The following is a 57671-nucleotide window of genomic DNA, read 5'->3' as shown; positions in this document are numbered from 1 at the left end:
AGATCGAGAACATGCGCAACTGGGTGTACAAGACGGCGTGGAAGATCGACAACGGCGAGTCGGTGCAGATCGACTCTGCCGTGGCGAAGCTGTACTGCGGCCGCGCCGCGTTCGAGGTGTGCGACACCGCGCTGCAGGTGATGGGCGGCATCGGCTACACGAAGGACTGCCGCATCTCGCGCCTGTGGCGCGACCAGCGCGTCTACCGCATCGGCGCCGGCACCGACGAGATCATGATCCACATCGCCGGACGAGCCATCCAGAAGCAATTTGTTCCGTCGGCCTGACGGCCGCCGGAACCGCTCGATGCTGCGACGCGAAGCTAGTCCCCGTAGGGGGCGGCCTTTCGTGGCACCCCGCCTTGGCGCTCCAAGGTTTCGTCGCGTACCGAAGTGCGCTTCCCCAACCTTTCACGCCAATTCGGGCCACCACGAAAGCCCTCGCTGACTTTGCTGGACCTGTATGTTGAGAAAGGACCCCCATCATGCCCCAAATCTTCAATCCCGTCGACGACCTCGTGGCGGAGCAATCCCTGGTCGATTCGCTCGTTGCCGACTTCACCGAGGACGACTGGAACCGCATGGCCGCCTACTGCACCACCTGGACGTTCAAGGACGTCATCTGCCACATCGCGTTCTTCGACTACTGCGCGGTCGAGCTTTTGGCCGGGCGTGGCGAGAGCGTGAACGCCGTGGCCGACGCCGCGTCCGAGCAGGACGAGAACTACCACGTGATGGCGTTCCGCGACCAGAGCGGCGCCGATATCCTGAACTGGTGGCGCGAGCAGCGCACCCTTATGACGGCCGCCTTCATGGAGCTGGGCCCGAAGGGCCGCGTGCCGTGGGCCGCCGGCATTCCGCCCATGTCCGTGCGCTCGCTCGCGTCGGCGCGCCTCATGGAGCTGTGGGCGCACAGCGTGGACCTGTACGACGCGATGGGCATCGACCCTGTGGTGAAGGAGCGCATCGCCTCCACGCTGTTCCTTTCATGGCAGGGCCGTCCGAACATGTACAACGTGAACGGCCTCGCGTTCGACCCTGCGATCCCGATGCATCTCGAGCTGACGCTGCCGTCGGGCGAGCTGTGGACGAAGGGCGAGCCGAACGATCAGAACTACATCAAGGGGTCGGCGAAAGACTGGGCGCTCGTGGCTATCCGTCGGCGCAACTGGATGGATACCGACCTCGAGGTAGTCGGCGACGAGGCGCGCATCTACGCCGGTATCGTGCAAACCTACGCCGGTCCCGCCGATCCGGCCCCGGAAGCGAAGAACCCGCGCTAGGCGCAGGAAATGTCCCCAAAGGTGCCTGTCCCCTTTGGGGACATTCAGCGGTAGATCATGGGGACGGGGGAGCAAGTGGCGAAATCGGGGCACGTGTCGCAGTCCTCGCCGAGGTCGGGCGAAATGCGCTCGCGCGCCACCTGCTCGCACCCGAGCGCCGTGTAGAAGGGAACCGCCGGGCCGCGCGCGACGAACAGCAGCGCGCCGTAACGGGCCCGTGCGTCCTCCATGAGAGCGCGTCCAACGCCGAGCCGCCGCGCCCGCGCGTCGACCACGATGGGGCTGATGTACCAGCTGCCTTCGGCTTCGACGATGCGGATGAAGCCGACGATGCGTCCTTCGCTCAGCGCGACGTACGACGTTCCGCGCGGGGTGAGCGTGCCCATGCCGGCATCTTCGGCCAGACGCGCGATGGCGTCGCCGTCGCGCTCGGTTGCTTCTCGAATGGCGAGGGTGGATGGATCGCACGTCATGAAGGGGTCCTTCCTGAGCTTTATCCATAGATTAGTAAAACAATTAGCAAAAATCATGCTAAAGTTTATAATATCGCATACTTAGTTGAAAATTTCACGGAATCATCTTAAAATGAGCGTATTGACACCGCTTGTCGGTAAAACCACGCGCTTGCCGAGGGGGAATGGCACCAGCGTGCTGTACCAAGGGGGTTGCATGCCCGAGCATCCGAGCCAAGCTGTTCGCGTGGAAGCGCGTTCCGATGTCTCGCTGCGCACGAAGCAGCGATTGGCGCCCACGGCTATCCAGGGGCTCGAGGTCCTCGCGCTGCCCGTTACCCGCCTCGACGCCTACGTGCGCGATCTGGCGGAGCGCAACCCCCTGCTCGATTTTGATTACGATCATGCCTCCCTGTCGTTCGAGGAGATTCCCGACGAGGACGAACGCGCTTCTGACAACGACGGCGACGATGTCGAAAGTGCCTATGCGCGTCCGTCGTCCATCGCGTGGGATGCGCGTGGGTTCGATCTTGCGCGCTTGCGCGACGAGTGCTCGGAGACCGAGACGCTGCAAAGCCACTTGCGCATGCAGCTGACGGGGGCGTGCATCAGCGAGCGGGACCGTCTTGTGCTCGACGTCCTCATCGAGAACATCGATGACGATGGGTACTTCTCGGGCAGCATGCCCGCGGTGTGCGCGGAAGCGGGCTGCTCGGCCGAGGACGGCCAGCGGATGCTCTCGCTCGTGCAGACGCTGACGCCGCGCGGCGTGGGCGCGCGCGACCTGGCCGAGTGTCTCATGCTGCAGCTCGACGACGATGCGCCCTATGCGTCGGTGATTCGCGCGATGCTGCAGAACAGCTTGGAGGATCTCGCCGAGAATCGCACGACGAAGCTCACGCGCGCGTACCATGTGAGCGTCGACGACCTCTCGGCCATCCGCGATGTCATCTGCACGCTCGACCCGCGTCCCGGTTCGTCGTTCTCGCAGCGCAAGGAGACGGTGTACGTCGTCCCCGACGTGGCCATCATGCCCGACGGGACGGGGTTCTCGGTGCGCGTGACCGGCGAGCTGTCGGAGACGCTCGTGCTCAACGGAGCCTACGATCGCATGGCCGAACAGGGACTTATGGACGGCGAGGCGCGCGCATGGCTCGGGCAGAAGCGTGCCGAGGCAGATGCGGCGCTGGCCAACATCGACCAACGGCGCCAGACGCTCCATCGCTTCGGTGTATATCTGGCGGAGGTCCAATACGATTTCTTCGTCGGCGGCGATGCGCGCATGCGCCCGCTCACCATGCAGCAGGCCGCCGACGCGCTGGGCGTGCACGTGTCCACCATCAGTCGCACGGTGCAGGACAAGCACGTGCTCACCCCCTGGGGCGTGTACCCGCTCAAGCATTTCTTCTCGAGCTCGGTGGCCTGCTCGGCCGAAGAGCGTCGCCATGCGCTTTCCTCGCTGGCCATCAAGGATCGCATCAAGGACCTCGTCGCGCAGGAGGATCGCCGCAAGCCCCTGAGCGATGCGACCATCACCACCATCTTGAACGGCGAGGGCGTGGACATCAAGCGCCGCACCGTGGCGAAGTATCGGGAAGCGCTCGGCATCGGGCGGCAGTCGCAGCGAAGACGGTAAGGTTCTCAATCGGAACAGAGGGGAGCGCACGTGATATATCGAAAAGAGCACGCGATAGAGGCCTGGAAAACGTTTGTCAGCACGGGAACGATCCTCGAGGACAAGGTGCGCCCCGAAATAGCTCGTTCATGGATTCGGTGCCGCGCGGCGGGCGTGAACCCATGGTCGAGCGATTTCGTCGACCAGAACGTCCCGCTTCTCGAGGAGAAGCGGACGCGTTTCGCCGCCTCGCTCAAGGCGACGACTCCGGTCATGAAGTTCCTCAAGGAGATGCTGGGCTGCAACGTGTCTCTCATGGATGGAGAGAATTTCGTATTCGAGCTGCTGTCTCCTCTCACTACCTATCCACGCACGTTCGGCACGTTCATGCGCGAAGAGGATGTTGGAACGGGAAACGCGACGCTCGTTGCGTACGAGAAGCGCCCGGTGCGCGTCGACGGGTTCGAGCATTACCGCGCCATCGTGCAGACGTACTCCGGCGTGTCGATGCCGTACCTCGACGCAGCGGGGAAATACTACGGCGCGCTCAACATCAACAGCCCCTTCGCCGTGCTGCCGCAGAGCGCCCTCGACCTGTGCCGCATCGGCGTGTCGCTGACGAACGATTTGCATCGTGCGGGCTCGAAGGCGGGCGCGCTGCTGTCCACGGTGGACTTCTTCAAGCCGCTCATGCTGGCATACGAGCATCCGGTGCTGCTCATCGATCAAAGCGGCCGCATCCTGAGCGGCAACGCCGGCATGCGGCAGTACTGCCCCGATTGGCAGCAGTACTCGTACGGATCGCAGTCGCTGAGCGCCTATCTGGGCAAGGGCTTCACCGCGCAGGATGTGCTCGACCTTCCCGAGAAGCTGGAGGCCCCGCTGCCTTTGCCGTTCAAGAAGGGCCGCTCGCGCGCGGTGCAGGAACTCAACCTCGTGCGGCGGGGCGTGGTGGACATCGACGGTCAGGAGCCGTTCGTCATGCTCGTGTTCGAGGACGGAAGCGAAGTCGAGCGCAACGCCAAGCGCGCGACCGGCCGTCGCAGCGACGCGGCGGTCATGCCCACGGGCGACAAGGTCGACTACATCGGCGAAACCGAGGAGTGGAAGAAGATCGACCGCATGGTGCAGAAAGTCGCGCCCATCAAGACGAACGTGCTGCTGCTGGGCGAGACGGGCACGGGCAAGGAAGTGGTGGCGCGCGCGTTGCACCGTCGCAGCGGACGTGCCGGCGAGTTCGTGGCCATCAACTGCGGCGCCATGCCGCGCGATTTGCTGGCCACCGAGCTGTTCGGCTACGAGGGCGGCGCGTTCACCGGCGCGCGCGAGTCGGGCGCGGTAGGCAAGTTCGAATACGCCGACGGCGGCACGCTGTTCCTCGACGAAATCGGCGAGATGCCGGTGGACATGCAGGTGAGCTTGCTGCGCGTGCTGCAGGAGCAAAGCGTCACGAAGCTGGGGTCGAACACGGCGAAGACGCTCGACGTGCGCGTGATTGCCGCCACGAACCAGAACATCGAGCGCCTCATCGCCGAGAAGAAGTTCCGCAGCGATCTGTACTACCGTCTGAGCCTCGTGGAGATTCGCCTGCCCCAGCTGCGGCGGCGCGCTGCTGACATCCCTCCGCTCGTGGACTACTTCAACGGGCAGCTCTCCTCGGTGCTCGAGGTCCCGTGCACGCCTTTCCCCGCCGAGACCGTCGAGGCGTTGCAAGCCTACAGTTGGCCGGGCAACGTGCGCGAGCTGCGCAACATCGTGGAGCGCTGCCTGATCATGCAGGGCCAAGGCGCCAACGTCACCCTGGACTCGCTGCCGCCGCATATTGCGAACGCGGCGAACGCGATGCCGGACGGTCCGGTCGCCCACGTGGCTGCGACCATGCAGCAGGGCGCAGGCGCGATGCGGGAAGGCGTGGAGGACGATGCGACGTCCGAGGAGCGCCATCTCGTGCAGGCGCTCCTCGCGCAGTACGAAGGCGACCTCGCCGCGGTGGGGCGCCAGCTCAACCTCACGCACGACGAGCTTGCCGAGCTGCTCAACCGCCTTCATCTGCGCGTTCGCGTGGTGCTCGAAAGCACCGACGATACGTTCTAGGGACGGCTTCTTCCCCGACGGAGGGCAGTCGCGACAGGATGGCACGCTTTTTGCTTCTCGAATGCACGGAACCGCATTCCCGATACGCAAAAGGAGTGATTCATGAACATCGTTGTGTGCTACAAGATCGTGCCCGACGAGCAGGACGTGGTCGTGCAAGCCGACCGCACGCTGTCGTTCGGGCGCGCTGCGCTCAAAATCGGCGATTACGATCTGAACGCCGTGGAGGCCGGCGCACAGCTGGCGGCCGCGCATGGGGCGTCGCTCGTGTGCCTCACCGCCGGCGGCGACGCCGTGGAGGACACGAAGCTGAAGAAGGCCGTCCTCGCGCGCGGCCCGCAGGAGAACGTGGCGGTGAAGGACGCGTCGCTGCCCGAGGCCGGCTCCACGGTGACGGCGCATGTGCTTGCGGCGGCCGTCAAGCAGCTGGGCGAGGTGGATCTCGTGCTGTGCGGCGAGGGATCTGCCGACCGCTACGCGCAGCAAGTGGGCGTGCAGCTGGGCGAGGTGCTGGGCCTGCCCGTCATCAACGCCGTGAGCTCCATCGAGCTCGACGGCGACGTGGCGCACGTCGAGCGCACCGTCGGCGCCGTGGTGGAGCGCCTGGACGTGCCGCTCCCGGCCGTGCTGTCGGTGGTCGCCGACATGAACACGCCGCGCATCCCTTCCATGAAGGACATCCTGGGCGCGGGGAAGAAGCCTTCGCGCGTGCTTTCGCTCGAGGACGTGGGGTTCGCCGGCGCCGACGAGGCCATCGAGGTGGTGAGCACGCTTGCGCCGAAGCAGCGCGATCGCGCGTGCGAGATCCTCGAGGGCGATGACGACGAGACGGTTCAGGCATTCGTGGCGCGCGTGCGCGAGCGGCTGTAAGGAGGCTTCCATGAGCAATAAGACGATCGCGGTGTTCGCCGATGCGGTTGAGCCCTACGAGGAACTGTGCAGCGGCGCGCGGGCGCTGGGCGGCAGCCCGGTGGCGTTGTGGGCGGGCGACGAGGCCGATGCGGAGCGCATCGCCGCCTGGGGCGCGCGTGTGATCTGCGTCGGGGCCGTCCCCGAAGGCGCGCTGTACGAAGACTGCGTCCCCGCATTCCAGGAGATCCTCGAGGCCGAGCAGCCGGCGCTGGTGCTGGCGCGCATGTCGAAGCGCACGCAGTGCGTGGCGGGCCGTCTCGCCGTGCGGCTGGGCATGCCGGTGGTCACCGACGCGTCGCGCGTGACGCTCGACGACGCGGGCGTCGAGGTGGCGCATATGGCGTACGGCGGCGCGGCCGAGCGCGTCGAGCGGGCGCACGGCACGGCGCTCGTGCTCGTGGGCTCGGGCGTGTTCGAGATCGACGCGCCCCCGGCTTCCGGCACGGTGGAGCGCGCGTCGGCGTCGATCGAGCCGGGTCCCATCAAGCTGGTCGGGCGCCAGGAGAAGCAGGAGGAAGTGGTCGACCTCGGCTCCGCGAAGGTGGTGGTATGCGTGGGCCGCGGCATCCAGAACGAGCAGAACCTGGGCGCGGCGCAGCGGTTCGCAACGCGCATCGGCGGCGAGATGGCCTGCTCGCGCCCCATCGCCGAAGGCGAGGGATGGATGGCGCACAGTCGCTACCTGGGCGTTTCCGGTGCGACCGTCAAGCCGGAGGTCTATGTGGGCCTGGGCGTGTCGGGCCAGGTGCAGCACACGGTTGGCATGGCCGAATCCCAGTTCGTGGTGGCCGTCAACAAGGACAAGAACGCCCCGCTCATGAAGCAGTGCGATCTCGGGCTTGTGGCCGACCTCGAGAAGGTGCTTCCCGCGCTCGCGTCCCTGTAGGCGCTTGAAACGCGCATGATGCAGGCGGGGCCCCGGAAATCCGGGGCCCCGTTGACGTTTCAGGCTTCGTACACCGTGCTGCGGAGCAGGGCGAACAAGGTTCGACAGTTCGGGTCGCCGTGCTTGATGGACGACAGCATGCTGTCCCATACGAACGCGCACAGCGGCTCGGGGGCCAGCGCGTCGTGCAGGCGGTCGCGCATCACCCGGGGGTCGCGCTCGAGCGCGACCACGAGGCCGCGGCGGATGTGCGCGAAGCATGCTTCTTCGCGCTTGCGTGCGGCGGCCAGGCCCTGCGCGTCGAGCGCTGCGATCTCGGTGAGCCAGTCGTCGCGGAACTGCGCGAGCGCACCCGACAGTTGTCGGGCAAGCTCCTGGCAGAAGGAGATGAAATCGTCGCCCGCCACGGCGCGCGGCATGCGGTCGGCCAGCGCCTCGTTCCAGAACCGGCCCACCACGTCGTTGACGAGGTCGTTCTTGGTGGGGTAGGAGTTGTACACCGTGCCCACGGCCACGTTGCAGGCGCGCGCGACGTCGCGGATGCTGAGTCCCGCCAGGCCGGATTCGCTCGCAAGCGCGAAGGCGGTGTCGAGGATCTGCTGCTTGCTGATGATGGGTTTGTTGCCCATGCGCACCTCCCGCGTGCGGAAGTCCAGAGGGTTGGAAAGGATGTACCTCATTGTAGAGGAAGACGCGTGCATCGTTCGTGAAGAAACGGTGGGCGACCTGTGCGATGTGTTGCAATCCCTCGATCCTCTTCTTAATATGAACCTAGTTCATTAATGAACATTGTTCATAAAAGAAAAGCGAAAGGATCGCCATATGAGTGTGGAGTTGATCGTAGCAAGCGTAGCCATCACCTGTGCGCTGGTGTTGTATACCGTCGGAGTGTTCGGAGAGCGTCGATCGGGGACGTTGTCTTTACCCCATGTGCTGTTGTTCTGGGGCGGCCTCGTCTGCGACACCACCGGCACGATGATCATGTCGAACTTGGCGCAGCAGTCGGCGACAGGCGGGTTCGGCATCCACGCAGTGACCGGAGTAATCGCCATCGGGCTCATGCTCGTGCATGCCACCTGGGCGACCGTGACCTACGTGCGTCGCAACGAGCGCGGCATGCAGCGCTTCCACACGTTCAGCACGTTCGTGTGGCTGGCGTGGCTCGTCCCGTACATCATCGGCATGCTCGTGGGCATTCCGATGATCCATCTCCAGACGGTGTGCGCTATCGGCACGAGCGTGGTCGTGGTGGCGGTGCTTGCGTTCCTGCTGTTCCGCGGCAAGAAGGGCCATGCGCAGGGAGCTCGCTAGCAGCGGGTCGCGGACTTGCGCGGGCGGCGAGACGGAGGGGGCGGGGTGAGACAGAGGGACGGGGTAATTGTCTCATTTCGCGAGCGAAATGAGACAATTACCCCGTCCCTCTGTCTCACCCCTGGATTCTCAGCGTTCTCCGGGGAGGATCGACGGCAGCGCGATGATGAAGCATGCGCCTCCGTCGGGCAGGTTGATGGCCTCCACCGTGCCGTCGTGCGCTTCCACCACCGACTTCACGATGGCCAGCCCGAGGCCCGTGCCTCCCGTGCCGCGGCTGCGCGAGGCGTCGGTGCGGTAGAAGCGGTCGAACAGCAGCTGCGGGTCGATGTCGCCGAAGCCGGTGCCGTCGTCCTTGACGGCTAAGATGGAATTGCCCTTGAGGCCGAACAGCTCGATGGTGATGTGGCCGTCGGGCTCGATGAAGCGGCTTGCGTTTTCCACGAGGTTCGTCACGGCCTGCTTGAGGCGGTCGGGGTCGCCCAGCACGTCGGGGGCCTCGCCGATGATCTCGGTGTTCGCGTGACGGTCGCGCAGAATGGGCTCGAGCGCGTCGAGCACGCCCGTGGCCAGCTCGCGCAGGTTCACGCGCGACAGCTCCATGGGCATCGCGGCGTCGTCGAGGCGCTGCAGCGTCAGCAGGTCGTGCGTGAGGCGGCTCAATCGCTCGCTCTCGGTGATGATGATGGAGCAGAACTTCTCATGCAGCTCGGGCGGCAGGTCGGGGTCTTCCAGCATCTCGGCGTTGCCGCGGATGGCGGTGAGCGGCGTGCGCAGCTCGTGGGCAACGTCGCTGATGAACGCCGCCTGACGACGTTCCTTCAACACCAGATCGTGCTGCTGCGTCTTCGTGGTTTGCGCGAGCGCCTTGAAGTCGGCCGCCAGCTCGTCTGCTTCGTGCAGGCGCCCGTCGGGCTCGAACGGCACGTCGGCTCCCGAGCGATAGGCGGCGGTCTTCTTCGCCAGCAGGCGAAGCGGCTCAGATATGAAGTGGCCGATGATCAGGCTGAACGTGAACACCACGATCCCGACGGGGATGAGCAGCAAAAACGCCTTCGACGGGAGGTCGAAGGCGAGGAAGCAAACGAGGAGCAGTACCGCGCCGGCGAGAAGCGAAAGCAGCGTTGCCAGCAGCGAGAAGTATGTTTGCAGTCTTTTTATTGCTTGAACCTGTATCCGTAGCCGCGAACCGTTTCCACCAAGCCGGGATCGTACCCGGCGGACTCAATCTTATCACGCAGACGCTTGATGTGGGTGTCGACGGTCTTGGTTTCCGTCAAGTATTCCCAACCCCAGGCATCGCGCAGCAGATCCTCGCGAGACACCACCTTGCCGGCGTTCTTCATGAGGCTGGCCAGCAGTTCGAATTCGCGCGGCGTGAGGTCGATCTCGCCGTTGGCGCCCGATGCGGTATGGGCGTCCTCGTCCAGCGTGATGCCGCTGGCGGTGACGGCGTGGTTCGCGCCGGGGAAATCGCCGCCCGAGCCGCGGCGCAGCAGGGCGCGCACGCGTGCGATGAGCTCGCGCACGCCGAAGGGCTTCGCCAGGTAGTCGTCGCCGCCGATTTCGAGGCCCACGACCTTGTCCAGCTCGGTGTCGCGCGCCGACAGGAACAGGACGGGGACGGTCGTCTTCGAGCGCAGGCGGCGGCACAGCTCGTAGCCGTCCATGCCGGGCAGCATGATGTCGAGCACGAACAGGTCGTACGAGTTCTTCGTGGCCAGCGCCAGCGCGTCTTCGCCGTTGTCCACGACGTCGGTGAAGAAACCCTCCTTCTTGAGGGCGTAGCTGACGAATTCGGTGATGGAGGGCTCGTCGTCAACAACGAGGATGCGATGCGGGGTGTCGTTCATGTGTTGCCTTTCTATCAGATGGACTCCCGTTGCCGGTGCCTGACAGATGCGCGTGGGCGGGTTGTTATAATGACGAGAGCAACTATAAGCATTCGGGCCGCAAGCGAGGGAGACTGTCAGGAACATGTTACTTGCCATCGACGTGGGGAATACCCAAACGGTTGTCGGGATCTACCAGGACAGAAGCCTGCTGTACCGGTGGCGCGTGGCCACGAACAAAAGCCATACTTCGGACGAATTGCGCGTGAAGCTCGTGCCGTTGCTGGCAACCGAAGGGCTGACGCTCGACGACATCCACGGGGTGGCGCTGGCGTCGGTGGTGCCGGCGCTCACGATGGCGTGGCGCTCGGCGGCGCACCGCATGATCGGCGAGGAGGCGCTCGTGTGCTCGGCTGAGACCGCGTGCGCGCTGTTCGAGGCGGACTATCCCAACCCGCACGAGATCGGGGCCGACCGCGTGGCCGACGCCGTGGCCGCGAAGGCGCTGTACGGCTCGCCTGTGATCGTGGTCGATTTCGGCACGGCGACCAACATGGAGGTCATCGATGCGGACGGGCGCTTCATCGGCGGCGTCATCGCGCCGGGCGTGGAGACGTCGGCTTCCGCGCTGTTCTCGCACGCCACGAAGCTGGGCGCCATCGATCTGGTCGATCCGGGCACCGCCATCGGGCACAACACTGAGGAGGCCATCCAGGCCGGCATCGTGTACGGAGAGGCCGACCGCGTGGACGGCATCATCCGCCGCATCTTCGCGCAGCTGGGTTACGAGACGCCCGTGGTGGCGACGGGCGGCCTCGCGTCGCGTGTTGCGGCCCAGTCCCAAACCATCACCGCCATCAACCCCGAACTGACCCTCGAGGGCTTGCGTCTCGTCTATGAAGCGCAAGAGGAGAGCCGCTGAGGGACGCGGGTTGCTTGCGCGTCGCGGATTTCGGGATTCGTGGCCGCTTTTGACGGAAGTACGTCTTTCGTCGGAGATTTTCTCGCAAGCTACGCGTTTCTCGATCCTCTGATCAGAGACGACGCAAAAGAGATGCATTTTCCTTCTCCTTCGAGCTGGATTCGTCCTCTCCCGATGACGTATATCCGTCGAAAACGGCCACTATTCGCGATTTCTTTGACGCACTGTCTTGGACATGCGTTGCCGCCATCTTGAGTGGAGGCGCGTTGCGCCGAAGTCGAAGGGCTTCGCACGGAGTTCGCTCCAAGGGCCCTTCGCCGCAATGCTGGCTTTATTGCGCTCTTGGGGAATGGTTCTCGTTCCCGACGCGCCGACCGGATAGAATGCTGCTATCAGGAAAGCCGTCCCGCTTGCAACGAGCAGGCGAAAAGAAAGGAAGGGCCCGACGTGTTGAGCGACATTGAAATTGCCCAGGCGACGAAACCTCTGCACATCAGCGCGATCGCCGAGAAGGCGGGCGTGCCGGAGTCGTACCTCGAGCTGTACGGTACGAACAAAGCGAAGGTGGACTACAACCTGCTTACCGACGAGGAGCACACGCCTGGCAAGCTCATCTTGGTCACGGCTATCAACCCGACGCCCGCTGGCGAGGGCAAGACCACCACGACCGTGGGCCTGTCAGACGCCTTGGCGCGCCAGGGCAAGAACATCGTCGTCGCGTTGCGCGAGCCCAGCCTGGGCCCCGTGTTCGGCGTGAAGGGCGGCGCCGCAGGCGGCGGATACGCCCAGGTCATCCCCATGGAGGATATCAACCTGCACTTCACGGGCGACTTCCATGCCATAGGAGCTGCGAACAACCTGCTGGCCGCCATGCTGGACAACCACATCCAGCAGGGCAACGAGCTGGGCATCGACGTGCGCAAGATCACGTGGAAGCGCGTGGTGGACATGAACGACCGCCAGCTGCGCAACGTGGTGGACGGCATGGGCGGCAAGGCGCACGGCGTGCCGCGCGAGGACGGCTTCGACATCACCGTGGCCAGCGAGATCATGGCCATTTTCTGCCTGTCCACCTCCATCACCGACCTCAAAGAGCGCCTGGCTCGCATCGTCGTGGGCTACACGCGCGACGACAAGCCCGTCACGGCCGGCGACCTCAATGCGCAGGGTGCGATGGCGGCGCTGCTGAAGGACGCCCTCAAGCCGAACCTCGTGCAAACGCTCGAGGGCACGCCGGCGCTCGTGCACGGCGGCCCCTTCGCCAACATCGCGCACGGCTGCAACTCCATCATGGCCACGCGCATGGCCATGGCGCTGGGCGACTACTGCGTGACGGAGGCCGGCTTCGGCGCCGACCTGGGTGCGGAGAAGTTCCTCGACATCAAGTGCCGCCTCGCGGGCCTGCGCCCCGATGCGGTGGTCGTGGTGGCCACGGTGCGCGCGCTCAAGAACCACGGCGGCGTGGCGAAGGCCGACCTCAACGACGAGAACCTCGAAGCGCTCGAGGCGGGCCTGCCGAACCTGCTGCAGCACGTGGAGAACATCACGAAGGTGTACCAGCTGCCGTGCGTCGTGGCCATCAATCGCTTCCCGACCGACACCGAGGCCGAGTTGGCGCTGGTGGAGCAGAAGTGCCGCGACCTGGGCGTGAACGTGGCCCTGTCCGAAGTGTGGGCCAAGGGCGGCGAAGGCGGCCTCGCGCTGGCCGACGAAGTGGTGCGCCTATGCGAAGAGCCGAACGACTTCCAGTTCGCCTACGAGGACGACCTGTCGCTGGCCGAGAAGATCGAGGCAATCGCCACGCGCGTGTACCATGCCGACGGCGTGGACTTCGAGCCGAAGGCGCTGGCCGAGCTCAAGAAGCTCGAGGATCTGGGCTTCGCGCATATGCCGGTGTGCATGGCGAAGACGCAGTACAGCTTCTCCGACGACGCGAAGAAGCTCGGTGCGCCGCGCGATTTCCGCATCACGGTGCGCAACGTGAAAGTGTCGGCCGGTGCCGGGTTCGTCGTGGCGCTGACGGGCGACATCATGACGATGCCAGGCCTGCCCAAGGTGCCCGCCGCCGAGCGCATCGACGTCGACGAAACCGGCAAGATCTCGGGATTGTTCTAAGCACAGAGAGCCCCGGTTTCCTCCGAAGCCGGGGGCTCTTCTTTGTGAGTGCTCATCTTGTGAGGCGTCCGCACGAGGGACTGCCGGGTGTTTCACGTGAAACACCCGCCCCGACCCCCGCTCGCCGCGCAACGTCGGCGAAAAGAGGCTCAACTGACAGGAATTTCCCTTATTGGTCGATAGAGCTCCGCCGGAAGCCCTTCGTCTCTGGACGACCAGACGAAAAGACCAGGTCGCATTGCCAGCCGTAAACGCGAACGCCGGACGAGGCTTCCAATAGGGGAAATTCCTGTCAGAAAGGGTCGCATGGCAGGATGTTTGCATGCTTCCGGGCAGCATGTTGCTGCGGGCTGTGCGTCAAAGGAGCCGGCGCACCCATTCCCCTTAGCGCTCCGGTGCCATACGCTCTACTCCGGATTTCCATGTTTTTCGGGCGACGATGCCAGCGCGGTGCGTTTGCAGGCGGTTTGTCGTATCATGGGGCCATGTTCGAGCGCGCGATGCGACAAGGAGGATCTTCTTGGATACGACCTTTATCGACGAGCTGGCTTCGGCGGCGCCCACGCCGGGAGGCGGCGGGGCCTCGGCCTACGTGGGAGCGGTGGCGTCCGCGCTCGCGTCCATGGTTGGCAACCTGACCGTGGGCAAGAAGACCTATGCTGCCGTGGAGGACGAGGTGCAGGATGCGTTGCGCGACCTCGAGGGCGTGCGCGTTAAGCTGCTCGCGCTCATCGAGTCGGACGCGCGGGCGTTCGAGCCTCTGGCCGCGTCGTATCGCATGCCGAAAGCCACGCCTGAGGAAGCGGCGGCGAAGCAGGCGGCGCTGCAGCTGGCGTTGGGGCCTGCGTGCGACGTGCCGCTGGCCATCATGCGCGCGTGCGCCGAGGTCATCGACTACGCCGACTTCCTTGCGCGCAACGGCAGCAAGCTGGCCGTGTCGGACGCGGGCGCGGCGGCGGTGCTGGCGCGTGCTGCGCTGGTCGCCGCCAGCATGAACGTGTTCATCAACGCGGCCTCGATGGACGACGAGAACCGCGCCGACGGCTATCGCGCCGAAGCCGATGCGCTCATCGCCGAGGCAAACACGCGCGCCGACGGAATTCTCGCATATACGATGGACGCGATACGGTAACATCGCCAGGTTCATGGCTTGCGAGGCAGAAAGGCTGACATGGCTGAACTACTGAAGGGGAAGCCCGTTGTCGACAGCATGGCGCTCGACCTAGGCGCGCGTATCGAGGCGCTCGGGAGCGCGGGCGTCACGCCCACGCTTGCGCTCGTGCGCGTGGGGCAGCGGCCCGACGACCTGTCGTACGAGCGCACGGCGCGCAAACGCGCGGAATCGCTCGGCATCGCCGTCAGGCCGTACGAGCTGGAGGAATTCGCTCCGCAAGCGGCCATCGAAGCTGCCATTCACGAGGTCAACGCCGATCCCGACGTGCACGGCTGCCTGCTGTTCCGCCCGCTGCCCTCGTTCGTGGACGAATCGCACGTATGCGAACTGCTCGATCCGAAGAAGGACATCGACGGCATCACGCTGGCGTCGCTGGCCTCGGTGTTCACCGACGGCCATCGCGGGTATCCACCGGCGACGGCCGCCGCCTGCATCGAGCTGCTCGACTTCTACCAGGTGCCGCTCGAGGGCAAGCACGTCGTGGTGGTGGGCCGCAGCCTCGTGGTGGGCAAGCCCGTGTCCATGATGCTGCTGCGCCGCAACGCCAGCGTGACCATCTGTCACAGCAAAACCGAGCATCTCGCCGGCATCATGCGCTCGGCCGACGTGGTCATCTGCGCAACGGGCCGCGCACGGGCCTTCGGTGCGGAGTTCTTCAGCCCGGGGCAGACGGTGCTCGACGTGGGCATCAACTTCGACACGCAGGGGAATCTCTGCGGCGACGTGGACTTCGCCGAGGTCGAGCCCGTGGTGGGAGCCGTCACGCCGGTGCCGGGCGGCATCGGAACGGTGACCACGTCGGTGACGATGGCGCATACGGTTGCCGCCGCCGAAGCGGTGCTCGCCGCGCATGGGGAGGGGCGGTAGGCGGTGCGCGCTCCCTCTCCGATGGGCCGCACGTTCGTCATCGCCGACCCCGCCACCTGCATCGGCTGCAAAACGTGCATGGCCGCATGCTTCCATCGCCACGACGTGCCGAACGACGTGGCCGTCCCGCGTCTCACGCTGGTCACCACGCGCACCATCTCCGCGCCGGTTGGCTGCCATCACTGCGCCGAGGCACCGTGCGTGGATGCGTGCCCCACCGGGTGCCTCTTCACCGACGACGAGCACGTGGGCGTGCATGCGGACAAGTGCATCGGCTGCCGCAACTGTGTGCTGGCCTGCCCGTACGGTGCCGTGGAGATCGTCACCGAGAAGCTGCCGCCCGAACCGGAGCCCGCGCCCGGAGCCGAGGCCGCGGCTGCCTCCGCTCAGGGAGAAAAGGGGGCCCGGGCGCGGGCGCGAGCGAAGAAGCGCAAGCGCACGAAGTCGACCGTGGTGAAGTGCGACCTGTGCATCGACCGCTCCGGCGGTCCGGCGTGCGCGGCGGCGTGCCCGACGAAGGCGCTGCGCCTCATCGACGCGCAGTTCATGGAGCGCGCGCGGCAGAACAAGCGCAAGGCGGCCGCCCGGGCGGCAGCGTCGTACGCCAGCATGAAGCTCAACGCCGATCTGGACGAGGGGAAGTAGGATCATGGAAAAGCATATGGCGGTGTGCCCGTATTGCGGTGCCGGCTGCAAGATGAACCTCGTGGTGGAGAACGGCCAGGTCATCGACGCGGAAGGCCTGCCGGGCATCACGAACGAGGGCGAGCTGTGCCTCAAGGGCATGTATGGCTACGACTTCGTCAACGACACGAAAATCCTCACGCCCCGCATCTACCATCCCATGATCCGCCGTACGAAGGGCGCGCCGCTCGAGCGCGTGACCTGGGACGAGGCGCTCGATTTCACGGCCGACCGCCTGCGCGCCATCATCGCGGAACAGGGGGCGAAATCGGTGATGCTGACCGGCTCGTCCCGCGGCGCGGGCAACGAGGCGAACTACGTGATGCAGAAGTTCACGCGCGCCTGCCTGGGCACCAACAACATCGACAACTGCGCGCGCACCTGCCACGCGGCCAGCGTCATCGGCCTCATGGAGGTGGTGGGGTCGGGGGCCATGAGCGTGAGCATCCCCACGCTCGAGGAGACGGATTGCATCCTGCTGTTCGGCTACAACCCGGCGGCCAGCCACCCCATCGTGGCGCGTCGCATCGTGAACGCGAAGGAGCGCGGGGCCGAGCTCATCGTATGCGACCCCCGCGTCATCGAGTCGGCGCGCATCGCGGACGTGTACCTGCCGTTGAAGAACGGATCGAACCTCGCGCTGCTCAACGCGTTCGCCTACACGATCATCGACGAAGAGCTCGCCGATTGGGATTTCATCGACGAGCATACGACGGGATTCGACGCCTGGTGGGAGATCGTGCAGAACTACGCGCCCGAAGATGTGGAGGAGATCACGGGCCTTTCGGCCGGAGCCATCCGCCATGCTGCCCGACGCTACGCGAACGCCGAAACCGCCGTCATCGGCTGGGGCATGGGCGTGACGCAGCAGGCTCAGGGCGTTCAGACCGTGCGCGCCATCGCCGCGTTGGCGATGATCACTGGGCATATCGGCCGTCATGCGAGCGGCCTGGCGCCGGTGCGCGGCCAGAACAACGTGCAGGGCAGCTGCGACATGGGCATGTGGCCGAGCCTCTACCCCGGTTACCAGCGCGTGAGCGACCCGGCAGTGCGTGCCAAATTCGCCGCCGCCTGGGGCGTGGACGAGGAGCGCCTGTCGCTCGAGGAGGGCTTCAAGCTTACCGACCTTCCGCACGGTGTGGAGACGGGCGCCATTCGCGCGTTCTACAACTTCGGCGAAGACCCGCTGCAGACCGAGCCCGACACGGCGCAGGTGCGTGCCGCGCTTGAAGGCCTCGACCTGCTGATCAGCCAGGACATCTTCATGACGCAGACCACGGCGCTGGCCGACGTCGTGCTTCCCGCAACCTCGTGGGCCGAGCACGACGCCGTGTACACCGCGTCCGACCGCTCGTTCCAGCGCACCACCGCGGCGCTGCCGCCGAAAGGCGAGTGTCGCCACGACTGGGAGATTTTCGCCGACCTGTCCACGCGCATGGGCTACCCGATGCGCTATCGCGACACCGAGGAGATTTGGGACGAGGTGCGCAGCCTGTGCCCGCAGTTCGCCGGTGCGACGTACGAGAAGATGGCGGGCGTCGGCTACGCGCAGTGGCCCATCTTCGCCGAGGCGGCGGACGACCCTGACGACCACGGCACGGCCGAGCTGTTCGCCGGCGGCGCGTTCACCACGCCCGACGGCAAGGGGCATTTGGAGGCCGCCGCATGGCGCCCGCCCACCGAGGAGCCCGACGAGCGCTATCCGCTCGTGCTGTGCACGGTGCGCGAGGTGGGGCACTACTCGTGCCGCTCGATGACCGGGAACTGCAAGGCGCTGGCCGCGCTGGCCGACGAGCCGGGGTACGTGAGCATCAGCCCGGATGACGCCGACGCGCGCGGCATCGACGAGGAACAGCTCGTGTGGGTGACGTCGCGCCGCGGGAAGGTGCTGGCCCGTGCGGCGGTGGACGATCGCGTGAACGACGGCGCCGTGTACATGACCTACCAGTGGTGGATCGGCAAGTGCAACGAGCTGACGCTGCACGTCACGGACGGGGAGTCGGGCACGCCCGAGGACAAGTTCAGCGCCTGCCAGGTAGAGGCCATCCCCGATCAAGCGTGGGCCGAGACGTACCTCGTGGAGCGCTACGCCGAGCTGAAGGCGCAGCTGGCCGCCGAGGCCGACCGTCAGAACCCGGTGGAGCCTGAGGCTGCCCCCGAGCCTATCTTCCTGAGCGAAGGCGGCGAAGCAGCCGGGGTCGAAGGAGTCCCCGCTGCTCCATCCGATGAGGCCCCCGCTCCCGCTCCCGCCTTCGCGCCCCACGAGGCCGAGGTGGCGGGGCGCGCCCTCTACGCGAACGGCGAGGAAGAGACGCTCGTATGAACCGCTTCGTCGTGTCCGACCCGTCCCGCTGCATCGGTTGCGGCGCCTGTCGCGTCACCTGCACGGAAAGCCATCGGCGGCGTGCGTTGCGGCCCGCGTCGCGCATCTCGCTCGTGAAGACGCGCACCGTGTCCGCCGCGGTGACGTGCCATCAGTGCGAGGGCGCTCCCTGCATGTCCGTGTGCCCCGAGGGGGCCATCGTGCAAGAGCGCGATCGTCTGCACGTGGACGAAAGCCGCTGCACGGGATGCCTGCTCTGTGCGCTCGTGTGTCCCTTCGGCGCCGTGTACCCGTCGGCCCCTTCGACGGCGCACGTGAAGGCGGTGCCGTACAGCCGCGCCTCGTCGTCGCGCTCGGCAGGGTTGCTGCGCCAGAAGGAGACGGGTTCGTACACGTCGGTGGTGATGTGCGACCTGTGCGCGAAATCGCCGGACGGTCCGCGCTGCGTGGCTGCCTGCCCCACGAAAGCGCTTGCGCTGGTAGACGAAGGAATGCTGGGGGCTTTGGGCCGCACGCGTCGCATCGAGGCCATCGAGATGACCGACATCGCCATGCGCGGCGCGCTGGGCGTCGAGGAGGGGGAGGCGTGATGGGGGCGGTCAAGCCGCGCGTGCCGAACGCCATCTCCGGAGGAAGGCCCGTTCCGCTGGCGCGCCGCGCGCACGAGCCGGTGGAGGGAAAGCCGCGCCATGACTTCGGGCGCTGCATCGCCTGTGCCGCCTGCGCGGTGGCGTGCGATTCCCGTGCCATCCGCATCTTCATCGACGAGGACGAGGGCATGCTCGTGTGGACGCTCGACCTGTACGACTGCACGCAGTGCGGCCGTTGCGTGCCCGTGTGCCCGACCGGGGCAATGAGCCTCATCGAGGACTCAGGGTTCGCCGACGACCCCGAGCCGCCCAAGCGCTGCTTGTTCGCGCTGGCCGAGTGCGAATCATGTGGCCGCTACTACGCCACGAACAAGGAGGTGGCGTTCGCGAACGAGCTGCTCGAGCAGGAGGAGAACGCCGATGCCGCCCGCGCACGCGCGCTCACGTCCATCTGCCCCGACTGCAAGCGCCTCCACGATGCGAAAGCCGCCGCTCGCCGCAGCGGGATGAAGCGGTAGCGCCTCTCTTGCCTCGCGACGTCGTCTGCGTTGCACCGCCGCTGAGAGGCCGGCAGGTTTTGGGCGCACATCGGCACCCATGGCAATTTCTCAGCGCGCGTGGCGGCAACACTGCCTTCGTTGCTTCTCAAAACCCCAGGTGGAGGAGAAATCTCAGCTTCTTCGTAGCTCGCTTGTCCGCTCAAAATTGGCACAGGTTCCCATTTGCGCCCAGAATGCCGGAAACCGCGTCGATACGCGGTTTCCGGCATTCGTTGACCTGCGGGGAGGGGTCGTTACGCCGCTTTCGGGAGATCCTCCTGCTTGCTGGCGCCCTCGGCGTTCGCCCCGGCGCCGCCCTCGATCACGCTGATGGCGTTCGCGGCGGCTTCCTCCACGGCGGCGGGATCGGCGCTGTCGAGCGTGTCGGTTCCGTCTTCCACGGCGCAGCCGGAGCAGGCGCGGTTGCGGCCGGCCTCAAGCGCGTCGTTGATCGAGCCCGAGTAGATGGTGCCCGAATTCTTGATGTACTGGCAATCGGGGTTGAAGTGGTACACCTCGCCGAACGGCGTCCAGTATGCCAGCCCGTCGTCCGAAAGCACAGCGGCGCCGGCTTCGGCCTGGTCGAGGTCCTCCTGCGACGTCGGATGGTAGTCGATGCCGCTGCCGACGCCGGCCACGAGCGCCACGCCGGCCACGATGGAGCACACCTGCTTCGTCTTCTTGTCCAGGTCCTTGTTCGTCAGCATGAGCAGCAGGATGGGCGCGAACGCGATAACCGCGATGACGACGCCGAGCTCGGTCTGCACCCAGTACGCCAGCTTGTTCTCCTTGGACGCCGGGCTGAGGTGGTTCGCGCGTTTCCACAGCTGCGAGCCCACCACCACGAACACGAGGTCGACTACGAGGAAGATAACCACCCAGGTGATCGGCGGGAACTTTGGAAGATACAGCGTGCTGTTCGCCACGAGGATGGCCACCACCTCGAACACGATGCCCAGCACCCACAGCACGATGGCGCCGATGCGGAACGGCAGCGCGTTCCCCTTGCGCTCCGCGTGCATCTCCTCGCGCACGGCTTGCGTCGCCGCACCCGAGCCGCCCTGCTTCGGTTTCGCGACGGTCTCCCCGGTTTTCGCGTCAACGAAGTGGCGCTCCTTCGGCTCCTTTTTCTCGGTCGGCTTCTTCGGCGCCTCGCTTGCTTTTGCGTCGTGCTCGCTCAGCTGCTTCTTCGCTGTCATAGGCGTGTCGTCCCCTCTTATTCTCCTTGAACGGTTATCGATATGATAAGGTACGCGCAGGGGTTCAGATCAGAATAAGCCCAGTTCAACGGATAGTTGAAGCAAGGAGAGAACCATGGATGTGCAGCAGATCGTAGGGCAGTTCGTGAAGGGGGCGGCCGAGGATCCGGAGCAGCTGAAGCGGTTCGGCATCGACCCGGGCGCCGCCATCAAGAACGCGACGGGGCTCGAGCTGAGCGACGAGGAGCTCAAGGACGTGGTGGGTGCCGTGGAGCCGCTGCTCGAGGGCAAGGAGCTCAACATGGACAAGGTGATGGAAGCGGTAGGCGACTTCCTGGGCGACGGCGACATCCTGGGGAAGCTGTCGGGCTTGTTCGGCGGCAAGTAAACGAAAAGCGACCCCGCCTCCGGAAGCCGAGGCGGGGTCGCTGCGCGATGCGGGGGGGCGGAGCGCTAGCCGACGACGGTCAGCTCGCGGGGGTAGCTGTTGAGCACTTCGCAGCCGTCGTCGGTGACCAGCACGAGATCCTCGATGCGCACGCCGAACTCGCCGGGTAGATAGATGCCCGGCTCGATGGAGAACACCATGCCCGCTTCAACCGGCGCGTCGTGCGCGGCCGACACGTCGCCGGGCTCGTGCACGTCGAGGCCGATCTGATGTCCCAGGCGATGGGTGAAGTACGGGCCGTAGCCGGCCTCTTCGATGACGGTGCGCGCCGCCGCATCGATGTCGCAGAAGCGCACGCCGGGGGCAACCAGCTCGCGGGCCGCTTCGTTCGCGCGCCGCACGGTATCGTGCACTTCGCGCTGCAACGCGCTGGGCTCGCCGAACACGAACGTGCGCGTCATGTCGGAGCAGTATTCGTCCCGACGGCAGCCGACGTCGAACAGCACCACGTCGCCGTTGGCCAGCGGCGTGTCGTCGGGTTCGTGATGCGGGTCGGCGGCGTTCGCGCCGAAGCTGACGATGGGCGTGAACGAGTGTCCCTGCGCGCCCAGCTCGCGGTAGATCGCCTCCAGCTGGCCGGCGACGTCGGCTTCGGTGACGCCCTCGTGCACGAGCTGGCGGAAGCGGCTCATCGCGGCATCGTTCGTGGCGCTGGCAGCGCGCATGAGCTCGCGCTCGGTGTCGTCCTTGATGGCGCGCGCGTCGTCGACGGCCTCGGAGGCCAGCACGAAGCCCGCTGCGGCGGCGCGGTCCATGAGCGGCAGCAGGAAGCGCGCGGGCAGGTTCTTGTCGCAGCCGAGCGGCGCGTCGGGGTCGCACAGCTCTTCGACGATGGCCAGCGGGTCGTCGGTATCCGTGAACGAGCGGACGACGCAGGCCGCATCGGCCGGGGCGGTGAACAGTGCGTTCATTATGAGCGTGGGCTGGATGCTCGGAGCGATTATCAGCCCGAGGAAACGTTCGCCCGGCTCGGCGTAGACGCCGGTGAGGTACTGGATGGAACGGGGGTCGCACACGAGCATCTGCTCGAGGTCGCGGCTCGCGAGGTTGCGCCTCGCGGCATCGACGCGCTGTTCGTACATGGCATGGCTCCTAACGTGGTCGTCGGCAGGGCTGAACTGCTGGCTGCTTCTTTGTTCGCTGCGATCATAGCTCATCGAACGCCTCGTGCAGAGCACGTCCGCCGAATGCGGTGATATTCGGGAGGGCTGGTTCGCGCAGAGGCGTTGGCGTATGATACGAAGCATGGCAAACGGACTGACATACACGCGCAAAACGACCTCGTCCGAAGCGACGAAGCAGCTGGCGGCCACGCTTGCGCCCTACTTGCAGGCGGGCGACGTCATCGTGCTATCGGGCGACCTGGGAGCGGGCAAGACGCAGTTCGTGCAGGGCGTCGCGGCGGGCCTCGGCGTGCGCGATCAGGTGACCAGCCCCACGTTCAACATCCTGCTGACGTATCCGGCCGGTTCGCTGCCGCTGTACCACTTCGACCTGTACCGTCTCGAGGAGGCGGACGAGCTCGAGGACATCGGCTATTACGAGACCATCGACGGCGACGGCGCGTCGTTCATCGAGTGGGGCGAAAAGTTTCCGGAAGCGCTGCCGTACGGCTATCTCGAGTTGTCGCTGCGCGTGGACGACGCGGGCAACCGCGCTGTCACGGCGCATGCCTACGGCGATCGCGCGCGCAGGCTGCTGTTCGTATGGGCGAAGGATTCGAAGTCGCGGCTCATGAAGTGCGCGGGAGGAAATGCGTGAGCGAATTGAACTCGCGTCCTGAGGGCGCGTCTGAGCGGGCACGTTACGTGCTCGCATTCGATACTGCCAACGAAATCATCGCGATCGGCCTGGGTGTGCTGCGCGCGTCGTCGCGGACGGTGGACCTCGTCGCCTCGGTGGAGGTGGAGGCGCGTCGCGCGTCGAACACGCAGCTGCTGCCGCGCATCGACGAGGCGCTGACCGCGCACGGCGTGGCGCGCGAGGATATCGCGTGCGTGACGGTGGGGCGCGGCCCGGGCTCGTTCACGGGCGTGCGCATCGCGATGGCCACGGCGAAGGGCATCGCATCGGCGCTCGAGGTGGGGCTCGTGGGCGTGTCGTCGCTCGACGCGGTGGCGTGGAATGCATGGGCTGCGGGCGAGCGCGGGCCGCTGGCCGTGGTGGCCGACGCCATGCGCAAGGAAGTGTACCCGGTACGCTACCTGCTGGGCGATGAGGGGATCGAGCGGCTCGAGGCCGACCGCGTGGTGAAGGCCGAGCTGGCTGCCGAGGAACTCGCGGCCGACGCGGCCGCGCAGCAGGTGACGGGCGACGCGCTGCGCAAGTACGCCGAGTTGTTCGCGGCGTGCGGCGCTGTGCTGGCACCCGAGCTGTGGACGCCGACGGGGCGCGGGCTGCTGCTGGCGCTGCAGGCGGCGTGGCAATCGGACGAGGCCGACCCGTTCGACGCGCGCCGACATGATTCCGCGTTCGCGCTGCCCGTGTACACGCGGCTGTCGGACGCGGAGGAGAACGAGCGCATCCGGCTGGCGAAGAACGACCCGAAGAACCTCATGACCGGCGTGCAGGACGTGGAGACGCGGGCCGACCAGCGCGCCACCATGCACGACACCGCCATTCTGAACGCCCGTCCCGACGAGCGCGGCATCACGTACAAACCGCTCGACGCCGCTCACGCGACTGCGGTCGCGGCGCTGGAGTCGCAGGTCATGGGCTCGGACGCCTGGAACGAAGCCCTCGTAGCCGACGAGCTTCCCCGAGGGGATCGCAGTTGGTGGGCTGCTTACGAGGGGGAGACGCTCGTGGGTTACGCCGGCGGGTGGATCGTCGACGGGCAGGTGCAGATTCTCAAGGTGGGCGTCGACCCGGCCATGCGCCGCCGCGGCATCGCGCGCGGGCTGCTGGCCCGCGTGGCGGCCGACGCGCGCGATTTGGGCGCGTTGAGCTGCTCGCTCGAGGTGCGCGCGAGCAACGCCGGCGCGCAGGCGCTGTACGCAGCGCTCGGCCTGGCCTCGCTCGGCGTGCGCCCGCGCTACTATTCCGACGGCGAGGATGCCGTTATCATGGAGGGCCCCCTGCCGCTTGCCAAGCACGACGTGGCCGGGATGGAGCTGGTGGTGGGCGCGGCCTGCGAAGACGCGCGCGCCCTTCGCGGCGAAACACGAACAATTGTTTCACGTGAAACAATTTGCGAGGCAGACACCGCTTCGGCAGTCAATGTCGTCCGCCCCCTCATCCTCGCCATCGAATCGTCCTGCGACGAGACGGCCGCCGCCATCGTCGACGGCAACGGCGCGCTCATCGCCGACGTCGTGGCATCGCAGATCGACTTCCACGCGCGCTTCGGCGGCGTGGTGCCCGAGATCGCCAGCCGCAAGCACATCGAGGCCATCTGCGGCGTGTGCGACGAGTGCTTCGACGTGGCGGCCGCCGCGCTCGGGGTGGAGCGTCTCACCTGGCGCGATCTCGATTCCGTGGCCGTGACCTACGCGCCGGGGCTCGTGGGCGCGCTCGTGGTGGGCGTCGCCTTCGCGAAGGGCGCGGCCTGGGCCGCCGACCTGCCGTTCATCGGCGTCAATCACCTCGAGGGCCACCTGTACGCCAACAAGATCGGCGCGCCCGATTTCGAGCCGCCCGCGGTGGTGTCGCTCGTGTCGGGCGGCAACACGCTGCTCGTGCACATGAAGGGCTGGGGCGACTACGAAACGCTGGGAGCCACCATCGACGACGCGGTGGGCGAAGCATTCGACAAGGTGGCTAAGGCGTTGGGCCTGGGCTATCCGGGCGGACCCGTGATCTCGAAGCAGGCGGCGCTGGGCGATCCGAAGGCCATCCCGTTCCCGCGCGCCATGATGCACTCGGGCGACCTGCGCTTCTCGCTGTCGGGGCTGAAAACCGCGGTGGTCACCTACATCAACAACGAGCGCGCCGCCGGGCGCGAGCTCAACGTGCCCGATATCGCCGCCAGCTTCCAGCAGGCGGTGGTGGACGTGCAGGTGAAAAAGGCCGAAATGGCGCTGCGGCAAACGGGCGCGCGCACGTTCTGCCTCGGCGGCGGCGTGGCGGCGAACCCCGTGCTGCGCGACGCCTACGTTGCGCTGTGCGAACGTTTGCGCGTGCGGCTGACCTTGCCTCCCCTGAGCGCCTGCGGCGACAACGCCGGCATGATCGCGCTCGTGGCCCTCGACCGCCACAACCAGGGCAAGTTCTTCCCCCTCGAGGCCGACGCCCAAGCCCACGCCAACCTCGACGAGGCGTACTAGGGAAGAGGTGCGCTAGCCCCCCTCCCGTCGCGCGACCTCTTCTGCGAGTGTTTCACGTGAAACACTCGTTCGATACACGATGCCGTCGCATCGCCCGCGCGCATCCCGGAGGGCCCTCGATGGCAAGTTCTCACCGAATTCGGAGCTTTGATACGGTGTCCGGGGCGCGGCTGCGCATCCCTTCCTGAATAAGGCCAGGTGGCTGGAAGGCGCTTGCCCTCCGGCGCGCCGCAGCGCCCTCCCGGCCGCGCCGAAGATTCCGAATTCGGTGAGAACTTGCCATCCCGGGCGCCTTCCGCCGCATGGCGGGCGCCCGCGCGGGCCCTTCCTGGGATGATGCGGCGAACAGGGAGTAGGAACGGATGTTTCACGTGAACCATCCATTCGGGGGCGCGATCGCGCGCACCAATTTCCCTATCTTAATCCTTCCTTAACACGCAGGCTCTCATCTTTACGCCGCGCTCATGCGGTTCTCCTTATGCTGGGTCCGTGGCGGCGCTCCCGTATGCGCCGCCACGCCAGGCAACTCGTAAGGAAGGATCATGATGGACATCGTTACCGGCATCGTAGGAGGGTTGAGCATCTTCGTCGCGCTCTACCTCTTTTATGTGCTTCTGCGAGGAGGTGATGAACGATGACGGGCGAAGTGTTCGAGTATGCGGTCTACCTCGCCGTATTGGTGGCTCTCGCCATCCCGTTGTCCGGGTATATCAACCGGGTGATGGCGGGCGAGCGGGTGGCTGTGCTATCGCGCGTGCTCAATCCGGTGGAAAGCCTCATCTACCGCGGCATCCGCGTCGACCGTCACGAAGACATGGGCTGGAAGCGCTATCTGGTGAGCGCGCTCGCGTTCTCGGTCGTCTCGCTCGTGGGGCTGTTCGCCATCCTCATGCTGCAAGGCGTGCTGCCCGGCAACCCAGAGGGCCTGCCCGGCCTCAGCTGGGACCTCGCGTTCAATACCGCCGTCAGCTTCGTGACGAACACGAACTGGCAGGCTTACAGCGGCGAAGCGGCGCTGAGCTACTTCTCGCAGGCCATCGGCCTGACCGTGCAGAACTTCGTCACGCCGGCCGTGGGCATTGCCGTGCTGTTCGCGCTGTTCCGCGGCATCGTGGCCGAGAACGCGCCGGGTCTCGGCAACTTCTGGAAAGACGCGACCCGCGCCGTGCTGTTCGTGCTGCTGCCGTTGTCGTTGGTGGTGGCAATCGTCGACGTCGCGCAGGGCTCGCCGCAGAACCTCTCGCCGTACGAGACGGTGCAACTGGTGGAGCCGGTGGGCGTGACGGCGGACGGCGCCATCGTGAGCGCCGACGATCCCGCGGCCGAGCAGATCGTCACCCAGGAGGCCATCCCCCTGGGGCCGCAGGCCAGCCAGGTCGCCATCAAGCAGCTCGGCACGAACGGCGGCGGCTACAACGGCGTGAACTCCGCAAGCCCGCTTGAGAACCCCACGCCGTTGACGAACCTCATCCAGTGCGTATCGCTGCTGCTCATCCCCGTGTCGCTCGTGTTCAGCTTCGGTCGCTTCGTGAACGACCGGCGGCAAGGGCGTGCCCTGTTCGCGGCCCTGTTCATCCTGTTGCTGGCAGGCCTCGTGGCCATCGCGTACTTCGAGCAGACGGGAACGCCGCAGCTTGCGCAAGACGGCGCGGTGTACATGGGCACGACCGATCAGTCCGGCGGCAACATGGAAGGCAAGGAGACGCGCTTCGGCGTGACCGACTCGTCGCTGTGGGCAGCTTTCACCACCGCTGCTTCGAACGGCGCGGTGAACTCGATGCACGACAGCTTCACACCCCTCGGCGGCATGGTGCCCATGATTCTCATGGCGCTCGGCGAAGTGGTGTTCGGCGGCGTCGGCTGCGGCCTGTACTCGCTCATCGGATTTGTGTTGCTCACGGTGTTCATCGCCGGCCTCATGGTGGGACGCACGCCGGAGTACCTCGGCAAGAAGATCGGGCCGAAGGAGATGCGCATGGCGGTGATCCTGTGCGTCACCACGCCGCTCGTCATACTCGTGGGCGCGGCCGTCATGTGTCTCGACCCCGCCACGGTGGACAGCCTCACCAACACGGGTGCGCACGGGTTCTCGGAAGTGCTGTACGCGGCCATCTCGGCTGGCGGCAACAACGGATCGGCGTTCGCGGGCCTCAGCGCGAACACGCCCATGATCAACGTGGTGCTGGGGCTTGAAATGCTGGTGAACCGCTTCGTCCCGTTGGCTGCGGCGCTCGTGCTGGCCGGTGGTTTGGCGAAGCGCTCGAAGGTGGCGACGAGCGCGGGAACGCTGTCCACGTGCAACGCCATGTTCGTGTTCCTGCTGATCGTTATCGTGCTGCTGGTGGGCGCGCTCACGATGTTCCCCGCGCTTGCGCTGGGTCCCATTGCCGAGCATCTCCAGATGGTGCTCGGGTAAGGCAAGGTGAATGGAGCTATGACTACGACTACTTGGGAAGAAGCGGGTGCTCGCAGCCCCCGTGGCAATCACAACGACGGCGCCATGAGCGCGCTCGCGAAGCACGCGGTGCGCGACGCCTTCGAGAAGCTCAACCCTCGCGAGCAGGCGAAGAATCCCGTGATGCTCATGGTGTACCTTTCGGCCATCCTCACGCTGGGGCTGTTCGTGTTGGCGCTGTTCGGCGTGACGGATTCGCATCCGGCGTTCGTGCTGGCCATATCGGTGGTGCTGTGGCTCACCGTGCTGTTCTCGAACTTCGCCGAAGCGTTGGCCGAAGGCCGCGGCAAGGCGCAAGCCGACTCGCTGCGCGCGGCCAAGCGCGATGTGGACGCGCACAAGATCAACCAAGGTCAGTTGGCGAAAGGCGTGCACCTCGACGATCCGGCCGAGTTCTTCCGCCTGAACGCCGACGAAGTGAGCTCGGCGCTGCTCAAGAAGAAGGACCTGTTCTTCGTGGCGGCAGGCGAGCAGATTCCCGCCGACGGCGAGATCGTCCTGGGCGCGGCATCGGTTGACGAGAGCGCCATCACGGGCGAGTCGGCCCCGGTCATCCGCGAATCGGGCGGTGACCGCTCGGCCGTGACCGGCGGCACCACGGTGTTGTCCGACTGGCTGGTGGTGGAGGTGACGGCCGAGGCGGGCCACAGCTTCCTCGACCAGATGATCGCGATGGTGGAGTCGGCCGCGCGCAAGAAGACGCCGAACGAGATCGCCCTCGAGATCCTGCTCGTGGCGTTGACCATCGTGTTCCTCATCGTGGCCGTGGCGCTGTTCCCGTTCAGCGCGTTCACGGCCGGGCAGGAAGGCGCGGCGAACCCGACGACGCTCACCTCGCTCATCGCGCTGTTCGTGTGCCTGGCGCCCACCACCATCGGCGCGTTGCTGTCGGCCATCGGCATCGCCGGCATGAGCCGCCTCAACCAGGCGAACGTGCTGGCCATGAGCGGCCGCGCCGTGGAGGCCGCGGGCGACGTGGACGTGCTGCTGCTCGACAAGACGGGCACCATCACGCTGGGCAACCGTCAGGCTACGGCGTTCATCCCGGTGGACGGCGCGTCGGAGCGCGACGTGGCCGACGCGGCGCAGCTGGCCAGCCTCACCGACGAGACGCCCGAGGGCCGCAGCATCGTGGTGCTGGCAAAGGAGCTGTTCGACATCCGTGCCCGCGAGCTGGAAGGGTCGGGCATGGAGTCCATCCCGTTCACGGCGCAGACGCGCATGAGCGGCGTCGACTTCGGCGGTCACGAGATTCGGAAGGGGGCGGCCGATGCCGTCAAGGGTTATGTGGAGTCGCACGGCGGCACGTACAGCGCTCAGTGCGCCGGCATCGTTGAGGATGTCTCGCGCGCAGGCGGCACTCCGCTGCTCGTTGCTCGCGATCATCGTATTCTGGGTGTCGTGCATCTGAAGGACATCGTGAAGCAGGGCATCAAGGAGAACTTCTCCGATCTGCGCACCATGGGCATCAAAACCGTCATGATCACGGGCGACAACCCCATGACGGCGGCGGCCATCGCGGCCGAGGCCGGGGTGGACGACTTCATCGCCGAGGCGACGCCCGAGACGAAGCTGGCTGCCATCCGCGGGTACCAGGCCGAGGGCCACATGGTGGCCATGACGGGCGACGGCACGAACGATGCGCCCGCGCTCGCCCAGGCCGACGTGGCCGTGGCCATGAACAGCGGCACGCAGGCGGCGAAGGAAGCCGGCAACATGGTGGACCTCGATTCCAGCCCGACGAAGCTCATCGACATCGTGCGCATCGGCAAGCAGCTGCTCATGACGCGCGGCAGCCTGACCACGTTCTCCATCGCGAACGACGTGGCCAAGTACTTCGCCATCATCCCGGCGCTGTTCGTGCCGCTGTACCCCCAGCTCGAAGCGCTCAACATCATGCGTCTGGGCAGCCCGTCGTCCGCCATCATGGCGGCCATCATCTACAACGCGCTCATCATCGTGGCGCTGATCCCGTTGGCGCTCAAGGGAGTGAAGTATCGCGAGGGCACGGCGCAAAGCCTGCTCACCCGCAACCTCGTGGTATACGGCGTGGGCGGCGTGGTGCTGCCCTTCGTGGCCATCAAGCTGCTGGACATGGCGCTGGTAGCCCTCGGCCTCTAACGAAAGGATGCTCATCATGACGAAAGCAAGAACATGGATCGCCGGCGCCCTCTTCTTCGTGGCGATGACGCTTGTGTGCGGCGTGCTGTACACGGCGGTTACCACGGGCATCGCGCAACTGCTGTTTCCTCAGCAGGCGAACGGATCCATCATCGAAGTGGACGGCGTGAAGTACGGCAGCACGCTGGTGGGCCAGGAGTTCTCGGACGACGACCATATGTGGGGACGTCCCACGAACGCGAACGTCAGCACGTTCACCGATGATGCCGGCAATCCCGTGATGTGGTACGGTCCCTCGAACCTGAGCCCGGCTAGCGACGAATTCGACCAGATCGTGGCCGAGCGCGTGCAGAAGATCCGCGAGGCGCATCCGGAAAAGGGCGACCGCGCCATCCCGAGCGATCTCGTGACGTGCTCGGGCAGCGGCCTCACCCCGCCTCCGACGCCAACCCGTGATTCTTCGCTCATCAACCGCGGGAGGGCGGCGTGCTATGATGGGCGGCGCGAAAGGAAAGGACGACCATGGCCGATACGAGGTGCGACGGCTTCGATGCCCGGCGCGATCCCGATGCCATCCTGCGGCAAATCGAGGAAGCCGAGGCTACCGAGGGCGACACGCGCGGTAAGCTCAAGATATTCTTCGGTTATGCGGCGGGCGTCGGCAAGACGTACGCCATGCTCACGGAGGCCCATGAGGTGCTGGCGAAGGGCTACGACGTGGTGGTGGGATACGTGGAGCCGCACACGCGCGTCGAGACGATGGCGCTCGTCGACGGGCTCGAGCAGATTCCCCCGCGCGAGCAGCGCCATCGCGGCATCACGCTCAGGGAATTCGATCTCGATGCCGCCTTGGAGCGTCGCCCGCAGATCATGCTCGTGGACGAGCTGGCCCACACGAACGCTCCGGGCGGCCGCCACAAGAAGCGCTACCAGGACGTGGAGGAGCTGCTGCGCGCCGGCATCAACGTGTTCACCACCGTCAACGTGCAGCATCTCGAGGGGCTCAACGACAAGATCGCCGCCATCACGCACGTCAGCGTGGCCGAGCGCATTCCCGACCGGTTGTTCGACCAGGCCGCGTCGGTCGAGCTCGTCGACATCGAGCCCGACGACCTCATCGAGCGTTTGGAGGCGGGCAAGATATACCTGCCCGAGCGCGCGAACACGGCGCTGGCGAACTTCTTCTCGCGCAAGAACCTGGCGGCGCTGCGCGAGATCTCGCTGCGCCGCATGGCCGACCGCCTCACGCGCAAGGGAGAATGCGTGGAGGCCGGCCGCCACTTCGAGGTGGGCGAGGACGTGCTCGTGTACGTCACGGCCGACGCGGGCAACGTGAAGGCCATCCGCGAGGCGGCGAACATGGCCGAGGCCTACCATGGCGCGCTCACGGCGCTCATCGTGGAAACCTCGCGCGACAAGCGGGTGGAAAGCGAGGTGCGCGGCCGCCTGCGCGCTAACACCGACCTTGCCGAGGAGTTGGGCGCGCATGTGGTCACGCTGTACGGCGAGGACATCGCCCAGCAGATCGCACAGTATGCCGAGACGGCGGGCATCGCGCATATCGTGGTGGGCAGCACGATGGGGCTTCGATCGCTGGCGCTCGGGCGCGAGGGGCTGGCAAGCCGGCTGATGCGCCACGTGCACGGCGCGGTGGTGAACGTGGTTCCCGTGCGCGATCTGCCGGTGCAGTACGGTCGCTTGCGCGAGGCGGCCGGCCTGCGCCCCACGACCGGCGACGTGTGGAAGGCGTTGGCGGCCGTGGGCATCGCCACGGCGCTCGGCGTGGGCGTGTATGCGATAGGATTATCGTCGTCGGTCATCCTCATGCTGTACCTGCTCGTGGTGCTGTTCGTGGCCACGAAGGCCGACGGGTTCTTCTACGGGCTCATCGCGTCGCTCGGCAGCATGCTGGCGTATAACTTCTTCTTCACCACGCCGCGTTTCACCTTCAACGCCTACGGGTTGAACTACCCGTTCATCTTCGGCTTCTTGCTGCTGGGCACGTTGGCGGCCTCGTCGCTGGCCGTGCGCATGAAGCGTCAGGCCATCAGCACCACGCGGCGAGCCTACCGCACCGAGGTGCTGCTCGAATCCAGCCGGAAGCTGCAGACGGCTCCTGACGTGGACACGTGCTTCCGTCTGGCCGCGCAGCAGATCATCAAGCTGCTGAACCGGCCCGTGGTGATGTATCGGCTGCACGACGGCGTGCTGGGAGCGCCCGAGGTGTACGACGTGCCCGGCACCGTGGGCGACGGGTCGGCGGCTGCGCTCGTATCGCCGGGCGAAGCGGGCGTGGCGGCGTGGGTAGCCTCGAACAACGAGCGCGCGGGCGCCACCACCGAAACGCTGGCGGACGCACGCTGCCTTTACCTGCCCATCAGGGCGAAGGATGCGGTGTACGGTGTGGCGGGCCTCGTGGTGGACGGTGCCGACGACGAGGATTTCGGCGGCTTCGAGAAGAACCTGCTGCTCATGGTGCTGGACGAATGCGGCCAGGCCGCGGAGCAGATCAGCCTCGAGCGCGAACGCCGTCACATGGCCGTGCGCGTGGAGAAGGAGACGCTGCGCTCGAATTTGCTGCGCACCATCTCGCATGACCTGCGCACGCCCCTCACCAGCATCTCCGGCGATGCCGATGTGCTGCTGCACGAGGACGGCGCGCTCAGCGAGGAGCAGAGGAAGCGTCTGTACCGCGACATCCACGACGATGCGTGCTGGCTGGTCACGCTCGTGGAGAACCTGCTGTCCATCACGCGCATCGACAACGGCACGCTGCAGATCGCCCGCCAGCCCGAGCTGGTGGGCGAGGTGGTGCGCGAGGCGCTTCAGCATGTGGACCGACGTGCCGAGCAGCGCCGCATCGACGTGTTGCTGGATGACGAGCTGCTCATGGCCCAAATGGACGCGCGCCTGATCATCCAGGTGATCATCAACCTCGTGAACAACGCCGTGTCCTACACGCCTCCCGACGGGCGCATCGTCGTGTCAGCTTGCGCGGTGGCGGCGGGAGGCGGCGAAGGGCCGCGCGTGCGCATCGGCGTGTCCGACGAGGGTCCCGGCATTTCCGAGGACGAACGCGCGCACCTGTTCGACCTGTTCTACAATGGGTCCACTGGCAAGCGCGACGGCAAGAGCGGCGACTTCAAGCGCGGCTTGGGCCTCGGGTTGCCGCTGTGCCACTCCATCGTGGACGTGCACGGCGGCGTGCTGGAGGTGCGCAACGTCGAGCCGCACGGCAGCGAGTTCTCGTTCATGCTGCCCGCGGTGCAAGCAGGCGACGTGATCGCCGATCGCATGAACGAGTCCGAAGCGTCTACGACGGAGGAGCGGCATGGCTGATGGCTACAGAATACTGGTGGTGGAAGACGATGCAGCGGTACGCCGTCTCGTGACGACGACGCTCGACCTGCACGGCTACGCCTGCCAGGAGGCCAAGACGGCCAACCAGGCGCTGCTTGACCTGTCCACCCAACCGCCCGATCTGGTGGTGCTCGACCTCGGGCTGCCCGACCGCGACGGCGTGGAAGTCATCCGCACGCTGCGGGAGTGGTCGGCGCTGCCGGTCATCGTGCTATCGGCGCGGCTCGAGGACGCCGACAAGGTGGAAGCGCTCGATGCCGGGGCCGACGACTATCTTGTGAAGCCGTTTTCCGTGGAAGAGCTGCTCGCGCGCGTGCGCGTGGCGCTGCGCCGCCTCGAGCGCGAGCGCGCCATGCGCGGTCAGGCCGACGAAGCCGTGTACGAGAACGGCGGCCTGCGCATCGACTACGCGGCAGCCTGCGTGCACCGCGACGGCGAGGAGATCCATCTCACCCCCATCGAATACAAACTGTTGTGCCTGCTCGCTCGTAACACCGGCAAGGTGCTCACGCACAACTACGTGCTCAAGGAAGTGTGGGGCAGCGCGCTCGCTTCCGACCGCTCGTCGCTGCGCGTGTTCATGGCCACCCTCCGCAAGAAGATCGAGCCCGACCCCGCGAACCCCCGTTACATCCAAACCCACGTGGGCGTAGGTTACCGCATGATGCGCGTAGAGTAGGGCGCGTTTCCTTCGCGCTCGAGGGGTCTCTTATGGTAAGCTACTCCTATCTCTAAAGAGATAGGAGTAGCTTATGAACGAGACCTTGATGCTCTACCATGGTTCTTGCGACATCATCGAAGTGCCTCGATGCGGCAAAGGGCGAACCTATAATGACTACGGGCGCGGTTTTTACTGTACCGAGCACGTCGAGCTTGCTCGGGAATGGGCCTGTGCCGCCGCCGATTCCGATGGGTATGTCAACGAGTATCGGTTCGATGCGCGCGGGCTTTCCGTGCTTGATCTGTCGGCTGCCGAATACGGGATACTCCATTGGCTTGCGCTGCTTTTGGATCATCGCATCGTCGATCTCAGTTTGCCGGTGGCTTCGCAGGGCGCGACGTATCTGCGCGAGCGATTCGCCGTCGACGTTTCGACATGCGACGTCATCGTTGGCTACCGGGCCGACGACAGCTACTTCTCCTTTGCACGAGCGTTTCTCAACAACGCCATCTCGGTCGAACAGCTCTCGCATGCTATGAAGTTGGGCGACTTGGGCGAACAGGTCGTGCTGAAAAGCGAGCGCGCGTTCGAGCGTATCAGCTTCATGTCGTCCGAGCCTGTTTCAAGCGCGCTCTACTACCCAAGGCGTAAGCTGCGCGATGATCAAGCGCGCTCGCGGTATCGTACGGAAGTGCGGCGGCAGGGCATGCAGGGCCTGTTCCTGCGAGATATCATCCTCGGCGAAATGGGGGCAGATGATGAGCGCCTACGATAAAACATATCTGTACGACGCTATGGACGCGCTTGCGGAAGCGTTCGACTATGCCGCGCGCGATGATCGGGTGGGAGCCCAACGCTTTTTCGACCTGTTCGTGCAGACCGACATTGCCGCCGCGTTCGGCGGCGGCTCCCCTCGCTACGTTGCGGGGATGTCGGGTATCGAACTCGTCTTGCAGGTTTGCGAACGTGCGGGAATGCGGCTCGATCCTCTCTGCGAAGCCCTCCATGCTCCCCTGGATCGTTCTCCAGAGTATTGGTGCGGGTGGATTCTCGCGTATGCGCAATGGCGATCCGGCCGACCGTTCGCGTCTTTGCATGAGAAAGTTAGCATGAAAGATTTGATGCGTTTGTACGAACCGCTACACGAGGCGTCGGAAGATCGTGCGGCCGATGCGATCGAATCGCTGATCGATCGCAAAGCGCAGCCCACGCGGCTCAAGACGATCCGTCAGGCGCGCGGCATGACCCAGAAGCAGCTTGCGAGGGCTTCGGGTGCGTCGTTGAGGGCCGTTCAACAGTACGAGCAGCGGGCGAAAGACATCAACGGCGCTCATGCTATGAAGCTGTACGCTCTTGCGCGCACGCTTGGCTGCACCATGGAGGACCTTCTAGAATTCTGAGGCTGGGCGGTTCGTTGTCGTCCCGCCAAACGAATTTGCCGAAATGTCGGGATTATTTGCTTCAATCCGCGCCTCTGATCAGCGAGAATAATCCCAGCGGAATCGTTTGGGAAGGAAGGTGCGATGCTCGGCGAGAAACTGATGAAGCTGCGGAAGAAGCGGGGGATGAGCCAGCAGCAGGTGGCCACCGCGCTGGGCGTGACGCGCCAAACCGTCTCGAATTGGGAATGCGACCAGGGCGCGCCGGCGCTCGACAAGGCGAGCGAGCTTGCGCGGCTGTACGGCGTGAGCCTGGACGACCTTGTGGCCGACGACGTGGAAGTCGTGATGGCCGATCCCGATCGCGCGACCGGGGAACCGCGCGACCTGCACGTGCTCAAGCGCCTCGAAGGAAAGCGCTGCCGCATTTGCTATCGCACTTCCCCTGACGTGATGGACATTATGAAGTCGTCCGCTCTTCCCGATAAGGCACGCGTGCTGAACGTCGGCGACGAGTGGTTGCGTGTCGAGCATATGCTTGGCGGAGGTTCCTGGTTCGAAGGAGGATTCTACTTCAAGAAGCAGACGGCGGTGCGCCTCATCGACATCGACCTGATCGACAGCGTGCTTGCCTGGCCGAACGACGACGAGGAGGAGGCGTCATGATCGAGCTTCTGCTGGTCGTCGTCATCGTGCAGCTCGGCTTCGTGCTCAGCCGGTTGCCCAAAAAGAACTCGACCTCGAAGGAGAGCTTCTCCGAGCGTTTCGATCGCGAGCAAAAAGGAAACGCCGCGTTCGTCGCCGAGCAGCTGCGCGACCTGCACGGTCGTGCGTGCGCATTCACCTTGTGGTTGCCAGGACGCATCTTTTCCGAAGCTGGCTCCCCGTCGACGGAGGGCCGTGGCATCGTTCTCGACTCCGACGACGAGTGGGTGCTCATCGAGTGCCCCGCCCCCTTCGGCGCCAAAGGCGCTACGCAGCGCTTGTTCCGCATAGCCGACATCAAGTCCGTAGCGGAAATCACCGGGTAGCCCCTCCTGCGCTGTCTACTCCGGCTTCCTCGCCACGTGCACGGCAGCGATGCCGCCGGTATAGTTTTTCCAGGTCACATCCTCGAACCCGGCTTTCTCCATCATGGTCGCCAGCCCCTGTTGATCGGGGAACGCCTTGATGGAGCGCGATAGGTACACGAAGCCCTCGCGGTCGCCCGTGATGAGTCCGCCCCAGAAGGGGATGAGGTGCTTGAGGTAGAAACCGTACAGCGCGCGCCATACGGCGTTCGGAGGCGTGGAAAACTCCAGGCACACGAGCGCGCCGCCGGGCTTCAGCACGCGGAACATCTCGGACAGCGCTCGATCGCGCTCGGGCATGTTGCGGATGCCGTACGCCATGGTGATGGCGTCGTACGAGCAGTCGTCGTATGGGATGTGCTGCGCGTCCACCACCTCGAAGTCCACCGGGACGCCCTCGGCTTTTCCGTCCGCGTAGTGCATGCGCGCCACGTCGAGCATCTCGTCCACGAGGTCGGTGCACTGGATATGGCGGGGGTGCTTGGCGCGCGCCACGGTGAACGTCACGTCGCCCGTGCCGCCCGCGATGTCGAGCACGTCCGCGTCGGCGCCGATGGGAGCTTGGCGCATCATGCCGGCCAGCCACGCCTTGTACGCGCCGAAGCTCGACACGGCGTTGAAGCGTTCGTATTTCTTGGCGATGGAGGAGAAGATGTCTTTCACGCGTTCGGACGAAATGTCCGCGGGCGCTTCCTTGCCGGTAGCGGTGTCGATGCTCACAGGTATTGCTCCGTTAATCAGGAAAGAGGGGAAGGTGTAGCCTTATTATACAGGAAAGGAACCTGGCGAGAACAGGCTCCTTTTTTCCACAGGCTGAGCGTATAATCTCCCGAGCCAACGAAGGAGACTGAGGAGCACTTTTGGAACACGAGCACACAGACCTCGCAACGGACCTCGCAGACCCCGCGACCGATCCCGAGCTCGCGCCCGAATCCGACCCGGTATTCGAAGCGGAGCAGCGCCACCTGAGCGAGACGTACGCCACGCTGCAGACTATGGGCCGCGACCTGCTGGCGAAGATGGAGCGGAACAGCAAGGACGCTGCCGCCGACAAGCTGGCGATGGTGGACGAGCTGTCGGTGAACCTCGCCAGCTACGCCGACGCCATGGAGACTTACGCCGACTTCGCCACGGTGAACCGCGTGATCGACGCGTACAACCTCGCGCAAACTGTCGATGCCGAGAAGCTCACGAGCATCCAGGTGCTGCTCAGACAGCCCTACTTCGCGAAGGTGGTCATGCAGCTCAAGCCCGGCCAAAAGCCCAAGGAGCTCTACATCGGCACGGCCGGCATCTCCGACGACGCGTACCGTCGCCTCGTGGTGGATTGGCGCTCGCCCGTGGCCGAGGTGTACTACAACCAGGAGAACGGCCCCACGTCCTACGAGGCCAACGGCCGCACCATCCACGTGGACCTCAAGCTGCGTCGTCAGTTCGACATCGAGGCCGACCGGCTGAACGCCTACTTCGACACGAGCGTCGCCATCCAGGACGCCATGCTGCTGGCCTCGCTGACGAAGCAGCGCACGGCGCAGATGAAGGCCATCACCGCCACCATCCAGAAAGAGCAGAACCTCGTCATCCGCCACGAGGACGTTCCGACCTTGCTCGTGAACGGCATCGCCGGCAGCGGGAAGACGTCCGTCCTCATGCAGCGCATCGCCTACCTGTTCTACCAGCAGCGCGAAAGCCTCGACCCCAGCGAGGTGTTCCTCATCACGCCGAACCCCGTGTTCGAGCACTACATCGAGGGCGTGCTGCCCGACCTGGGCGAGCGCAATCCCGAATGCCTCACCTGGGACGAGTTCCTGCAAGGCCTCATGCCGCCCGACCGCACCGGCGGCCAGGCGCCGGCATCGCTCGACACGCTCAAGCGCATCGACGAGGCGTGCGCCACGTTCACGTTCGACCAGCACGACTTCAAGGAGATTCACTGCCACGGGGAGCGTCTGGTCACCGTCGGCCAGATCCTCCAGGTGGCGGCGAAGTTCAAGAACATCCCCGCCGGCCCGCACCTCGTCACGCTCATGCGCGAGGAGCTGATGGAGCGCTTGGAGAGCCGCCTCAAGCAGCTGGCTTCGTCGGAGAAGGTGCTCGACGAGATCGCGGAGCTCACCCCCGACGAACAGGTCGACTTGTTCCGCGAGACGTTCGACCCGCACGACGAAACCCAGGTGCGCGCCATGGGGCAGCAGTACGTGGACGCCCGCTTCGCGGCTGCGCAGCGCGCGGTGGAGAACGACGACTGGCTGCGCATCGACCGCATTGGCATGCGCCTGCTGGGTGTGGAGAACCTTGTTCCGGTGGAGTGGCTCTACCTCAAGATGGCGCTCACGGGCCTTGGTAATCCGGATGCGAAGTACGTGATGATCGACGAGGTGCAGGACTACACGGTGGCTCAATTGGCCGTGCTCGCGCGCTACTTCAAACGCGCCCACTTCCTGTTGCTGGGCGACGGGAACCAAGCCATCGCGCCGGGCACGGCCACCTTCGACGAGGTGCGCGCGCTGTTCCGGAAGGCGCGCGGCCCGCTGGAGGAATGCCGCCTCATGACCAGCTACCGCTCAACGCCCGAGATCACGCAGCTGTTCGCCAGCCTGCTCAGCTCCGAGGAGCGCCTGCGCATCTCGTCCATCCAGCGCGCCGACACTGCGCCGGTGATCCGCGCGTACGCCGACCGCGACGAATACGACCGCGCGCTGCGCCGCACCATCGCGGAAGCGTCCGAAAACGACGGGCTGACCGCGGTGATAGTGCCCCAGAAGCACCAGGCCAAGCAGCTGCAGAAAGCGTTGGGCGATGCGGCCCCCGCGATCATCGACGCGTCCGCGACGCTGCCGGCGCGCGGCGTGGTGCTCCTGCCGCTGCGCTTGGCGAAGGGATTGGAGTTCGACCACGTCATCGTTCCCGACGCCAGCGCGCGGACCTTCCCGGACGACCCGTTGTCGCGCCGGCGCCTGTACACCACCATCTCGCGCGCCACGCGCACCATCACGCTGCTCGCACACGGGGAGGTCACGCCTCTGCTCGCCAACCGCTCCTGACGTCGCCCTTATCGCCCTCCTCCGGGGCGATTCCGTGCGCGCGGCTGCCGATTCCCCTGTGTGCGTTTGCCGAAGAGGGGACGGGGAATGCTATCATACGCATCATGCGATTATTCTAAGAGATTGGCGGGACAGACATGCTTTTGTGCGCACAATACATTCTTCCCATCACGTCCGAGCCGTTCCAGAACGGCGCGGTGCTGGTCCGCGACAACGTCATTCGCGATATCGGCACGGCCGAGATGCTCAAGCTGCGCTATCCCGACGAAGAGGTGACGGACTTCGGCCAGGCGGCGCTCATGCCGGGCCTCGTCGACCTGCACACGCACCTCGAGAACTCCGTCATGCGCGGCATCGTGCACGACGTGCCGTACACCACCTGGATCACGTCCATGCTGGAAAAGAGCGCCAAGATGGACGTGGGCGACTGGTACGATTCCGCCATCCTCGGCGGCCTCGAGGCGCTGTCGAGCGGCATCACCACCGTCGCCGACATCACCACCACCGGCGCCGCGTGCACGGCCACGCAGAAGCTGGGCATGCGCAGCGTCATCTACCGCGAAGTGGGCGCCATGGACAAGCGCCGCGTCGACTACGCCATGCGCATCGCCGAGAACGACATCATGCACTGGCGCGAAGAGGTCGACGGCGACCGCATCACCATCGGCGTGGCCCCGGCGGCCATGTACGCGTGCCATCCCTCCGTGTTCACGAAGGTGTCGGAATTCGCTCGTCGCGAGGGCGTGCCCGTGGCCATGCACATGGCCGGCAACCGCGAGGAGTACAACTTCATCAAGTACGGATCGTCGCCGTTCTCGGTGCACACGATGGACCAGAAGCGCGGCTTCGTCGAGATCCCGCCGTGGCTGCCCACGGGCACGACGCCCGTGCGCTACGCGCTGAACTGGGGAGCGTTCGAGTCCGACAACGTGCTGGCCATCCACTGCGTGCACGTGGACGACAAGGACGTGCAGAAGCTGAAAGAGTACGACGTGGCCGTGGCCGTGTGCCCGCGTTGCAACGCGCAGCTGGGCATGGGCGTGGCGCCCATCAACGAGTTCATGCGCGCCGGCCTGCGCTTGGGAATGGGCACCGACTCGCCCGCCGCGACCGATTCCACCGACATGCTCACCGAGATGCGCATCGGCATGCTGGTGCAGCGCGCGGTGAACGTGGGCGAGTTCCTGGACTCGGCCACCATGCTGGAGATGGCCACCATCGGCGGCGCCCGCGCGCTCAGGCTGGACGACAAGATCGGCTCGCTCGACATAGGAAAGCTGGCCGACGTCGTCGCCGTGGACCTGTCCGGTTCGCACCAGACGCCCACCACCGACCCGGTGTCGGCCGTCGTGAACACCTGCAGCGGTGCCGACATCCTCATGACGATGGTGAACGGCGTCACGCTGTACGAGAAGAACAAGTGGAACGTGGGCGTCGAGGTTGCGAAGAACATCGCCCGCGTCATCGAGATCCGCGGTAAGTTGAGGTTGTAATCCATGGGAACGAACCAGAAGCTGACGGCTCAGCAGAAGAGCGAACGCGTCCGCGCCGCACAGGAGCGCGAACGCAAGGAGAAAGAGCGTCGCGAGGCGGCGGCGCGCACCAAGAAGATATTCACCATCGTCGTGTGCGTCATCCTCGTGCTGGCGCTCGGCATCCCCACGGTGGCGCTCGCCTTCCTCGGAAGCGGCTCGTAAGCCAAGTCGCGAACTGGCACAAATGGGGACAGTCCCTATTTGTGCCACTATTTGTGCCAGAGGCGCTTGCTCGTCGAAGGCCAGAACGAAAGCCGCATCGCCGATCTCGTTGCACGGCGCAATCGGGAACGGTTCCCTTGTGCTGCAAGGCGGTGCGCATGCGGCGGCGAGTTCGAGTCGTTTTGGCTATCCTCAAAGGCGAATGGATAAGGATCGAAACTTGCTGAGCTGGGCATTTGCCCCGAGGCACCGGACGTGCTCGTCGTCCGCCCCCGAAAACCTAGCCATAACGACGCGAACTTGCCAGAATTCGCCGACGCGCAGCCCGCTTTTCCGATCCGATCCGAACGGCGCATGCCGTGTGGGAAGGTCGTGGAGCGCGGCATCGTGACCATTCGTCATGCTTTTTCTGTAGAGCTATCTCGTTCGGGTCGACGGGACGGGTTTGTGATACTATAAATCGTTGCCGCGCACGGGGCGCGGAAACGAGAGAAGAGTAACCGCACAAAGGGGTTTGCTTTGTTTGGTATAGGTGGATTCGAGCTATTCCTCATTTTGCTGTTCGGGTTCCTGATTTTCGGACCCGACAAGCTGCCTGCCATGGCGAAAACGCTGGGGAAGGCCATCAACAAGTTCCGAAGCGCTCAAGAGGAAATGAACAAGGTTATCAAGACGGAGGTCTACGACCCTACGTCCGACGAGCCGTTCAAGAATCCGCTTGAGGCGCTGTCGAAGGTCGGCGAGATCGGCAAAGACGACAAGGCCGAGAAGACCGAGAGCTTCTCCGAGCGCAAGGCGAAGTACGATAAGGAGCGCGCTGCCAAGAAAGCTGCCGAGGCCGAGAAGGCCGCAAGCGGCGACGCTGCCGCCCCCGCTGCCGCCGCTGCGACGACGGCGGCTGCAGCCAAGCCCGTGGCGAAGCCCGACGGCTCGTTCGCCAAGCCCGAAGCTCCGAAACCTGCGGAAGCGAAGCCGGCTGCCAAGCCCGCCGCCGCGACCGCCGCAAAGCCGAAACCGTCGCCCGACGAGCTCTACGGCACGAAGCCCGCAGCCAAGAAACCGGCGGCTCCTTCTGCAGCAGCAAAACCTGCCGCGAAGCCCGCAGCCGCGAAGCCCGCGGCCGGCAGCAAGCCTGCAGCCGCGAAGTCCCCGGCAGCTTCGAAGCCCGCATCCAAGCCCGCCGCGAAGCCCACGGCTGCAAAAGCCGCGGCCGCTTCCAAGCCCGCTGCGAAAACCGACGCCGAAAAGGCAGCTGCCCGTTCGGCGGCCGCGAAGAAGGCCGCAGCCACGCGCGCGGCGAACCGGAAGGCCGTCGAAGCGGCTGCCAAAGCCAACACAAACGAGAAGGGGGAATAAGCCATGCCCGTCGGACCGGCACGAATGCCCCTATTCGATCACCTGGGCGAGCTTCGCATGCGCCTGGTGCGCATCATCGCATGCCTCGCCATCGCCGTGGTTGTCTTCTACATGGCCACGCCTATCATGGGCCAGTTCTTGCTGCTGCCTATCTCGGAATTTCTTCCGACGGATGCGTCCGGGTTCGCTTCTTTGCAAGCGATTGACCCGTTCGAGGCGTTTTCCACGCGCTTCAAGATTTCGTTATGGGCGTCGGTTGTGGCGTGCGCTCCCGTAATTCTGTGGCAGATCCTTGCGTTCTTCCTGCCGGCTCTCAAGCCGAGCGAGCGCAAGTGGTTCATCCCGACGTTTGCAGCTGCGGTTGGCCTGTTCATTTTTGGAACGATCTTCTGCTATCTGGTCATTCTGAATCCCGCGTTTCAATGGCTCACGGATCAGGCGAACGGCCTTGGCACCGTCGCTCCCCGTATGTCATCGTATATTGACATGATTATCAAGTTCGAACTGGGCTTCGGCTTCGCGTTCGAACTGCCGCTTATCGTGTTCTACCTCGTCATCTTCGATGTCGTTCCGTACAAGAAGCTTCGCGGGAGCTGGCGCACGGTGTACGTTGTGCTCATGGTCGTTTCCGCTATGGCCACACCGGACGCATCCCCGGTTACCATGCTGCTCATGTTCGCCGCCTTGCTCGTGCTGTATGAAGGAAGCTTGTTTATCGCCCGCATCGTGTTGCGCAACCGCATCAAGAAGCAAACGGAAGAGCTCGACGCCGAAGAGGCGGAGGAGCGCGCCGAGGAGCTGGCGCTCAAGAAGACGAAGGCCAAGAAAGCCAAGTAGTCCGAACCGTACCAGGTTGAAGGCCCGTCGATCAGCGGCGGGCCTTTTTGCGTTTTCTGAGCAGCATTCGCACCCGTTGACGCATCGATGCCTGCACGGTGCGGAGTCTTCGGCTACTATAGGCACGAACGATACAAGGCGGATCAAGCGCGAAGGAGCGCCATGCACGAATTGGGAATCATGACGGGCGTGATGGACGCGGTGACGTCGTCGGCGCAGCAGGCCGGAGCCACGTGCGTGCTGAAAGTGAGCCTGTCGGTGGGCGAGATGACCGAGGCCATCGAAGACGCGCTCATGTTCGCGTTCGAGGCTCTGTCGGAGCAGCGCGAATACGCGCTGTGCGAAGGCGCCGAACTTGAGATCACCATGGTGCGACCGAAAAGCCGCTGCCTGGAATGCGGTGCCGAGTACGAGCACGACCGCTTCCACATGCTGTGCCCGGAATGCAACAGCTTCGCCACCGAGCTCATCGCCGGCCGCGAGCTGCAGATCGACTCGATTGAGGTCGACCTACCCGATGAAGACGACGATGACGAGGAGAACGAGGACTAACCATGCAAATCGATCTGAAGCAGCCGATCCTCCAGAAGAACGACGCGATCGCTTCCGAGTTGCGTCAGCGCTTCGCCGAAAACCACGTGTTCGTGCTCGACTTGCTGGCCAGCCCCGGCTCGGGTAAGACGTCTACCATCCTGGCCACCATCGACGCGCTGCGCGACGAGTTCAACATCGCGGTCATCGAGGGCGATATCGCCAGCAACGTGGATGCCGAGAAGATCAAGGCGCAGGGCATCGCCGCCGTGCAGATCAACACGGGCGGTGCATGCCATCTCGAAAGCGCGATGATCAAGCGTGCCGTCGACGTGCTCGACCTCGAACGCCTCGACCTCATCATCGTGGAGAACGTGGGCAACCTCGTGTGCCCCACCGATTTCGACCTGGGCGAGAACGCCAAGGTGATGATCCTGTCCGTGCCCGAGGGCGACGACAAGCCCCTCAAGTACCCCGGCGTGTTCCAGGTTGCCGAGGCCGTGGTGCTCAACAAGGTGGATACCATGCCGGTGTTTAACTTCGACCGTACTGCATTCGACGAGGCGGTCGCGCAGCTGAACCCGCAGGCACCCATCTTCCCGATCGCCGCCACGAAGGGCGACGGCGTCGAAGCTTGGACCGAATGGCTGGCTGAGCGCATTCGCGCCGTGTAGTTCCGACGCCGTTTCTCGCTGACGTCGGCGGGCCTACGAAAGGAGAGTCTTGGAGAACAGCGAACGGTATCGCCTCTGCGTCGAAGCGCTCGAGGGCTTCATGAACGGCGCCGGGTTCACCGACGTCGTCATCGGATTGTCGGGCGGCATGGATTCGAGCCTCGTGGCCGTCATGTGCGTGGACGCGCTCGGTGCCGACCGCGTCCACGGTGTGCTCATGCCGGGGCCGTACTCCACTGATCATTCGGTGGACGATGCGCTTGAGCTTGCGCATAACCTGGGCCTCGAGCCGTGCACGGTATCCATTGCCGAGTCATACCGGGCGTTCGAATCTGCGCTGGCCGACGCGTGCGGCGGTCAGCTCGAAGGATTGGCCGCCGAGAACACGCAGGCGCGCTGCCGCATGGTGTGCCTCATGGCGTTGTCGAACACCTACGGGTGGATGCTCGTGAACACGGGCAACAAGAGCGAGGCCATGATGGGCTACTCTACGCTGTACGGCGATACGGCCGGCGCTTTCGCCCCTATCGGCGGCCTGTACAAAACCGACGTGTTCGCCGTAGCACGCTGGAGAAACGCCCAGGCTGAAGCCGTGGGCGCGACCCCTCCCATCCCCGAGCACGTGTTCACGAAGCCGCCGAGCGCCGAGCTTTCGCCCGAGCAGGAGGACGAGAAGAGCATGGGCATCGATTATGCGACGCTCGACCGTCTGCTGAAAGCGCATATCGAACGCGGGTTGGACGCGGCGGCGCTGGTAGCCGAAGGGTTCGATGCCGTCGATGTCGAACGCGTGCTGCGAACGGTGCGCGCGACGGCGTTCAAACGCGCGCTCGAGCCCCCCTGTCCGCACGAAACATTCTACGTCTAGCAAGCACCCGATCAAAGGAGGTTCACCGCCATGGAGCGCCGCGCGTTCTTCAAACTTGCGGGCTTGTCCGCTGCCATGCTCGCCGTGGGCGGAACCCTTGGTGCGTGCGAGGCGGGAAAGCTACCGGACAATCCTCTGACGACCACGAACGAGGCCAACGAAACCGCAGACCAATCAAGTGTGATGGGACAGCCGGCCATCTCGTTCGATGCCGATGTCGACGTGCTGATCGTGGGCAGCGGCGTGGCGGGCCTGTCGGCCGCCATGGATCCGCTCGAGGCGAAGCGCTCGGTGATGGTGGTTGAGAAGCTTGACCTGCTGGGCGGCGAGAGCTACGAATCCAACGGCGTCATGCGCATCGCGGGCACCGAAGTGCAGCAGAGCGCGGGCGTGAAGACCACGGTCGACGAGGCCTGGGAGGCGCGCAAAAAGGAGTTGAGCGCTGCCGGCATCGAAGACCTCGATTTTGCGAAAACGCTGTTCTCCACCGCGACGGACTGGGCGAATCGCCTCGCGTCCGACTACGGTGCGCAGTTCGCCGATCCGAAAACCTACGTGGACGGCAAGGTTAACACGTCGGTCATGCTGCCGAGGAACGGCCTCGGCGACATGCAGAGCGTTATGATGCCGCTGCGAGACGGCCTTACGTCCAAGGGAGCCACCTTCTCGACCGGCCATCGGGCCGTCGCGTTCATCCTGAACGAGAGCGGGGCGGCCTGCGGCATGCGCTTCTGCGTGGAATCGGGCACCTCGGTGCTCGACGTGCGCGCTCGCCGCATCGTCGTCGCAACGGGCGGTTTCGCCAGCAGCCAGCCGCTCGTGCATGCAAACACGCCGGACTTCGAGCGCGTGGGATGCTACACCGTCGCCTCCATGGGCGAGGGCCAGCAGTTGTGCGCGCTGCTGGGCGGCCAGCTTCTCAACATGGACAAGGCCGCGCCGCTTACCAGCAACCTGCCACAGGCCACCGCGTGGGGCATGTTCGGCCCCACGGTCATCGTGGACGCGTTGGGGAAGCGCTTCGCGCGCGAGGACGACGCGAACGCCGCGGCCGGCGCTTGCTTTTCGGAAGAGCGGGGCTACTGGTGGACCGTGTTCGGCAAGCAGCTCACCGAAAGCGGCCAGTCGCGCAGCATCGCCGAGGTGACCAGCAAGAACGCCAAGCGCCTCATCGGACCGTTCGACGGTTTGGATGAGCTGGCCGAGGGCATGGGCATCTCTCCTGACGTGTTGAACGAAACGTTCGACCGGTACAACGGGTTCGTGAAAGACGGCAAGGACGCCGATTTCGGTCGCACCTTGTACCTGGAAGAGCTTGAAGGGCCCTACTATGCGCTCAAGCAGCTGCCGCAGCGGTACAAGTCGAGCGGCGGCGTAAAGACGGACAAGAGCGGTCAGGTGCTCAGCATCGTGGGTGCCGCCATTCCCAACGTGTACTGCTGCGGGGCGGCTGCCGCATCGAGCGTGGGCGGCCTCGCATCGAACGGCGCGTTCGGCATGCTGGTGGGCCAGGCGGTTGCCGCAGCCCTCGACGCCGAAGATGCCGCCGCGAAACAGGATGCTTCCTGATTGACCTCGCGCGTTGCTGACGGGTTGCCAAGGTGCAAAGCCGCGGCAACCGTGCCCCCATCGACGCATGACACAATGACCCCGTATCTACTCGCTGGAGCTGCGATCGGCGCATTCGTGCCGCCTGAGCGGCGACGGATCCGGAATCGGAGGTCTTCTATGGTCGGGGAAAGCAACGCGGAGCGCGGGAGCGGCATATCGCGCCGTGCGTTTCTGACGGGCGCATGCGCTACCGGTGCGGCGGCGATGGTGGGCGGCCTCACCGCCTGCGCAACGCCGCCGCAGGACACCGGTCAGGGCGATGCGGGCGGCGCGGGCACCGGCACGAACGGCGACGCGGTGCCCGGCAACAAGGCGCCTGGCAAGGTGGACAAAACCTACGACACCGACCTGCTCATCGTCGGCGCAGGCGGCAGCGGCCTGGCGTGCGCCGTGCAGGCGGCGCTCAACGGGACGAATTTCATCCTCGTGGACAAGAACAACCAGGTGGGAGGCAACGCGAGCTTCGTCGAAGGCATGTTCGCCGTCAATTCGACGATGCAGCGCGAGCAGGGCATCGACATCCAGCCCGCTGAAGTCGTGGAGGCCGAGCTCACGCGCGGCCAGCATCGCCAGAACGGCGACTTGTGGCTCGACCTTGTGGACAAGTCGGCCGATAACATAGCCTGGTGCATCGAGCAGGGCGTCATGTACTCCGGCACGGTGGACGACTACTACGGCGGCCTGTTCCCCACGTTCCACTGGTTCAAGGACAACAAGGCATCGGTGGGCTACGTCGAGCCGATGAAGGCGCGCATCGACGAGCTGGGCGTGCAGCTGCACCTCAAGACCACGGTGAACGGCCTCATCGTAAAGGATGGCACGGTGACCGGCGCCTATGCCGACGGAGACGAGGGCGTGCTCCAGTACAACGCGAAGGCGGTGGTGCTTGCCACCGGCGGCTTCGGCGGCAACGAGGAAGTCATCGCTGAGCAGGGCTGGAACACCGAGGGCATGCATATTGTGGGATCGCCGAACGCCGCGGGCGACGGCTATCGCCTTGCGATGGACAACGGCGCGCGGAACTTCATGGCCGATTCGGCCCAATCCATCCTGTACGCCATCGAGGCACTCCCGCCCATCGATTTCCACGATGCGGCCGAGAACCCCATCAACGGCTACTTCGGCATCGCTGCAGGCGGTCCCGTGCTGTGGGTGAACGAGGTCTGCCAGCGTTACACGCGCGAGAATCTCACCGACGACAACCTCGTGCTGCAGTGCATTCCGGGCAAGGGCAACAAGGCGAACTACGTGGTGTTCGACCAGGCCATCTTCGATCGGTTCTTCGGCAAAGACGACGATGCGAAGAAGACGTTCGACGACGGGCTCAAGTCGAACGGCGGCGGAAGCTTGTACGCGGGCGACTCGATCGACGCTCTCGCGAGCAGCTTCAACCTCGACGCCGATGCGCTCAAGGCGACGATCGACCGCTATAACGAGCTGTGCCGCGACGGCGTCGACAGCGACTTCGGCAAGCCGGCCGATCTCATGGTGCCCATCGAGACGGCGCCGTTCTACCTGGCCAAGCTGTCGTACAGCTACTTCTTCTCGGTCGGCGGCATCACCACCGACAAGCAGCGTCGCGTGCTCGACGGCGACCGCAACCCCATCGACGGCCTGTACGCCATCGGAAACGACGGCAACATGCTGTACCGCAACGTGTACACCATCAACATGCCGGGCACCGCGTTCGGCAACCAGGTGAACAGCGGCCGCGAGTCCGCGAACGCCGTGATGGAGTATTTGAATGAGACAAAGGGACGGGGATAATGTCTCATTCCCGATAACGTGGGCGTTCCCGCGTCCGGTCGTCGCACGACGGATGGCCCCTGGAGAGGGGCCATCCGTCGTTGGGGAGAGGGAGCGGTAGATGCTCTACGCCTTGAGCGCCTCGACCACGGCTTTGCCGGAGATGAGGCCGCTGCCCGCGTTCGGGCTGAGGTCGCTGCCGCTGTCGGCAACGGTGGAACCGGCGCAGTAGACGTTCGGGATAGGGGTGCCGTCCTTGTCCGTCAACTGGCTGTCGGTGGTGATCTTCATGCCGCCGTGCGTCTTGTACCTATAGGGGAAGTGCTTCATCGCGTAAAACGGCGCGGACAGCGATTGCAGGAACAGCTTCTTGCCGAATTCAGCGTCCTCGCCCGCGGCCACCATGGCGTCGTAGGTTTCAAACGTGGACTTCAGCGTGTCGGCGGGCACGTCCATGGCCTCGGCCAGCTCGTCGAGCGTGGCGCACGGCCCCACGAGGCGATCGGCGTTGCCCTTCATGTTCATCTCGACGTTCCACTTCTGGCTGCCGTTGATGGTCTGCTCGTCGAAGATGGTCCACCAGAAGCCCAGCCCCAGCTCGGCGGCCTTGTCGGGCGAGTCGTGGCTCTGGTCCTCCTTGATGAAGCGGCGGCCCTGCGGGGTCACCTGCACCTGCGGCGAGAAGTATCCCCACACCGTCACCTGGGCGAGGTCGCTCATGCGGTTCGCCTCCATGTCCATGTGCGTGTACTCGCCGCCGATGGCCTTGCACAGCTGATGGCCCTCGCCCATGGAGTTCACGGTCAGCGGCCCCATGCGCGCCTGGCTGGGCAGGTACGTGGACACCATTTCCTGGTTGCACGAGAAGCCGCCCGTGGCCACGATGATCTTCTTCGCGCGGATGTCGACGGTCTTGTCGTTCTTCTCGTCGTTGAAGCGCACGCCGATGGGCGCGCCCTCGCCGTCTACGATGAAGTTCGTGGCGCGCAGGTTCAGCTTGTACGTGGCGCCCTTCTGCTCGAGGCCCTTCTGCAGCGGCGTGAGCACCTGCGTCATGTCGCCGATGCCGTTGCCCGGCAGCAGCATCGAAGTGGGAGCGCCCGTGTTCATGTAGTCGGTGATGGGCTGGAACACGGCGCCGTAGTCGGCGGCCACGCGGTCGGCCCACTCGGTCTGGTAGACGTACACGCGGTGCTTGTACTCCATGTCGTCGGTCTCGCCCTTCTTCTCGAGCACCGGCTGGTAGGCCTTCCATTTCTCCTCGGGGTCGCCTTCGATGCCGGCGTCCTTCTGCATCTTGCTGCCCGACACGTTCATGACGCCGCACGCGATGAAGCTCTCGCCGCCCACGCGCTCCAGCTTGTCCACAAGCATCACCTTGTGGCCCGCTTCGACAGGGTCCATCGCCGCCGACATGCCCGCGATGCCCGTGCCTATGATGAGCACATCGGTTTCCTCGCTGAACGAGACGGGCGCCGTGCCCACCACCTGTTCGCTCGCGTTCGCGCTGCTCGATCCGTCCGACGAGCCGCCGCTCGGCGAGCATCCTGCCAGCGCGCCGCCCGCGGCGATGACCGCGCCCGAAGCGATGGCTGCCTTCAAGAAGTTGCGGCGATCCATTGCAGTTCCCATAGCGTTCCTCCCTGTTGTTGCGTGACGATCCCTCCGTGCCGCCGCTTGCGGGGCGACGGGTTCACCCTACGTTCGATCAGGGAATTCGTCACCGTCCGTTTCGGACTATATTGCCCTCGGACAGCCGGAATCCCGTGCGTTTGCCTCATCGGTCCCTCCCGTTTCCGGTATGATGCCCCCTATGAGGGATACGGGAGGGAACAACCAGAAGCAGGTGCCGCGGTCGCGCGTTCATCCGGCTGTGTTTTCGGCACTGGTGATCGTGGGTTTCGGCTTGTACCGCGGCGTGAACTCGAACGCCTACCTTTCCGCGTTCGCGTTCGTGGAAGCGCCCTTCGTGTTCGTGCCCGACCTCTTCTTCAACGTGGTGGTGGCGTGTTCGGTCATCGTGTGCGCTGCCGTAGCCGTCGCGCTTGCGCTGACGGGTCGGGTCAAGCCGAACACCATGCCGTTCGCGCTGCCCACGGCGCTGCTTTTGGCGGGGAACCTGGCAGCGCTGCTGGGCGTGGTGTTGGCGCTCCCATCGGACATCGCGCTGCTCGTGCCCGGCGTGCTGTACGGTGCGGGAAGCGTCATGCTGTCGCTGTTCTGGATCGAGGCGTTCGCGGCCAGCAAACCCAGCGTCATCGTGGTGCAGATCGCGCTCGGCATGCTGGTGAACGTGGTGGTGTCGTCGGCTTTGTCGCCTCTGCCGGCCGATGTGGAGATGCGCTTGAGCTGTGCGCTGCTCGTGGTGATGGCGGGATGCGCCTGGTTCGTGCGACGGCAGCTGCGCGCGTCGAGCGAGGGTGAAGGGGTTGCCGAGGAGCGGTCGCGCCCGCAGGCGGGAACGTCCCTGCGCGAGCGATGGGGCGCGTACCGCGATGCGTTCCTGGAACTGGGCGACTCGCTCGTGGCGTTCTTCGTGCTCGAGGCCGTCATCGGGCTGCTGAACAGCTTCATGCTGGCGGGTTCCATCGACTTCGAGGGCTCGGGCGCCGTGTCCATCGCCGCCATCGTGGGCGCCATCGTCGTCTTCTGCTTCATCGTGTTCGTGGCGCATCGCATCCCGAAGGTGTCCACCGTGTCGGGCGTCGTCATGCCCGTGCTCGCGGCGATGCTCGTGTTCCTGCCGTTTCTCAGCGAGCAGTACAACCTCGTGTTCTCGCTGTTGTTGCTGGGAAGCTACTGGTTCGTCGCTCTGCTCATCACGTACCTCGTGGCCGAGGTGGCGCATGTGCGGAAGGTGTCGCCGTACGTGCTGATGGGTGTCGCGATGGGGGTCGCTCGGGTGTGTCTGGTCGTCGCGCTGTTGGCTGGGTACGCGGCCGGTGTGGCAGGGGGCGGCCCCGGCGACGAGGCGGAGCACACGATGCGCTACCTCGTGATCATCGTCGTGGTGCTGTACGCGCTGTGCATGGCGCTCGTGTTCTTCTCGCGCGATCGCAAGCGGCGCCGTGCGGAAGAGGCGACCGTGCCTTTGGACCCTGAAGAGCTTGCGGTTTCGGCGGTTCCGAGCGAGACGGAGCTCGATGCGCGCTGTTCCGTGGTGGCGCACGAAGGGGGCCTCACCGATCGAGAGGCCGAGATCCTCGTCTACCTTGCGCGCGGCCGCACGAAGGCTTACATCGCCGACGCGCTGTTCGTCACCGAGAACACCGTGCGCAGCCACGTGCGCAACATCTACTCCAAGCTCGGCGTGCATACGCGCCAAGAGCTGCTCGACCTCCTGGAGCGCTGAGGGGCGTCGACCTGTGTCGAGCGGAAGCTCGTCGGCCAGCGCCAGAGGGAAGCGCGCCTTCCAGCGCCAGAGGCGCGCGCGTCGCCCAACGCGAAACGAAGCGCGTCGCCCTACGCCGGGGGGCACGTCGGCCAGCGTCAGAGGGGCGCGCATCGCTCAACGCGAAACGCAGCACGTCGCCCTGCGCCAGGCGCGCGCCACCCTGCGCCGATAAGTCGACTCTTAATTATGATTGAAAGCATCATGGACAAAAACTCGAGTATTCGCTACTTTTTCAAGGATTCGAGCGCCTCGGAGAAATTCATTTTTTTGAAACTCCCTGGTCACGCTGCCGTGGTTTCTGTTTATCTTCAAATGGAGATAAAGAATACGAGTCTTTTTGTCCACCCGCCCGCTTTTCCGCCGACAAACCAGGGTTCGAAGTGCTCACCGTCATCCGAGCTCCCGGACTTCCTCCATGCTGCGAGCGCCTCTCGGCAACATACATCGGCTGGGGTATGGCAGAGCCTCGACGGGTCGCGTAGTATGGGGCCATGGACAACTTTCTGGTGAACAATCGACCGATGAGCCCCAAGGATTGGGGCATCGACGCCGCCGTCACGGCGCTGGCGTTCCTCTTCGGCTGCGTGCAGCTGATGCTGGCAGCCTCGAGCATCGTCATCCCCGACCTCGCGCTGCGTCAGTACCTGGGCATGGTGAACGTCGTGCCGAACGTGCAGGTGTTCGTGGCCCTGGCCATCACAACGCTGCCGCTCATCGTGCGCCGCCGCTTCCCGTGGCCCGTGTTCCTGTTCTGCCTCGTCTCGTTCCTGGGTTTGCAGAACGCGTTCAACGGGTTCTCGCTTACCATCGTCGGGCCCGTGGTGGCGCTCTACACCATCGCCAGCGAGCGTGGACGCACCGAGGCCATCGTCGCGGTGGTGCTGGCGGTGGCGGGCCTCATGTTCTCGGATCCGCGCGCGGGCTCGGCGAACATGGTGCTGTTCACGCGCTTCCAGAACATCGCGATGGTGGTGGCCGCCGGTCTGGCCGGCTACGCCTACCGCACCCACCGCGCCTACGTGAAGGCCACCGAGGAGCGCGCCGTCGAAGCGGAGCGCACGCGCGAGGAGGAGGCGGCTCGGCGCGTGGAGGAAGAGCGCGTGCGCATCGCGCGCGAGGTGCACGACATCACGGCGCATTCGCTGTCCGCCGTCAGCATCCAGGCGGCAGCAGCCGAGCGCTTGATCGATCGCGATCCTGCGGCGGCGAAGGAGGCCATCGTCACCGTACGCGCTACGGCGAAGAGCGCGCTCGACGACATCCGCAGCATGATCGGCGTGCTGCGCTGCGGCGACGATGCGGCCGAGACGGCGCCCACGGCGGGAACCGATCGGCTGGACGACCTCGCGGGGTACCTGCGCGATGCGGGCATCGAAGCCGCGCTCAAAGTGAAGGGCTACCGCCGAGCAGATGTGCCGGCGCATGTGGATATGGCGCTGTTCGGCATCGCGCGCGAGGCCGTCACGAACGTCGTGCGGCACGCCCATGCGCGCACGGTGATCATTCGCTTGACGATCGAGGCGGGCAAAGCGCGCCTCGTGGTGGAAGACGACGGAAAGGGGTGCGGCCTGTCGGCATCGTCGACGTCTTCGGGCACGCTGCCCCAGGCGGCTGATGGAGAGGGTCACGGCATCGCCGGCATGGCCGAGCGCGTGCACCTGCTGGGCGGCACGTTCTCGGCGGGCGACCGGGCGGGCGGAGGCTTCCGCGTGGTCGCGTGCCTGCCGACGAAAGGAGCGGAGGCGTAGATGGAAGAACGCGTGCGGGTGGTGGTCGCGGACGATCAGGATCTCGTCCGCAGCGGTTTCAAGCTCATTCTCATGTCCTACGACGGCATCGAAGTGGTAGGTGAGGCGCGCGATGGCCATGAAGCGGTGGAGATGGCGTCGCGGCTGCGTCCCGACGTGGTGCTCATGGATATTCGCATGCCGCGCATGAACGGCATCGAGGCCACGCGCGCCATCAATGACGACCCTGCGCTCGAGGGCGTGCACGTGCTCATCCTCACGACGTTCGACCTCGATGAATACGTGTACGATGCGCTGGCCGCCGGTGCCAGCGGGTTTCTGCTCAAGGACGCCGAGCCCGACGAGATTGCCGCAGCCGTACGCGTCGTGGCGCAAGGCGACGCGCTCATCGAGCCGTCCATCACGCGTCGCCTCATCGAGACGTTCGTGGCCACTCGTCCCGCCACGCTCGGCGGCGCCGCTGCCGTGGCGGCGGGCCTGCGCGCCCTTACCGATCGAGAACGCGAGATACTCGCTCTGGTCGCGCGCGGATTCACGAACGACGAAATAGGCTCCGAACTATTTATATCTCCCGCGACGGTGAAAACCCACCTCGCCCGCATCATGGCGAAGCTCGACGCCCACGACCGCGCCCAACTCGTCGTGCGCGCCTACGAAGGCGGCCTGGTGAAGCCCGGGTCCCTGGCACGCTAGGTTCCAGTGTGGCGTGAGGCGGGGGGGGGGGTGAGACTTCCCGTCCCCCGCCTCACCCGTCCCCTCGCGTCCCATTTGTGATGATCGTTTGACGATTGCGCAAAATCTCAGTCACGGGCGCTCAGATTTCTTCAAATCCCCTTGCATTCAGTGATGATGATGCTATGATAACGCAGTGTTTAGCACTCGTTACCGAGGAGTGCTAGCAGTCGCCACGAACGAGTGGTTAAATAGCGAACATGCGGCAAACCGGGTTCGTGCATACGTCGGACGAAAGGAAGGCAACGTTATGAATTTGAAACCTCTGGGTGATCGCGTTATCGTCAAGCAGGACGAGGCCGAGGAGACGACGGCCTCCGGTCTGTTCCTCGCAACCGAGGCGAAGGAAAAGCCCCAGAGCGGCACTGTGCTGGCAGTGGGCGACGGCAAGCTCGACAAGGACGGCAACCTCGTTCCGGTTCCCGTGAAGGTGGGCGACAAGGTCGTATACGGCAAGTTCGGCGGCACCGAGATCAACGTCGAGGGCGAGGACGTACTGATCCTCCGCGGCGACGACCTGTACGCTGTATTCGCATAGCTCGACCTGACGGCTTTTTGTGACGGCCGCCTAGCCCCTCAGCTCCTTGTCGCTTTCGCACACGGCCCATCAGGCCGCTTAGCTCAAGCTCCTCGGTGCTTCACGGCTATGCGACTCGCCACAAAAACCCTGTGATTACTTTTATTGATAAACGCGGTTGAAAGGATACATGCAACATGGCTAAGGAAATCAAGTTCGAAGCCGACGCTCGCAGCGCGCTTGCCGCCGGTGTCAACAAGCTGGCCGACGCCGTCAAGGTGACGCTTGGGCCCAAGGGCCGCTACGTGGCGCTCGAGAAGTCCTATGGCGCTCCGCTCATCACGAACGACGGCGTGACCGTCGCCAAGGAAGTCGAGCTCGAGGATCCCATCGAAAACATGGGCGCTCAGCTGGTTCGCGAAGTTGCCGTGAAGACGAACGACGTGGCCGGCGACGGCACCACGACGGCGACGCTGCTTGCCGACGTCATCGTGTCCGAGGGCCTGCGCAACGTGACCGCCGGCGCTGATGCGCTTGGCATCCGCCGCGGCATTCAGAAGGCCACCGACGTCGTGGTCGAGGCCATCAAGGCCGACGCGACGCCCGTGTCCACCAAGGAGCAGATCGCGAACGTCGGCACCATTTCCGCCGGCGACGCCGAGATCGGCAACGCCATCGCCGAGGCCATGAGCGCGGTCGGCAACGACGGCGCCATTTCCGTCGAGGAGAGCCAGACGTTCGGCCTCGAGATGGACATCGTCGAGGGCATGCAGTACGAGCGCGGCTACATCTCGCCGTACATGGCCACCGATATGGAGAAGATGGAGGCCGTGCTCAGCGACCCCTACATCCTGCTCACCGACCAGAAGGTCACCAACATCCAGGATATGGTGCCGCTGCTGGAAGAGGTCATGAAGTCCGGTCGTCCGCTGTTCATCGTCGCGGAGGACGTCGAGGGCGAGGCTCTGGCCACCATCCTGCTGAACAAGCTGCGCGGTACGTTCAACTGCGTCGCCATCAAGGCCCCCGGCTTCGGCGACCGCCGCAAGCGCATCCTCGAGGACATCGCCGCCGTCACGGGCGCGCAGGTCATCGACAAGGACTTCGGCATGACCATGGCCGATGCCCGCATCGACATGCTGGGCCATGCCAAGACGGTCAAGGTCACCAAGGACACCGCCCTCATCGTGGACGGCGCCGGCGACAAGAAGGCCATCGACGACCGCATCAGCCAGATCAAGGCCGAGCTCGAGCGCGTCGACTCCGACTTCGACCGTGAGAAGCTGCAGGAGCGCCTGGCGAAGCTGTCCGGCGGCGTGGCGGTGCTCAAGGTGGGCGCTGCGACCGAGTCCGAGCTCAAGGAGAAGAAGTCCCGTATCGAGGACGCCCTGCAGGCGACCCGCGCGGCGGTCGAAGAGGGCATCGTCGCCGGCGGCGGCGTGGCGCTCGTGGACGCGCTCCCCGCGCTCGACAAGGTCGAGGCTGCTGACAAGGACGAAGAGGTCGGCGTCGCCATCATCCGCAAGGCGCTCGAGGCTCCGATGCGCGCCATCGCCCAGAACGCGGGCTTCGAGGGCAGCGTCGTGGTCGAGCACGTCAAGGGCATGGGTGCAGGCGAAGGCCTGAACTGCGCCAACGGCGAGTACGGCAACATGATCGAGATGGGTGTCAACGACCCGGTCAAGGTGACCCGCACGGCTCTGCAGTCCGCTGCCTCCGTTGCTGCCCTCATCCTCATCACCGAGGCCACCATCAACGAGATCCCGAAGGATCCGGATCCGGCGGCCATGGCCGCTATGGCCGGCGCCGGCGGCATGGGCGGTATGATGTAGCATCTGCGCCCACGCGCAACCACGCACTAACCAGGGAGGCGGCCATCGGCTGCCTCCCTTTTTTTCGGCATGGGGAACGTGGCGTCCGCGGAAGCCTGCGCTCCTTCGACTGTCGAGAAGGCCAGCTTCTCGGAGTAGGAGCCGGTGCCGAGCCCCGCTACGGGCCTCACGGACACCGCTGCGGTCTGCCCGGGCTGAAGCTCGAGCCCGTTCGGCAGGTCGGCGGTGAACAGCTCCAGCGGGTCTGCGGAGACGTGCAGCGGCACGTCTCCTGCGTTGGAGAGGGTCAAGCGCTGGGCCGCGACATCGGAATAGCCTGCCGTCGCGGAGAACGACAGCGTTGTCGGCTCTACGACGAGCCTCGTCTCGTGGGAAACGGCGACGGTGACGTCTCCCGCGTCGGAGCCGTCCGCTTGGGCGATGTAGGCGGACGTGACGTCCGTATCGGGGTCGCGGAACGACACCACTGTCGCGCCGACGGGATCGACGATGCGATTGTCTGCGCCGAGCACGATGCGCCCGTCTCCG

At 65.3% G+C, this 57671-nt stretch carries 50 protein-coding genes and 1 pseudogene (2 of these 51 only partly in view); 42 read left to right on the top strand and 9 right to left on the bottom strand.

What is annotated here, in order from left to right:
• Positions 1-287, top strand: the final stretch of a protein-coding gene (locus tag C1A15_RS00800; protein ID WP_101720816.1) for an acyl-CoA dehydrogenase. It extends 895 nt beyond the left edge of the window; only the last 287 of its 1182 coding nucleotides appear in the window; the start codon falls outside the window, past its left edge; its stop codon occupies positions 285-287.
• A 197-nt stretch (positions 288-484) separates the two neighbouring features.
• Entirely contained in the window at positions 485-1282 is a 798-nt protein-coding gene (locus C1A15_RS00795) for a TIGR03084 family metal-binding protein (RefSeq protein WP_101720815.1), read from the top strand.
• Positions 1283-1326: 44 nt separating this feature from the next.
• Here the strand turns inward: C1A15_RS00795 and C1A15_RS00790 are convergent, their stop codons facing one another.
• Entirely contained in the window at positions 1327-1755 is a 429-nt protein-coding gene (locus tag C1A15_RS00790; RefSeq protein WP_101720814.1) for a GNAT family N-acetyltransferase, read from the bottom strand.
• A 196-nt stretch (positions 1756-1951) separates the two neighbouring features.
• On the opposite strand from C1A15_RS00790, the gene rpoN reads away from it, so the two are divergent.
• From rpoN to C1A15_RS00770, 4 genes are all read left to right on the top strand, one after another.
• The gene (gene rpoN, locus C1A15_RS00785; RefSeq protein WP_101720813.1) at positions 1952-3370 is read left to right on the top strand and encodes an RNA polymerase factor sigma-54; all 1419 of its coding nucleotides are present in this window, start codon (positions 1952-1954) and stop codon (positions 3368-3370) included.
• A gap of 30 nt (positions 3371-3400) precedes the next feature.
• Positions 3401-5443 (top strand): sigma-54 interaction domain-containing protein, encoded by a 2043-nt coding sequence (locus C1A15_RS00780; protein WP_101720812.1) that lies wholly within the window; start codon positions 3401-3403, stop codon positions 5441-5443.
• A gap of 102 nt (positions 5444-5545) precedes the next feature.
• Positions 5546-6313, top strand: coding sequence for a putative electron transfer flavoprotein FixA (fixA, locus tag C1A15_RS00775; protein WP_101720811.1), 768 nt, complete (start codon positions 5546-5548; stop codon positions 6311-6313).
• Positions 6314-6323: 10 nt separating this feature from the next.
• Entirely contained in the window at positions 6324-7241 is a 918-nt protein-coding gene (locus C1A15_RS00770) for an electron transfer flavoprotein subunit alpha/FixB family protein (RefSeq protein WP_101720810.1), read from the top strand.
• 59 nt (positions 7242-7300) lie between these two features.
• Here C1A15_RS00770 and C1A15_RS00765 read toward each other — a convergent pair whose 3' ends face one another.
• Positions 7301-7870, bottom strand: a complete 570-nt coding sequence (locus C1A15_RS00765) for a TetR/AcrR family transcriptional regulator (RefSeq protein WP_101723634.1) — start codon at positions 7868-7870, stop codon at positions 7301-7303.
• Positions 7871-8063: 193 nt separating this feature from the next.
• On the opposite strand from C1A15_RS00765, the gene C1A15_RS00760 reads away from it, so the two are divergent.
• Positions 8064-8552, top strand: a complete 489-nt coding sequence (locus C1A15_RS00760) for an HsmA family protein (protein WP_101720809.1) — start codon at positions 8064-8066, stop codon at positions 8550-8552.
• 129 nt (positions 8553-8681) lie between these two features.
• On the opposite strand, the gene C1A15_RS00755 is transcribed toward C1A15_RS00760, so the two are convergent.
• Together C1A15_RS00755 and C1A15_RS00750 are read right to left on the bottom strand one after the other, a co-directional pair.
• The gene (locus C1A15_RS00755; RefSeq protein WP_101720808.1) at positions 8682-9599 is read right to left on the bottom strand and encodes a sensor histidine kinase; all 918 of its coding nucleotides are present in this window, start codon (positions 9597-9599) and stop codon (positions 8682-8684) included.
• Between the two features lie 110 nt (positions 9600-9709).
• Positions 9710-10405 carry a response regulator transcription factor gene (locus C1A15_RS00750; protein WP_009305225.1) on the bottom strand — a complete coding sequence of 232 codons (696 nt, stop codon included), beginning with the start codon at positions 10403-10405 and terminating at the stop codon, positions 9710-9712.
• A gap of 124 nt (positions 10406-10529) precedes the next feature.
• Here C1A15_RS00750 and C1A15_RS00745 point away from each other — a divergent pair, with 124 nt between their 5' ends.
• The 8 genes from C1A15_RS00745 (at position 10530) to C1A15_RS00710 (ending at position 19577) form a co-directional block, all read left to right on the top strand.
• Positions 10530-11306: a type III pantothenate kinase gene (locus C1A15_RS00745; protein ID WP_101720807.1), complete on the top strand. Its 777-nt coding sequence runs from the start codon at positions 10530-10532 to the stop codon at positions 11304-11306.
• A 447-nt stretch (positions 11307-11753) separates the two neighbouring features.
• Complete coding sequence (locus tag C1A15_RS00740; RefSeq protein ID WP_101720806.1) at positions 11754-13421, top strand: formate--tetrahydrofolate ligase; 1668 nt, start codon at positions 11754-11756, stop codon at positions 13419-13421.
• A 520-nt stretch (positions 13422-13941) separates the two neighbouring features.
• Positions 13942-14553, top strand: a complete 612-nt coding sequence (locus C1A15_RS00735) for a cyclodeaminase/cyclohydrolase family protein (protein ID WP_101720805.1) — start codon at positions 13942-13944, stop codon at positions 14551-14553.
• A gap of 39 nt (positions 14554-14592) precedes the next feature.
• The gene (locus C1A15_RS00730; RefSeq protein WP_101720804.1) at positions 14593-15462 is read left to right on the top strand and encodes a bifunctional 5,10-methylenetetrahydrofolate dehydrogenase/5,10-methenyltetrahydrofolate cyclohydrolase; all 870 of its coding nucleotides are present in this window, start codon (positions 14593-14595) and stop codon (positions 15460-15462) included.
• Positions 15463-15465: 3 nt separating this feature from the next.
• Entirely contained in the window at positions 15466-16107 is a 642-nt protein-coding gene (locus C1A15_RS00725; protein WP_245864853.1) for a 4Fe-4S dicluster domain-containing protein, read from the top strand.
• Between the two features lie 4 nt (positions 16108-16111).
• Entirely contained in the window at positions 16112-18469 is a 2358-nt protein-coding gene (gene fdhF / locus C1A15_RS00720) for a formate dehydrogenase subunit alpha (RefSeq protein WP_101720802.1), read from the top strand.
• Positions 18466-19059, top strand: coding sequence for a 4Fe-4S dicluster domain-containing protein (locus tag C1A15_RS00715; RefSeq protein WP_101720801.1), 594 nt, complete (start codon positions 18466-18468; stop codon positions 19057-19059). The genes fdhF and C1A15_RS00715 overlap by 4 nt, the downstream gene beginning before the upstream one ends.
• The gene (locus C1A15_RS00710) at positions 19059-19577 is read left to right on the top strand and encodes a 4Fe-4S dicluster domain-containing protein (RefSeq protein ID WP_101720800.1); all 519 of its coding nucleotides are present in this window, start codon (positions 19059-19061) and stop codon (positions 19575-19577) included. Before C1A15_RS00715 ends, C1A15_RS00710 begins: the two co-directional genes overlap by 1 nt.
• Before the next feature lie 275 nt (positions 19578-19852).
• On the opposite strand, the gene C1A15_RS00705 is transcribed toward C1A15_RS00710, so the two are convergent.
• A complete protein-coding gene (locus tag C1A15_RS00705) occupies positions 19853-20797 on the bottom strand; it encodes a hypothetical protein (RefSeq protein ID WP_146001775.1) in 945 nt (314 codons plus the stop codon).
• A 115-nt stretch (positions 20798-20912) separates the two neighbouring features.
• Here C1A15_RS00705 and C1A15_RS00695 point away from each other — a divergent pair, with 115 nt between their 5' ends.
• The gene (locus tag C1A15_RS00695; RefSeq protein ID WP_101720797.1) at positions 20913-21185 is read left to right on the top strand and encodes a homocitrate synthase; all 273 of its coding nucleotides are present in this window, start codon (positions 20913-20915) and stop codon (positions 21183-21185) included.
• Between the two features lie 65 nt (positions 21186-21250).
• Here C1A15_RS00695 and C1A15_RS00690 read toward each other — a convergent pair whose 3' ends face one another.
• A complete protein-coding gene (locus tag C1A15_RS00690) occupies positions 21251-22327 on the bottom strand; it encodes a M24 family metallopeptidase (protein WP_101720796.1) in 1077 nt (358 codons plus the stop codon).
• Between the two features lie 163 nt (positions 22328-22490).
• Here C1A15_RS00690 and tsaE point away from each other — a divergent pair, with 163 nt between their 5' ends.
• The 11 genes and pseudogenes from tsaE to C1A15_RS00635 all read left to right on the top strand — a co-directional run bounded on the left by tsaE (position 22491) and on the right by C1A15_RS00635 (position 36517).
• A complete protein-coding gene (tsaE, locus tag C1A15_RS00685; RefSeq protein ID WP_101723633.1) occupies positions 22491-23006 on the top strand; it encodes a tRNA (adenosine(37)-N6)-threonylcarbamoyltransferase complex ATPase subunit type 1 TsaE in 516 nt (171 codons plus the stop codon).
• A complete protein-coding gene (gene tsaD / locus C1A15_RS00680) occupies positions 23003-25510 on the top strand; it encodes a tRNA (adenosine(37)-N6)-threonylcarbamoyltransferase complex transferase subunit TsaD (protein ID WP_101720795.1) in 2508 nt (835 codons plus the stop codon). The genes tsaE and tsaD overlap by 4 nt, the downstream gene beginning before the upstream one ends.
• 634 nt (positions 25511-26144) lie before the next feature.
• On the top strand, positions 26145-27926 hold the full coding sequence (gene kdpA / locus C1A15_RS00675; protein ID WP_101720794.1) for a potassium-transporting ATPase subunit KdpA: 1782 nt from the start codon (positions 26145-26147) through the stop codon (positions 27924-27926).
• Between the two features lie 18 nt (positions 27927-27944).
• A complete protein-coding gene (gene kdpB, locus C1A15_RS00670; protein ID WP_101720793.1) occupies positions 27945-30086 on the top strand; it encodes a potassium-transporting ATPase subunit KdpB in 2142 nt (713 codons plus the stop codon).
• A 7-nt stretch (positions 30087-30093) separates the two neighbouring features.
• Positions 30094-30465: pseudogene (locus C1A15_RS00665) on the top strand (potassium-transporting ATPase subunit C); the annotation flags it as partial.
• Positions 30466-30608: 143 nt separating this feature from the next.
• Positions 30609-33425: a sensor histidine kinase gene (locus tag C1A15_RS00660; RefSeq protein WP_101720792.1), complete on the top strand. Its 2817-nt coding sequence runs from the start codon at positions 30609-30611 to the stop codon at positions 33423-33425.
• Positions 33418-34125 (top strand): response regulator, encoded by a 708-nt coding sequence (locus C1A15_RS00655; RefSeq protein ID WP_101720791.1) that lies wholly within the window; start codon positions 33418-33420, stop codon positions 34123-34125. The genes C1A15_RS00660 and C1A15_RS00655 overlap by 8 nt, the downstream gene beginning before the upstream one ends.
• Before the next feature lie 73 nt (positions 34126-34198).
• Complete coding sequence (locus C1A15_RS00650) at positions 34199-34882, top strand: DUF3990 domain-containing protein (RefSeq protein WP_101720790.1); 684 nt, start codon at positions 34199-34201, stop codon at positions 34880-34882.
• Positions 34863-35507, top strand: a complete 645-nt coding sequence (locus C1A15_RS00645; RefSeq protein ID WP_101720789.1) for a helix-turn-helix domain-containing protein — start codon at positions 34863-34865, stop codon at positions 35505-35507. The genes C1A15_RS00650 and C1A15_RS00645 overlap by 20 nt, the downstream gene beginning before the upstream one ends.
• Before the next feature lie 123 nt (positions 35508-35630).
• A complete protein-coding gene (locus C1A15_RS00640) occupies positions 35631-36152 on the top strand; it encodes a helix-turn-helix transcriptional regulator (protein WP_101720788.1) in 522 nt (173 codons plus the stop codon).
• A complete protein-coding gene (locus tag C1A15_RS00635; protein WP_101720787.1) occupies positions 36149-36517 on the top strand; it encodes a hypothetical protein in 369 nt (122 codons plus the stop codon). Before C1A15_RS00640 ends, C1A15_RS00635 begins: the two co-directional genes overlap by 4 nt.
• A gap of 15 nt (positions 36518-36532) precedes the next feature.
• Here the strand turns inward: C1A15_RS00635 and C1A15_RS00630 are convergent, their stop codons facing one another.
• Positions 36533-37276: a class I SAM-dependent methyltransferase gene (locus tag C1A15_RS00630; RefSeq protein WP_101720786.1), complete on the bottom strand. Its 744-nt coding sequence runs from the start codon at positions 37274-37276 to the stop codon at positions 36533-36535.
• A 140-nt stretch (positions 37277-37416) separates the two neighbouring features.
• On the opposite strand from C1A15_RS00630, the gene C1A15_RS00625 reads away from it, so the two are divergent.
• The 10 genes from C1A15_RS00625 to C1A15_RS00575 all read left to right on the top strand — a co-directional run bounded on the left by C1A15_RS00625 (position 37417) and on the right by C1A15_RS00575 (position 48941).
• Positions 37417-39600 carry a HelD family protein gene (locus C1A15_RS00625; RefSeq protein WP_101720785.1) on the top strand — a complete coding sequence of 728 codons (2184 nt, stop codon included), beginning with the start codon at positions 37417-37419 and terminating at the stop codon, positions 39598-39600.
• Between the two features lie 137 nt (positions 39601-39737).
• A complete protein-coding gene (locus tag C1A15_RS00620) occupies positions 39738-41093 on the top strand; it encodes an amidohydrolase family protein (RefSeq protein ID WP_101720784.1) in 1356 nt (451 codons plus the stop codon).
• Between the two features lie 3 nt (positions 41094-41096).
• On the top strand, positions 41097-41297 hold the full coding sequence (locus tag C1A15_RS00615; RefSeq protein WP_101720783.1) for a CASC3 protein CASC3: 201 nt from the start codon (positions 41097-41099) through the stop codon (positions 41295-41297).
• A 519-nt stretch (positions 41298-41816) separates the two neighbouring features.
• Complete coding sequence (locus C1A15_RS00605; protein ID WP_101720781.1) at positions 41817-42653, top strand: Sec-independent protein translocase subunit TatA/TatB; 837 nt, start codon at positions 41817-41819, stop codon at positions 42651-42653.
• Between the two features lie 3 nt (positions 42654-42656).
• Positions 42657-43490 carry a twin-arginine translocase subunit TatC gene (gene tatC, locus C1A15_RS00600; protein ID WP_101720780.1) on the top strand — a complete coding sequence of 278 codons (834 nt, stop codon included), beginning with the start codon at positions 42657-42659 and terminating at the stop codon, positions 43488-43490.
• A 162-nt stretch (positions 43491-43652) separates the two neighbouring features.
• Positions 43653-44042, top strand: a complete 390-nt coding sequence (locus tag C1A15_RS00595) for a hydrogenase maturation nickel metallochaperone HypA/HybF (RefSeq protein ID WP_101720779.1) — start codon at positions 43653-43655, stop codon at positions 44040-44042.
• 2 nt (positions 44043-44044) lie between these two features.
• Positions 44045-44695 (top strand): hydrogenase nickel incorporation protein HypB, encoded by a 651-nt coding sequence (gene hypB / locus C1A15_RS00590; RefSeq protein WP_101720778.1) that lies wholly within the window; start codon positions 44045-44047, stop codon positions 44693-44695.
• A gap of 49 nt (positions 44696-44744) precedes the next feature.
• Complete coding sequence (gene nadE / locus C1A15_RS00585) at positions 44745-45563, top strand: NAD(+) synthase (RefSeq protein WP_101720777.1); 819 nt, start codon at positions 44745-44747, stop codon at positions 45561-45563.
• A gap of 30 nt (positions 45564-45593) precedes the next feature.
• On the top strand, positions 45594-47132 hold the full coding sequence (locus C1A15_RS00580; protein ID WP_101720776.1) for an FAD-dependent oxidoreductase: 1539 nt from the start codon (positions 45594-45596) through the stop codon (positions 47130-47132).
• A 159-nt stretch (positions 47133-47291) separates the two neighbouring features.
• Positions 47292-48941 carry an FAD-dependent oxidoreductase gene (locus C1A15_RS00575; RefSeq protein ID WP_101720775.1) on the top strand — a complete coding sequence of 550 codons (1650 nt, stop codon included), beginning with the start codon at positions 47292-47294 and terminating at the stop codon, positions 48939-48941.
• A 105-nt stretch (positions 48942-49046) separates the two neighbouring features.
• Here the strand turns inward: C1A15_RS00575 and C1A15_RS00570 are convergent, their stop codons facing one another.
• Entirely contained in the window at positions 49047-50552 is a 1506-nt protein-coding gene (locus C1A15_RS00570; RefSeq protein WP_101720774.1) for an FAD-dependent oxidoreductase, read from the bottom strand.
• Positions 50553-50733: 181 nt separating this feature from the next.
• Between C1A15_RS00570 and C1A15_RS00565 the strand changes: the two genes are divergently transcribed.
• The 5 genes from C1A15_RS00565 to groL all read left to right on the top strand — a co-directional run bounded on the left by C1A15_RS00565 (position 50734) and on the right by groL (position 57143).
• Positions 50734-52272, top strand: coding sequence for a LuxR C-terminal-related transcriptional regulator (locus tag C1A15_RS00565; RefSeq protein ID WP_101720773.1), 1539 nt, complete (start codon positions 50734-50736; stop codon positions 52270-52272).
• A 533-nt stretch (positions 52273-52805) separates the two neighbouring features.
• Positions 52806-54062, top strand: a complete 1257-nt coding sequence (locus C1A15_RS00560) for a sensor histidine kinase (RefSeq protein ID WP_101720772.1) — start codon at positions 52806-52808, stop codon at positions 54060-54062.
• The gene (locus C1A15_RS00555) at positions 54063-54755 is read left to right on the top strand and encodes a response regulator transcription factor (RefSeq protein WP_101720771.1); all 693 of its coding nucleotides are present in this window, start codon (positions 54063-54065) and stop codon (positions 54753-54755) included.
• 289 nt (positions 54756-55044) lie between these two features.
• Complete coding sequence (locus C1A15_RS00550) at positions 55045-55332, top strand: co-chaperone GroES (RefSeq protein ID WP_101720770.1); 288 nt, start codon at positions 55045-55047, stop codon at positions 55330-55332.
• Between the two features lie 176 nt (positions 55333-55508).
• Positions 55509-57143 (top strand): chaperonin GroEL, encoded by a 1635-nt coding sequence (gene groL, locus C1A15_RS00545; RefSeq protein ID WP_101720769.1) that lies wholly within the window; start codon positions 55509-55511, stop codon positions 57141-57143.
• 26 nt (positions 57144-57169) lie between these two features.
• Here groL and C1A15_RS00540 read toward each other — a convergent pair whose 3' ends face one another.
• On the bottom strand, positions 57170-57671 hold the 3' end of the coding sequence (locus tag C1A15_RS00540) for a hypothetical protein (RefSeq protein ID WP_146001774.1). It continues 929 nt past the right edge of the window; the window shows 502 of its 1431 coding nt (coding positions 930-1431); the start codon falls outside the window, past its right edge — the gene reads right to left on this strand; it ends in the stop codon at positions 57170-57172.

Source organism: Eggerthella timonensis, from assembly GCF_900184265.1.
GTDB classification, from domain to species: Bacteria; Actinomycetota; Coriobacteriia; order Coriobacteriales; family Eggerthellaceae; genus Eggerthella; species Eggerthella timonensis.
Note: the sequence above shows the minus strand (reverse complement) of the source record. Positions and strands in the feature narration are given on the sequence as shown.

What these genes read in the sequence shown, in the direction of transcription:
- C1A15_RS00795 (WP_101720815.1), top strand. Translation starts at nt 485, where the DNA reads ATGCCCCAAATCTTCAATCCCGTCGACGACCTCGTGGCGGAGCAATCC.
- C1A15_RS00790 (WP_101720814.1), bottom strand. Translation starts at nt 1,755, where the DNA reads ATGACGTGCGATCCATCCACCCTCGCCATTCGAGAAGCAACCGAGCGC.
- rpoN (WP_101720813.1), top strand. Translation starts at nt 1,952, where the DNA reads ATGCCCGAGCATCCGAGCCAAGCTGTTCGCGTGGAAGCGCGTTCCGAT.
- fixA (WP_101720811.1), top strand. Translation starts at nt 5,546, where the DNA reads ATGAACATCGTTGTGTGCTACAAGATCGTGCCCGACGAGCAGGACGTG.
- C1A15_RS00770 (WP_101720810.1), top strand. Translation starts at nt 6,324, where the DNA reads ATGAGCAATAAGACGATCGCGGTGTTCGCCGATGCGGTTGAGCCCTAC.
- C1A15_RS00765 (WP_101723634.1), bottom strand. Translation starts at nt 7,870, where the DNA reads ATGGGCAACAAACCCATCATCAGCAAGCAGCAGATCCTCGACACCGCC.
- C1A15_RS00760 (WP_101720809.1), top strand. Translation starts at nt 8,064, where the DNA reads ATGAGTGTGGAGTTGATCGTAGCAAGCGTAGCCATCACCTGTGCGCTG.
- C1A15_RS00750 (WP_009305225.1), bottom strand. Translation starts at nt 10,405, where the DNA reads ATGAACGACACCCCGCATCGCATCCTCGTTGTTGACGACGAGCCCTCC.
- C1A15_RS00745 (WP_101720807.1), top strand. Translation starts at nt 10,530, where the DNA reads ATGTTACTTGCCATCGACGTGGGGAATACCCAAACGGTTGTCGGGATC.
- C1A15_RS00730 (WP_101720804.1), top strand. Translation starts at nt 14,593, where the DNA reads ATGGCTGAACTACTGAAGGGGAAGCCCGTTGTCGACAGCATGGCGCTC.
- fdhF (WP_101720802.1), top strand. Translation starts at nt 16,112, where the DNA reads ATGGAAAAGCATATGGCGGTGTGCCCGTATTGCGGTGCCGGCTGCAAG.
- C1A15_RS00715 (WP_101720801.1), top strand. Translation starts at nt 18,466, where the DNA reads ATGAACCGCTTCGTCGTGTCCGACCCGTCCCGCTGCATCGGTTGCGGC.
- C1A15_RS00710 (WP_101720800.1), top strand. Translation starts at nt 19,059, where the DNA reads ATGGGGGCGGTCAAGCCGCGCGTGCCGAACGCCATCTCCGGAGGAAGG.
- C1A15_RS00705 (WP_146001775.1), bottom strand. Translation starts at nt 20,797, where the DNA reads ATGACAGCGAAGAAGCAGCTGAGCGAGCACGACGCAAAAGCAAGCGAG.
- C1A15_RS00695 (WP_101720797.1), top strand. Translation starts at nt 20,913, where the DNA reads ATGGATGTGCAGCAGATCGTAGGGCAGTTCGTGAAGGGGGCGGCCGAG.
- C1A15_RS00690 (WP_101720796.1), bottom strand. Translation starts at nt 22,327, where the DNA reads ATGTACGAACAGCGCGTCGATGCCGCGAGGCGCAACCTCGCGAGCCGC.
- tsaE (WP_101723633.1), top strand. Translation starts at nt 22,491, where the DNA reads ATGGCAAACGGACTGACATACACGCGCAAAACGACCTCGTCCGAAGCG.
- kdpA (WP_101720794.1), top strand. Translation starts at nt 26,145, where the DNA reads ATGACGGGCGAAGTGTTCGAGTATGCGGTCTACCTCGCCGTATTGGTG.
- kdpB (WP_101720793.1), top strand. Translation starts at nt 27,945, where the DNA reads ATGACTACGACTACTTGGGAAGAAGCGGGTGCTCGCAGCCCCCGTGGC.
- C1A15_RS00660 (WP_101720792.1), top strand. Translation starts at nt 30,609, where the DNA reads ATGGCCGATACGAGGTGCGACGGCTTCGATGCCCGGCGCGATCCCGAT.
- C1A15_RS00655 (WP_101720791.1), top strand. Translation starts at nt 33,418, where the DNA reads ATGGCTGATGGCTACAGAATACTGGTGGTGGAAGACGATGCAGCGGTA.
- C1A15_RS00650 (WP_101720790.1), top strand. Translation starts at nt 34,199, where the DNA reads ATGAACGAGACCTTGATGCTCTACCATGGTTCTTGCGACATCATCGAA.
- C1A15_RS00645 (WP_101720789.1), top strand. Translation starts at nt 34,863, where the DNA reads ATGATGAGCGCCTACGATAAAACATATCTGTACGACGCTATGGACGCG.
- C1A15_RS00640 (WP_101720788.1), top strand. Translation starts at nt 35,631, where the DNA reads ATGCTCGGCGAGAAACTGATGAAGCTGCGGAAGAAGCGGGGGATGAGC.
- C1A15_RS00635 (WP_101720787.1), top strand. Translation starts at nt 36,149, where the DNA reads ATGATCGAGCTTCTGCTGGTCGTCGTCATCGTGCAGCTCGGCTTCGTG.
- C1A15_RS00620 (WP_101720784.1), top strand. Translation starts at nt 39,738, where the DNA reads ATGCTTTTGTGCGCACAATACATTCTTCCCATCACGTCCGAGCCGTTC.
- C1A15_RS00615 (WP_101720783.1), top strand. Translation starts at nt 41,097, where the DNA reads ATGGGAACGAACCAGAAGCTGACGGCTCAGCAGAAGAGCGAACGCGTC.
- tatC (WP_101720780.1), top strand. Translation starts at nt 42,657, where the DNA reads ATGCCCGTCGGACCGGCACGAATGCCCCTATTCGATCACCTGGGCGAG.
- C1A15_RS00595 (WP_101720779.1), top strand. Translation starts at nt 43,653, where the DNA reads ATGCACGAATTGGGAATCATGACGGGCGTGATGGACGCGGTGACGTCG.
- hypB (WP_101720778.1), top strand. Translation starts at nt 44,045, where the DNA reads ATGCAAATCGATCTGAAGCAGCCGATCCTCCAGAAGAACGACGCGATC.
- C1A15_RS00580 (WP_101720776.1), top strand. Translation starts at nt 45,594, where the DNA reads ATGGAGCGCCGCGCGTTCTTCAAACTTGCGGGCTTGTCCGCTGCCATG.
- C1A15_RS00575 (WP_101720775.1), top strand. Translation starts at nt 47,292, where the DNA reads ATGGTCGGGGAAAGCAACGCGGAGCGCGGGAGCGGCATATCGCGCCGT.
- C1A15_RS00570 (WP_101720774.1), bottom strand. Translation starts at nt 50,552, where the DNA reads ATGGGAACTGCAATGGATCGCCGCAACTTCTTGAAGGCAGCCATCGCT.
- C1A15_RS00565 (WP_101720773.1), top strand. Translation starts at nt 50,734, where the DNA reads ATGAGGGATACGGGAGGGAACAACCAGAAGCAGGTGCCGCGGTCGCGC.
- C1A15_RS00560 (WP_101720772.1), top strand. Translation starts at nt 52,806, where the DNA reads ATGGACAACTTTCTGGTGAACAATCGACCGATGAGCCCCAAGGATTGG.
- C1A15_RS00555 (WP_101720771.1), top strand. Translation starts at nt 54,063, where the DNA reads ATGGAAGAACGCGTGCGGGTGGTGGTCGCGGACGATCAGGATCTCGTC.
- C1A15_RS00550 (WP_101720770.1), top strand. Translation starts at nt 55,045, where the DNA reads ATGAATTTGAAACCTCTGGGTGATCGCGTTATCGTCAAGCAGGACGAG.
- groL (WP_101720769.1), top strand. Translation starts at nt 55,509, where the DNA reads ATGGCTAAGGAAATCAAGTTCGAAGCCGACGCTCGCAGCGCGCTTGCC.